The sequence below is a fragment of the Bacillus sp. JJ1532 genome (assembly GCF_036965085.1).
Lineage (GTDB): Bacteria > Bacillota > Bacilli > Bacillales > Cytobacillaceae > Cytobacillus.
This window is the reverse complement of sequence record NZ_JBALOW010000022.1, coordinates 1-45202: the sequence shown is the minus strand read 5'-3', so window position 1 is coordinate 45202 and position 45202 is coordinate 1. Positions and strand designations below refer to the sequence as shown.

The 45202-nt window shown below is 37.1% G+C and carries 46 protein-coding genes, 1 pseudogene and 2 riboswitches; of the genes and pseudogenes, 42 read left to right on the top strand and 5 right to left on the bottom strand.

Annotated elements, in window-relative coordinates; genetic code table 11:
* Nucleotides 1-164 precede the first annotated feature (164 nt).
* Nucleotides 165-299 (bottom strand): YuzL family protein, encoded by a 135-nt coding sequence (locus V7122_RS09780; protein WP_082677131.1) that lies wholly within the window; start codon nt 297-299, stop codon nt 165-167.
* A 257-nt stretch (nt 300-556) separates the two neighbouring features.
* Between V7122_RS09780 and V7122_RS09775 the strand changes: the two genes are divergently transcribed.
* The 27 genes from V7122_RS09775 to V7122_RS09645 all read left to right on the top strand — a co-directional run bounded on the left by V7122_RS09775 (nt 557) and on the right by V7122_RS09645 (nt 28760).
* Nucleotides 557-2941, top strand: a complete 2385-nt coding sequence (locus V7122_RS09775) for a 3-hydroxyacyl-CoA dehydrogenase/enoyl-CoA hydratase family protein (protein ID WP_335354164.1) — start codon at nt 557-559, stop codon at nt 2939-2941.
* Between the two features lie 57 nt (nt 2942-2998).
* Nucleotides 2999-4174, top strand: a complete 1176-nt coding sequence (locus V7122_RS09770; RefSeq protein WP_335354147.1) for an acetyl-CoA C-acetyltransferase — start codon at nt 2999-3001, stop codon at nt 4172-4174.
* A gap of 51 nt (nt 4175-4225) precedes the next feature.
* A complete protein-coding gene (locus V7122_RS09765) occupies nt 4226-6010 on the top strand; it encodes an acyl-CoA dehydrogenase family protein (RefSeq protein ID WP_335354148.1) in 1785 nt (594 codons plus the stop codon).
* A gap of 227 nt (nt 6011-6237) precedes the next feature.
* Complete coding sequence (locus V7122_RS09760; RefSeq protein ID WP_335354149.1) at nt 6238-6609, top strand: arsenate reductase family protein; 372 nt, start codon at nt 6238-6240, stop codon at nt 6607-6609.
* A 79-nt stretch (nt 6610-6688) separates the two neighbouring features.
* Nucleotides 6689-7069 (top strand): glycine cleavage system protein GcvH, encoded by a 381-nt coding sequence (gcvH, locus tag V7122_RS09755; RefSeq protein WP_335354150.1) that lies wholly within the window; start codon nt 6689-6691, stop codon nt 7067-7069.
* A gap of 274 nt (nt 7070-7343) precedes the next feature.
* On the top strand, nt 7344-7700 hold the full coding sequence (locus V7122_RS09750; protein WP_315666139.1) for a toprim domain-containing protein: 357 nt from the start codon (nt 7344-7346) through the stop codon (nt 7698-7700).
* Between the two features lie 6 nt (nt 7701-7706).
* Entirely contained in the window at nt 7707-8015 is a 309-nt protein-coding gene (locus V7122_RS09745; protein ID WP_335354151.1) for a thioredoxin family protein, read from the top strand.
* Between the two features lie 135 nt (nt 8016-8150).
* Entirely contained in the window at nt 8151-9419 is a 1269-nt protein-coding gene (locus V7122_RS09740) for an MFS transporter (protein ID WP_335354152.1), read from the top strand.
* Nucleotides 9420-9537: 118 nt separating this feature from the next.
* A complete protein-coding gene (locus V7122_RS09735) occupies nt 9538-9924 on the top strand; it encodes a hypothetical protein (protein ID WP_335526465.1) in 387 nt (128 codons plus the stop codon).
* A gap of 91 nt (nt 9925-10015) precedes the next feature.
* Nucleotides 10016-10115, top strand: a riboswitch (SAM riboswitch).
* 109 nt (nt 10116-10224) lie between these two features.
* Nucleotides 10225-11541 carry an O-acetylhomoserine aminocarboxypropyltransferase/cysteine synthase family protein gene (locus V7122_RS09730; RefSeq protein ID WP_335354154.1) on the top strand — a complete coding sequence of 439 codons (1317 nt, stop codon included), beginning with the start codon at nt 10225-10227 and terminating at the stop codon, nt 11539-11541.
* A 144-nt stretch (nt 11542-11685) separates the two neighbouring features.
* A riboswitch (SAM riboswitch) is annotated at nt 11686-11791 on the top strand.
* Between the two features lie 113 nt (nt 11792-11904).
* Nucleotides 11905-12930 (top strand): methionine ABC transporter ATP-binding protein, encoded by a 1026-nt coding sequence (locus tag V7122_RS09725; RefSeq protein ID WP_335354155.1) that lies wholly within the window; start codon nt 11905-11907, stop codon nt 12928-12930.
* Nucleotides 12923-13588 carry a methionine ABC transporter permease gene (locus V7122_RS09720; RefSeq protein ID WP_335354156.1) on the top strand — a complete coding sequence of 222 codons (666 nt, stop codon included), beginning with the start codon at nt 12923-12925 and terminating at the stop codon, nt 13586-13588. The genes V7122_RS09725 and V7122_RS09720 overlap by 8 nt, the downstream gene beginning before the upstream one ends.
* Nucleotides 13589-13604: 16 nt before the next feature.
* Complete coding sequence (locus V7122_RS09715; RefSeq protein WP_335348186.1) at nt 13605-14432, top strand: MetQ/NlpA family ABC transporter substrate-binding protein; 828 nt, start codon at nt 13605-13607, stop codon at nt 14430-14432.
* Nucleotides 14433-14629: 197 nt separating this feature from the next.
* Nucleotides 14630-14836 carry a hypothetical protein gene (locus V7122_RS09710; protein ID WP_335354157.1) on the top strand — a complete coding sequence of 69 codons (207 nt, stop codon included), beginning with the start codon at nt 14630-14632 and terminating at the stop codon, nt 14834-14836.
* 328 nt (nt 14837-15164) lie between these two features.
* On the top strand, nt 15165-15950 hold the full coding sequence (gene sufC / locus V7122_RS09705; RefSeq protein WP_335354158.1) for a Fe-S cluster assembly ATPase SufC: 786 nt from the start codon (nt 15165-15167) through the stop codon (nt 15948-15950).
* 18 nt (nt 15951-15968) lie between these two features.
* Nucleotides 15969-17276 (top strand): Fe-S cluster assembly protein SufD, encoded by a 1308-nt coding sequence (sufD, locus tag V7122_RS09700; RefSeq protein WP_335354159.1) that lies wholly within the window; start codon nt 15969-15971, stop codon nt 17274-17276.
* A complete protein-coding gene (locus tag V7122_RS09695) occupies nt 17276-18505 on the top strand; it encodes a cysteine desulfurase (RefSeq protein WP_335354160.1) in 1230 nt (409 codons plus the stop codon). The genes sufD and V7122_RS09695 overlap by 1 nt, the downstream gene beginning before the upstream one ends.
* Nucleotides 18495-18923, top strand: coding sequence for a Fe-S cluster assembly sulfur transfer protein SufU (gene sufU, locus V7122_RS09690; protein ID WP_335354161.1), 429 nt, complete (start codon nt 18495-18497; stop codon nt 18921-18923). Before V7122_RS09695 ends, sufU begins: the two co-directional genes overlap by 11 nt.
* Nucleotides 18924-19019: 96 nt before the next feature.
* On the top strand, nt 19020-20417 hold the full coding sequence (gene sufB / locus V7122_RS09685) for a Fe-S cluster assembly protein SufB (protein WP_066291271.1): 1398 nt from the start codon (nt 19020-19022) through the stop codon (nt 20415-20417).
* Nucleotides 20418-20811: 394 nt separating this feature from the next.
* Nucleotides 20812-21657, top strand: coding sequence for a DUF72 domain-containing protein (locus V7122_RS09680; RefSeq protein WP_335354162.1), 846 nt, complete (start codon nt 20812-20814; stop codon nt 21655-21657).
* Between the two features lie 106 nt (nt 21658-21763).
* Entirely contained in the window at nt 21764-22066 is a 303-nt protein-coding gene (locus V7122_RS09675; protein ID WP_335354165.1) for a YunC family protein, read from the top strand.
* Between the two features lie 203 nt (nt 22067-22269).
* Complete coding sequence (locus tag V7122_RS09670; protein ID WP_335345706.1) at nt 22270-23358, top strand: HD-GYP domain-containing protein; 1089 nt, start codon at nt 22270-22272, stop codon at nt 23356-23358.
* Between the two features lie 584 nt (nt 23359-23942).
* A complete protein-coding gene (locus V7122_RS09665; protein WP_335347109.1) occupies nt 23943-25142 on the top strand; it encodes an ABC transporter substrate-binding protein in 1200 nt (399 codons plus the stop codon).
* Between the two features lie 307 nt (nt 25143-25449).
* Nucleotides 25450-26325, top strand: coding sequence for a branched-chain amino acid ABC transporter permease (locus V7122_RS09660; protein WP_335353422.1), 876 nt, complete (start codon nt 25450-25452; stop codon nt 26323-26325).
* Between the two features lie 12 nt (nt 26326-26337).
* Nucleotides 26338-27273, top strand: a complete 936-nt coding sequence (locus V7122_RS09655) for a branched-chain amino acid ABC transporter permease (protein ID WP_335347111.1) — start codon at nt 26338-26340, stop codon at nt 27271-27273.
* A gap of 1 nt (nt 27274) precedes the next feature.
* The gene (locus V7122_RS09650) at nt 27275-28060 is read left to right on the top strand and encodes an ABC transporter ATP-binding protein (protein ID WP_335347112.1); all 786 of its coding nucleotides are present in this window, start codon (nt 27275-27277) and stop codon (nt 28058-28060) included.
* Nucleotides 28053-28760: an ABC transporter ATP-binding protein gene (locus V7122_RS09645; protein WP_335353421.1), complete on the top strand. Its 708-nt coding sequence runs from the start codon at nt 28053-28055 to the stop codon at nt 28758-28760. Before V7122_RS09650 ends, V7122_RS09645 begins: the two co-directional genes overlap by 8 nt.
* Before the next feature lie 43 nt (nt 28761-28803).
* On the opposite strand, the gene V7122_RS09640 is transcribed toward V7122_RS09645, so the two are convergent.
* Nucleotides 28804-29808, bottom strand: a complete 1005-nt coding sequence (locus V7122_RS09640; protein ID WP_438824777.1) for a M23 family metallopeptidase — start codon at nt 29806-29808, stop codon at nt 28804-28806.
* A gap of 146 nt (nt 29809-29954) precedes the next feature.
* Between V7122_RS09640 and lipA the strand changes: the two genes are divergently transcribed.
* Nucleotides 29955-30878, top strand: coding sequence for a lipoyl synthase (gene lipA / locus V7122_RS09635; protein WP_438824049.1), 924 nt, complete (start codon nt 29955-29957; stop codon nt 30876-30878).
* Nucleotides 30879-30918: 40 nt separating this feature from the next.
* On the opposite strand, the gene V7122_RS09630 is transcribed toward lipA, so the two are convergent.
* Nucleotides 30919-31590: a YhcN/YlaJ family sporulation lipoprotein gene (locus V7122_RS09630; protein WP_438824129.1), complete on the bottom strand. Its 672-nt coding sequence runs from the start codon at nt 31588-31590 to the stop codon at nt 30919-30921.
* Nucleotides 31591-31757: 167 nt separating this feature from the next.
* Between V7122_RS09630 and V7122_RS09625 the strand changes: the two genes are divergently transcribed.
* Entirely contained in the window at nt 31758-32033 is a 276-nt protein-coding gene (locus V7122_RS09625) for a YutD family protein (protein WP_335347116.1), read from the top strand.
* Between the two features lie 81 nt (nt 32034-32114).
* Here V7122_RS09625 and V7122_RS09620 read toward each other — a convergent pair whose 3' ends face one another.
* Nucleotides 32115-32408: a cytosolic protein gene (locus tag V7122_RS09620; RefSeq protein WP_335347117.1), complete on the bottom strand. Its 294-nt coding sequence runs from the start codon at nt 32406-32408 to the stop codon at nt 32115-32117.
* A gap of 108 nt (nt 32409-32516) precedes the next feature.
* A complete protein-coding gene (locus V7122_RS09615; protein WP_335347118.1) occupies nt 32517-32783 on the bottom strand; it encodes a DUF3055 domain-containing protein in 267 nt (88 codons plus the stop codon).
* Between the two features lie 140 nt (nt 32784-32923).
* Between V7122_RS09615 and V7122_RS09610 the strand changes: the two genes are divergently transcribed.
* From V7122_RS09610 to V7122_RS09550, 13 genes and pseudogenes are all read left to right on the top strand, one after another.
* Nucleotides 32924-34297, top strand: coding sequence for an EAL domain-containing protein (locus tag V7122_RS09610; protein WP_335526462.1), 1374 nt, complete (start codon nt 32924-32926; stop codon nt 34295-34297).
* A 19-nt stretch (nt 34298-34316) separates the two neighbouring features.
* Complete coding sequence (hepT, locus tag V7122_RS09605; RefSeq protein WP_335347120.1) at nt 34317-34754, top strand: type VII toxin-antitoxin system HepT family RNase toxin; 438 nt, start codon at nt 34317-34319, stop codon at nt 34752-34754.
* 35 nt (nt 34755-34789) lie between these two features.
* Nucleotides 34790-35557 (top strand): TIGR01457 family HAD-type hydrolase, encoded by a 768-nt coding sequence (locus tag V7122_RS09600; protein ID WP_335347121.1) that lies wholly within the window; start codon nt 34790-34792, stop codon nt 35555-35557.
* 211 nt (nt 35558-35768) lie between these two features.
* Nucleotides 35769-36080 (top strand): annotated as a pseudogene (locus V7122_RS09595) (Wzz/FepE/Etk N-terminal domain-containing protein); the annotation flags it as partial.
* 453 nt (nt 36081-36533) lie between these two features.
* Entirely contained in the window at nt 36534-37250 is a 717-nt protein-coding gene (locus V7122_RS09590; RefSeq protein ID WP_335347125.1) for a CpsD/CapB family tyrosine-protein kinase, read from the top strand.
* A gap of 56 nt (nt 37251-37306) precedes the next feature.
* Nucleotides 37307-38071 carry a tyrosine-protein phosphatase gene (locus V7122_RS09585; protein WP_335526459.1) on the top strand — a complete coding sequence of 255 codons (765 nt, stop codon included), beginning with the start codon at nt 37307-37309 and terminating at the stop codon, nt 38069-38071.
* 133 nt (nt 38072-38204) lie between these two features.
* On the top strand, nt 38205-39611 hold the full coding sequence (locus V7122_RS09580) for a GNAT family N-acetyltransferase (RefSeq protein ID WP_335526457.1): 1407 nt from the start codon (nt 38205-38207) through the stop codon (nt 39609-39611).
* Between the two features lie 110 nt (nt 39612-39721).
* Nucleotides 39722-40543, top strand: coding sequence for a glycosyltransferase family 2 protein (locus tag V7122_RS09575; RefSeq protein WP_335526456.1), 822 nt, complete (start codon nt 39722-39724; stop codon nt 40541-40543).
* Nucleotides 40544-40769: 226 nt separating this feature from the next.
* Complete coding sequence (locus V7122_RS09570) at nt 40770-40976, top strand: hypothetical protein (RefSeq protein WP_335526454.1); 207 nt, start codon at nt 40770-40772, stop codon at nt 40974-40976.
* Between the two features lie 54 nt (nt 40977-41030).
* Nucleotides 41031-42026, top strand: coding sequence for a UDP-glucose 4-epimerase GalE (galE, locus tag V7122_RS09565; protein ID WP_335526452.1), 996 nt, complete (start codon nt 41031-41033; stop codon nt 42024-42026).
* A 353-nt stretch (nt 42027-42379) separates the two neighbouring features.
* Nucleotides 42380-43510, top strand: coding sequence for a glycosyltransferase family 4 protein (locus V7122_RS09560; RefSeq protein WP_335526449.1), 1131 nt, complete (start codon nt 42380-42382; stop codon nt 43508-43510).
* 193 nt (nt 43511-43703) lie between these two features.
* Complete coding sequence (locus V7122_RS09555; RefSeq protein WP_335526447.1) at nt 43704-44876, top strand: glycosyltransferase; 1173 nt, start codon at nt 43704-43706, stop codon at nt 44874-44876.
* 5 nt (nt 44877-44881) lie between these two features.
* The coding region (locus tag V7122_RS09550; protein WP_335526445.1) for a hypothetical protein at nt 44882-45202 on the top strand (321 nt) is incomplete at its 3' end.

Here is a 45202-nt window from a genome sequence, read left to right as displayed (position 1 = left end):
ATTGCAAAAATCCGCTGAAGCGGGAACTACATGCACTGACTGGTGCCAAGTAAATGTAATTTCGGTTGATAACGGGCATCAGACCGTACAACAGATGCCCGTTATTGTAAAAATCCTCTAGAGCAGAAACCATAGGTAAACACTCTTCGAATGAATTGTTTAACTTAGCTCTTTTTAAACTGATTATTCTGGCTGTTCACTTTTCCGCCGCCATCTGCTTCAACAGTTGGTCCAGCATTCCCTTTTACACTTGCAGCACTGACCCCAGCCTTCGAAGGATTCTTTTTTCTTCTTGCCATTCACTAATCACCTCCATTAGTAGATTACCCAATATGGGCTTTTCCACTAGCAAAAATTAGCCGATAGTGGATTGTCTAATGTCAATTTATGACCGTTACCCGAAAAAAATATTTTTTCCAATATGTACAAAAAATATTGATTAAATATTTTAAATATTTTATAGTTATAAATAATAAGACTCATTCACGAGAAATTTTTTTGGTATAAAAATGAATGAGTGTTCATTCAAAATGTGTAAAAGGGGGAAATAAACTTGATCCAACAAATCAAAAAAGCAGCAGTTCTTGGTTCTGGAGTGATGGGCTCTGGTATTGCAGCTCACTTAGCGAATATTGGAATCCCAACACTATTGCTGGATATTGTACCTCGAGAATTAAATGAAACAGAGAAAGCAAAAGGGTTAACCCTTGATGATAAGGCAGTTAGAAATCGAATTAGTGAAGCAGGCCGCCAAAAGCTATTAAAGCAAAAACCCGCGCCGCTTACGTCTAAAGAGAATTTATCATTAATAGAAGCTGGTAACTTCGATGACGACATGGAGCGTTTAAAGGATGTTGATTGGGTCATTGAGGTTGTCGTTGAAAATCTCGATATTAAAAAGCAGGTTTTTGAAAAGGTAGATCGCTATAGAAAGCCTGGCAGTATCGTAAGTTCAAACACATCTGGAATTTCCGTTGAGGCGATGTCAGCAGGACGCTCTGAGGATTTTCAGAAGTATTTCCTCGGGACTCACTTTTTTAACCCGCCTCGCTATTTAAAGTTGTTAGAAGTTATTCCTACGAAAAACACTGATGCCAAAGTATTAAGCTTTATGAAGAAATTTGGCGAAGATAAGCTGGGCAAGGGCGTTGTTGAAGCGAAGGATACGCCAAACTTTATTGCTAACCGCATCGGGACGTACGGGCTGTTAGTCACTTTACAGGAAATGCTCAAAGGCGGCTATAGTGTTGGAGAAGTTGATTCCATTACAGGACCGTTAATCGGCCGGCCAAAAAGCGCAACCTTCAGAACACTTGATGTTGTCGGTTTAGATACATTTGTCCATGTAGCCAATAATGTCTATGAGCAAGTGGAAGACAAGGAAAAAGAAGTCTTCACAGTGCCAGACTTTATGAAAGAGATGCTTAATAAGGGCTGGCTAGGCAGCAAGACTGGCCAAGGGTTTTTCCTCAAGCAAGGGAAAGAGATTCTAGAGCTTGATCCAAACACTTTTGAATATGGGCCTCGGAAGAAACTGAAAACAGCGGCAACAGAATTAAGCAAGCAGGAAAAAGGCACAGCCAACAAAATGAAAGCGCTAATATATGCTGATGACCGTGCTGGCCAGCTACTATGGAATATATTAAGTCCGGCTCTACTTTATTCAGCTGAATTATTAGGAACCATTGCTGATGATGTTGTTGCAATTGATCAAGCAATGAAATGGGGCTTCGGCTGGGAGTTAGGACCATTTGAAATTTGGGATGCCATTGGTGTAGAAAAAGCCGTGAAGAAAATGGAAGAGGCTGGTTTAGAGGTTCCGGTTTGGGTAAAGGAAATGCTCGATAACGGTCATGCATCATTCTATAAAGAAGCCGAGGATGGAAATCTCTTTTTCTATGAAAATGGCGAATACAAGCCAGTAGTTGAAAATCCGAAGAAAATAAATTTAAAAAGATTGAAAAAACAAAAAGGCGTCATTAAAAAGAACAGCGGTGCAAGTCTTATTGATCTAGGCGATGGTGTTGCTTTGCTAGAGTTCCATTCTAAAAGCAATGCACTTGGTCTAGACAGTATCCAAATGATTAACTACTCCATTGATGAGGTAGAAAAGAATTTCAAGGGACTTGTAATCGGTAACCAAGGCAAGAACTTCAGCGTTGGTGCGAATCTTGCCATGATCCTGATGGAAGCACAGGATGATAATATTTATGAGCTTGACATGGTCGTCCGTCACTTCCAGCAGGCAATGATGAAAATTAAATACAGTTCTAAGCCAGTTGTTGCAGCTCCATTTGGCATGACGCTTGGAGGCGGATCAGAAGTTTGTCTCCCAACTGCGCATATTCAGGCTTCAAGCGAAACGTATATGGGGCTTGTGGAAGTTGGGGTAGGGCTGATTCCTGGCGGAGGCGGTAATAAAGAGCTTTATTTAAAGCATCTCAATAACCTGCCTAATGGGGTTGAATTTGATCTTCAAAAAGTTGCAAACAAAGTATTTGAATCGATTGCTATGGCAAAGGTTTCTACATCAGGGGATGAAGCACGCGAAAACAATTTTTTGAATGCTGCTGATGGTATTAGTGTGAATGGTGATCATTTACTTTATGATGCGAAGCAGGCAGTACTAGCTCTTTATGAAAGAGGCTATCAGCCGCCCATCCGCAAAAAGGTGCCAGTTGTTGGTGAAACGGGTTATGCAACTTTACTTTTAGGAGCACAGACAATGCTTTATTCTGGTTATATTTCAGAGCATGATCTAAAAATTGCGAAGAAGTTAGCTTATGTCATTGCAGGTGGAAAAGTACCTTTTGGAACTGAAGTGGATGAACAATATTTACTAGATTTAGAAAGAGAAGCCTTCCTAAGCCTGCTAGCTGAGCCAAAGACGCTGCAGCGCATGCAGCATATGCTCGTGAAAGGGAAGCCATTACGTAATTAATATAGTGGAAGAGTAATAGGGTTCATTTTTCAATAGATAAGAAAGAGAGGGAATAGAATGAAAGAAGCGGTTATCGTTGCAGGAGCCCGCACTCCGGTTGGCAAGGCAAAGAAAGGGACGCTCGCCAATGTAAGACCGGATGATTTAGGAGCCCTCGTTGTGCAGGAAACATTAAAGCGAGCAGGAAACTATGAGGGAAATATCGATGACTTAATTATTGGATGTGCCATGCCGGAAGCAGAGCAGGGCTTAAACATGGCTCGAAATATTGGGGCATTGGCTGGACTTCCATATAATGTTCCGGCGATCACTATTAATCGCTACTGCTCATCAGGATTACAATCCATTGCCTACGCAGCTGAGAAAATTATGATCGGACACGCAGACACAATCATTGCTGGCGGGGCTGAGTCAATGAGTCTTGTTCCGATGATGGGTCACGTGACTCGTCCCAATATTAAATTGGCGGAATCAGCTCCTGAGTATTATATGGGCATGGGTCACACAGCTGAAGAGGTTGCGAAAAAATACGGGATTTCCCGTGAAGATCAGGATGCCTTTGCCGTTCGAAGCCATCAAAAAGCAGCAAAAGCCATTCAAGAAGGAAAGTTTAAGGATGAAATCGTTCCCGTTGACGTAGCCTTACGATCAATTGGAAAAGACAATAAATTGATCGAAAAAAAGATTACATTTAGTCAAGATGAAGGTGTAAGAGCGGATTCTACGATTGAAACATTGGCTAAGCTTCGTCCAGCTTTTTCTGTTACTGGAACGGTAACAGCAGGGAATTCATCCCAGACAAGTGATGGAGCAGCAGCGGTCATGGTCATGGACCGTGAAAAAGCAGAATCAACTGGCTTGAAGCCAATGGCCAAATTCAGATCATTCGCTGTCGGCGGAGTGCCGCCAGAAATTATGGGAATTGGCCCAATTGTCGCTATCCCTAAAGCATTAAAGCTAGCAGGCCTTGAATTATCAGATATCGGACTATTTGAACTAAATGAAGCATTCGCTTCCCAATCGATCCAAATCATTCGAGAGTTAGGCTTAGACGAAGAAAAGATAAACGTGAACGGCGGCGCCATTGCACTAGGCCATCCGCTAGGGTGCACAGGGGCGAAACTTACACTATCGCTCATTCATGAAATGAAACGCCGCAATCAGCAATTCGGCATCGTCACCATGTGCATAGGCGGAGGAATGGGCGCAGCCGGAGTGTTCGAACTGCTATAGGGCATAGTCATAGAACATAACAGTCCAAAAAATTGAATGGAGGAAATAAAGATGTCTAATCAAACAGATAACCTAATTAAAGGTGGAAGTTTTTTAATCGAGGATCTTTCCTCTGATCGTGTGTTTACTCCAGAGGATTATACAGATGAGCATAAAATGATTGCGAAAACGACTGAGGAATTCGTCATAAATGAAGTTCTTCCAGAAGTAGAGTATTTAGAGAATCACGAATTTGATCGTACAGTCAAATTATTAAAGCAAGCGGGAGAGCTTGGACTTCTAGGTGCTGATGTTCCTGAAGAATACGGCGGTTTGGCATTAGATAAAGTAAGCTCGGCGCTCATCGCTGAAAAAATGGCGCGTGCAGGCGGTTTCTCTATCTCCCACGGGGCACATGTAGGAATTGGATCCCTTCCTATCGTTCTTTTCGGAACGGAGGAGCAGAAGAAGCAATACTTGCCAGATTTAGCTACTGGTGATAAGTTGGCAGCTTATGCTTTAACTGAGCCAGGCTCAGGTTCAGATGCACTAGGTGCAAGAACAACGGCTAAGCTTAATGCGGAAGGCACTCATTATGTTCTAAATGGTGAAAAGCAATGGATTACGAATTCTGCATTTGCAGACGTATTTGTTGTTTACGCAAAAGTGGACGGAGAGCATTTCTCAGCTTTTATCGTAGAAAGAGAGTTCCCAGGGGTATCTGTTGGTCCGGAAGAAAAGAAAATGGGAATTAAGAGCTCATCGACTCGTACATTAATTCTAGAAGATGCACTTGTGCCGAAGGAAAACCTGCTAGGAGAGCTAGGCAGAGGCCATATTATCGCATTTAACATCTTAAACATCGGCCGTTATAAATTAGGGGTTGGGGCTGTAGGAGGTTCAAAACGGGCATTTGAAATTACTGTACAGTATGCAAATCAGCGCCAGCAGTTCAAAACGCCAATCTCTCAATTTAATTTGACAAAGGAAAAGTTCGGAACAATGGCTTCAAAGATTTATGCTGCAGAAAGCTCTGTTTATCGTACAGTTGGGTTGTTTGAGGATCGCATGAGCAAGCTATCAGAAGAAGAGGTTAAGGATGGCAAGGAAGTAGCGAAATCCATTGCCGAATATGCCATTGAATGCTCACTAAATAAATTCTTCTCTACAGAGGTCCTTGATTACGTTGTGGATGAAGGTGTTCAAATTCATGGCGGCTATGGATTCATGGCTGAATACGAAATTGAAAGAGCGTATCGCGATTCCCGAATTAATCGAATTTTTGAAGGAACAAATGAAATTAACCGTCTATTAGTTCCAGGTACCTATATCCGTAAAGCGTTCAAGGGTGAGCTGCCATTATTCGAAAAAGCGATGGCTTTACAAGAGGAACTTATGATGATGATGCCTGAAGATCCTGGTGAAGAGCCTTTAGCTCAGGAGAAATATTTAGTGAAAAATGCAAAGAAAATTGGCTTGCTTGCTGCAGGATTAGCAGCCCAAAAATACGGCAAGGCTTTAGAAAAAGAGCAAGAGGTATTAGTGAATATTGCAGACATAATTTCAAATGCATATGCGATGGAATCAGCTGTTCTTCGTACCGAGAAAGCCATTGAAAAAGCAGGTTTAGAGAAGAGTAAGCAAAAGCTTCTTTATACACAAATCTTCTGTCAGGAAGCTTTTAATAAAATTGAACAGGATGCAAAAGAAACCCTTGTGGCTGTGGAAACTGGTGATGCTTTAAGAATGATGATTTCAGCTCTGCGTAAATTCACCCGTCACACACCAATTAATGTAATCGCGAAGAAACGTGAAGCAGCTGAAAAAATAATTGAAGCAGAGCGTTTTGTTTTATAGAAAAATAAAATAATAAGGGTCTGGCACTGTTGCTTCTGGCAATTGTGTCAGACCCTATTGTTGTTGGAAACAATCATCCAAAAAAATAATTTTCTAATAAAGAAGGATTATAGGGAATATTGTCGAATTATCCATTTGGTAGCCAAAGTTATGATTACATAAAAAATTATGGTACTATTTGATTTAATATGTGAAAATATTGGAATGATAATTTTGGTGGTGAAAAAATGGCTATGACATTTTATTGGTACCCGAAATGCGGTACTTGCCGAAAAGCTAAAAAGTGGTTAGATGATCACCAATTGGCCTATGAAGCTGTACATATTGCTGATAATCCGCCTTCCCGCAGCGAGTTAGAGGACCTTTATAAAAAAAGCGGGTTGGACTTAAAGAAATTCTTTAACACGAGCGGCATGAAATACCGTGAACTCGGTTTAAAGGATAAGGTCAAATCTTCGTCTGATGACGAATTGCTTGATTTGCTGGCTACTGATGGAATGCTGATTAAGCGTCCAATCCTTACAGATGGCCAGAAGGTAACTGTAGGCTTTAAGGAAGAGGATTACGAAAAATCTTGGCTTGTATTAAAAAAGGATTGAAAAACATCGTTCTTTTTGACATGATGAAGGAAGAGATCGATTACACGATCAATTATGAAAGAATAATGGAGGGTTTAGAATGAACACACCAAATGAATTACGTTATTCAGAAGAGCATGAGTGGGTAAAAACAGAAGGCGAGCAAGTACGTATTGGAATCACTGACTTTGCTCAATCTGAGCTAGGAGACATTGTATTCGTTGAGCTTCCAGAAGTGGGAGACGAAGTAACTGCGGACGAGCCTTTCGGAAGCGTTGAGTCTGTAAAAACAGTATCTGAGCTTTATTCACCAGTAAGCGGAAAGGTTGTCGCAGTTAATGAAGATTTAAGCGATAATCCTGAGTTCGTTAATGAATCTCCATACGAAAAAGCATGGATGATCGTTGTTGAGTTATCAGATACAAATCTTGATAAATTAATGACAGCTGAACAATATGAAGCAATGGTAAAAGAAGATTAATGAATAATTAGATCTTGCATTTGGACATTTTACATAGGTCTGTTTGCAGAGAGATGAAAGGGGTTTCCGTAATGGAAGCCTCTTTTTTCTGCTTAATAAATAATAGTCCCTTTAAGTATAAAAAGCATAAAGACATGTGCCAAACTAATAATAAATATAATAAGCAGGAGTCCAACACCATAGTCAAGAATATTGAATATGGTATGGTATATATATAACTTCCTTTCAAGGAGATTTTTTAGGGGAAAACTACAACTCAGTTCAGGTGATTATAATGGATGAGGCGGTTACAGAAAAAGTAATTATTGTAGAGGGTACAACGGATAAAAGAAAGGTACAGGCGATCGTAAGTGAGCCAGTTGAGATTATTTGCACGAACGGAACGATAGGTGTCACAAAACTGGATGAATTGATTGATATGCTATATGATAAAGATGTTTTTATATTGGTTGATGCAGATGCAGCTGGGGAAAAGCTTCGGAAACAATTTAAAAGAGAATTTCCAGAGGCTGAGCACCTTTATATCGATCGTATGTATCGCGAGGTTGCTACGGCTCCGGAACATCATCTTGCTACCGTGTTATTATCGGCTAATATAGATGTATACACAGAGTTTTTGGATAAAGGATGAGAATCATTGCAGGAATGGTCACGGGAGGAATTTGAAAAGCTTATCAAGAATCACAAATCAGGTTTGGTATATCTGTATACTCCTTTATGCGGTACGTGTCAGCTAGCCAGTAAAATGTTAACAGTTATAGAACAACTGCTGCCTGATCAGCTAATTGGGAAAGCCGATTTAAACTATATGTCTGAATTCGCTGAGCAGTTAGAGGTAGAAAGTGTGCCTTGCCTCATCATGATTAAAGATGGACATATTCAGGATAAACTGTACGCTTTTCATTCCGTTCCCTATTTATTAGATAGAATAAAGAGTGTTCTTTAAAATGCCAGGTCATTTTGCCTGGTATTTTTATTTTGGTTTTATTTTCTAAACATTCACTGATTATATATTTACAAGTGCTTCCATATTTATGTATTATATTTAGGGATACGAAATATTTTTTCAAGGAGAAACTACATGACATTTTATAGAGAATGGGCAAGCCAGATTAAAGGATATAATCATAATATTAGGCAGGCCATCTGGGCAAATGTCTATACGCAGATTGGTTTTGGAATATTTATGGTTATTTACAATTTTTACATTCGGGAGTTAGGCTTTACTGAAAGATTGAATGGTCAGATTATCTCCATGACTGCATTGGCCACGGCTCTAATTCTTGTTCCTGCGGGCATTATGAGTGACCGGATGGGGAGAAAAAAAGCTATACTCTTTGGAGCAACTGGGACTGGCATTGTGCTGTTATTTCGAGGTGTCATTGAAATCCAATCACTTCTGCTTTTGTTTGCCTTTTTAACGGGAATAACGTCTGCATTTCTTCAAGTTTCGCTTATCCCTTGGCTTGCTGAGAACTCTAAGCCTGAACAGCGGGTCCATTTATTTAGTATGCATTTCGCGGTTATGACAGGAGCTAATGTTATCGGAAATTTAAGCGGCGGAATCTTAACAGATTTATTTTCATTTTTTACAACATCATTGATTAGTATTCGAATTACACTAATAATTGGGGGTATTTTCTTTCTTATAGGTGTACTTCCAGTTACACGATTTAAGGAAACTAGTTCTTCAAATGCAAAATTTCAAGAGAAGCAAACAATATATAAGAAGAAATTTTATAAAAGTGATGGCTTTAAAATGATAGGGCTTTTTGCAATTGCCCAGCTTCTCATCGGAATTGGTGCTGGATTAGTGATTCCCTATCTCAATCTATATTTTGCAGATCGTTTTTCTGCTTCCAACACAGCAATCGGTTTCATTATTTCAATGGGTCAGGCTGCAACAGCGGTTGCTATGATCATTGGACCAATTGTTGTTCGAAAGGTAGGGGAGGTGAAGGCTGTAGTCATTCTTCAACTCATGTCACTGCCATTTCTCCTTCTCACAGCTTACACGGAAAATTTATTACTAGCCGCACTCGGATTTTTATTTAGACAGGCGCTGATGAATGCGGGAAACCCCATTCAAATGTCGCTCATGATGTCTAAAGTAGGTGACTCTTATAAAGGTTTAGCGAATTCTGTAAACCAAATGGTATTTAATTTAGGGTGGGCAACAATGGGCCCTGTATCTACAGGGATTGTGATAAAGTATGGGTCCTATTGGGGATATGCGCTTGTTTTTTCTATTACTGCTTCGTTATATCTAGTAGGATCGATTTATTTTTATCTAGTATTTAAGAACCATAATAAGACAAAAAAAGCGATATCCACCGTCAATGCAGTTTAATACATGCAAATAAAAGATATATTTCTCGGGAAATGAAAGACAATGCTGAAAGTAGTCGAGGCATTGTCTTTTTTTGCTTTTATTCTGTCGAACAGAAATAAGAGGGATGTCGTTGCTTTTGTTGAATGTAGATACAGAAGAAAAAATAATATGTTCGTTTTTAGAGGTGATGGAAATGGAAAAGATGGCTGCTTCATTTATTGAAGAGGTTAAGAGTAAATCGCATTTACAGAAATTATTAGCCGATTCCTCCTTATTAATTTGTATCAAAGCCGGGGATATAGAGGTTCCGTTAAAATTTTTGGATGGCCATATTTCCATTTATCCAGATATTCAGAAACAACAATTTGATGCCATCATATCAGGATCTAAAGAAAGCATTCATGCCATTTTAACAGGAAGTGAAAAATTAAGAGAGGCAATAAGGTGGAAGAAGGTATCAGTCGACTCAACCTTCCGTAAAATATTGCTGTTAGAATCTCTTTTCTTTTTATCTAAAAAATAATTATTAAATCAGAAATTTCTAAAATATACCTTGACTGCCTAAAATCAATATGATAGTATCGCTATAATAACTTAGGTATAACAATTAAATATTCTTATCAAGAGAGGTGGAGGGACTGGCCCTACGAAGCCCGGCAACCGGTATTTACGCGGTGCCAATTCCAGCAGAGCAATTGCTCTGATAGATAAGAAGAGATGATATCAACCCTCTTCTTATGAAGAGGGTTTTTTCGACTCTTCTTTTATAAGTAAAAGAATTAGTAAATCAAACATTTGCACATGAAAAAGGGAGAGATGAAAAATGTCAGAAAAACAAAAGAACTATCGATTTGAGACATTAGGTGTACATGGGGGCCTTCAGCCGGATCCTGTAACAGGGGCAAGAGCTGTGCCAATTTACCAAAACAATGCTTATCAATTTAAAAACACAGAACATGCAGCTAATTTATTTGGCTTGAAGGAAACTGGGTATATTTATACTCGTATTCACAACCCAACTACTACAGTTTTTGAAGAAAGGGTTGCCTTGTTAGAAGGGGGAGTTGGTGCCCTAGCGGTGGCTAGCGGAATGGCCGCCATTACACTAGCCATTTTGAATATTGCTGAAGCTGGGGATGAGATTGTTTCAGCCTCGAACCTTTATGGGGGAACTTATAATCTGTTTGCTGTGACACTGCCTAAATACGGCATTAAAGTAAAATTTGTCGACCCTGAGGATCCTGAAAACTTCCGAAAAGCTATTACTGAAAAAACAAAGGCTGTCTTTGCTGAAACGATTGGAAATCCAAGCTTAAAGGTGTTAGATATTGAAAAGGTAGCGGAAATCGCACACGAGAATGGGGTTCCACTTATTATTGACAATACATTCGCGACTCCATATTTATGCAGGCCGATAGAATTTGGAGCGGATATTGTCGTCCACTCCGCTACAAAATGGCTGCTGGGAAATGGAACAACAACTGGAGGAATCATTGTAGACGGTGGAAAGTTCGATTGGAATTCTCCTAAATTCCCTGGATTCACTCAGCCAGACCCAAGCTATAATAACCTTGTGTATAGTGAGGCATTAGGTGCCGTTGCCTATATTATTAAAGCTAGAGTTCAACTTCTTAGAGACCTTGGTCCTGCATTAAGCCCGCAAAATGCCTTCCAATTTACACTTGGACTTGAAACACTTCATGTGCGGATGAAGGAGCATATTGCTAATACGAAGAAAGTGGTAGAATATTTAGAAGCTCATCCAGCAATTAATTGGGTCCTGTATCCTGGAAGTGACAATCATCCGGATAAAGCATTAGTGGATAAGTATTTGCCAAAGGGTGCAGGTTCTGTAGTCGTATTTGGTATCGAAGGCGGAAGAGAAGCTGGAGCGGCTTTCATTAATACTCTTGAGCTATGGGCACATGTTGCAAACGTTGGCGATGCGAAAAGCTTAGTTATTCACCCGGCAAGTACAACGCATCAGCAGCTTGACACAGAAGGGCTGAAGGCTGCAGGTGTTCCTGAGGATCTAGTCCGCCTATCTATCGGAATTGAAAATGTTGAGGACCTTATTGAAGATTTAGAGCAAGCAATTGAGGCAGCAACAGGCATTGCCTCGCTAACTGCAAAAGCATAATTATTTAAGGCACTAAACATAAGTAAAAAGATATATAATTCCAATATTTTACCGTTGACTCCCTCTTTATACCATGATACGATATCAATCATAATTATTGATTAGCTAAATTAGATTAAAATTTAATTGAATATAGATGTAATGCTCTTATCAAGAGAGGTGGAGGGATGTGCCCGATGAAACCCGGCAACCGTCATTTTATGAAATGGTGCCAATTCACACAAAGCAAACTTGCTTTGGAAGATGAGGGGAAGGATAAAGTCGTAATGCCTTTCTGCTCATAACAGAAAGGCATTTTCTTGTTATTTCTCTATATTCATCTATTATGATATTGTAAATGGGATTTAGAGAGGGTGAGCAGTTATGATCTCAATCAAAAATGTCCAAAAGATATTTCCTTCTAAACAAGGCCAAGTCACTGCAGTAGACAACGTGAATTTAGAAGTCAACGAAGGAGAAATCTTTGGTGTCATTGGCTATAGCGGGGCTGGAAAAAGTACATTAATTCGAATGCTAAATGGACTTGAAATTCCATCAAGCGGGAACGTTGTCGTAGCTAATAATGAAGTTTCACATATAAAAGGCAAGAGTTTAAGAAAAGCAAGACAGGATATCAGCATGATTTTCCAACATTTCAACCTGCTTTGGTCTAGAACAGTTAGACAAAATATTGCATTTCCACTTGAAATTGCTGGTGTAGCAAAAGAGGAAAGATTAAAACGAGTGGATGAACTCATTAAGCTTGTTGGGCTGGAAGGAAGAGAGAATGCCTATCCCTCTCAACTGAGCGGAGGGCAAAAACAGCGTGTCGGTATTGCTAGAGCACTGGCAAACAATCCGAAAGTGTTGTTATGTGATGAAGCCACATCTGCACTTGATCCAGAAACGACAGATTCGATTCTTGAATTATTAGTAGATATTAATGAGCGATTGGGATTAACGATTGTCCTGATTACACATGAAATGCATGTTATTCGCAAGATTTGCCATCGAGTTGCAGTGATGGAAAGCGGAAAAATAGTCGAAATTGGTCCAGTTTTAGAAGTATTTAAAAATCCGCAGGAGCCAATTACAAAGCGTTTTCTCCAGCAAGTAACGGAACCGGAGGAAACACAAGAGACGATTGAACATCTTCTTGAGAAATATCCTGAAGGTCAAGTAGTTCAGTTAACCTTTGTAGGAGATTCTACAGGACAGCCTTTAATCACTGAATTAATTCGAAAATACGATATAACTGTGAATATTTTGCAAGGGAAAATTTCACATACACAAAATGGCTCATATGGTACCCTTTTTATTCATTTGGAAGGTACTGAGTCAGAGGTTGCAAGTGCAATTGAGTTTATTGGCTTGCAGCAAGTGGGTGTGGAGGTGATTGCAAATGGCTGATTTCATTGAGATGATTAAATGGGAAAAATTAATAATTGCAACCCAAGAAACCATTTATATGACAACTATTTCAGTACTTGCAACATTTATAATAGGATTGTCACTTGGATTGCTCTTATTTTTGACAGATAAAGGTAATATGTGGGAAAATAAATTTTTCAACACGATCATTGCTGCTATAGTGAATATTTTTAGATCTATTCCCTTTATTATCTTAATTGTCTTACTTATCCCTTTTACAAAATTATTACTTGGAACTATACTTGGCGCAAACGCAGCATTGCCTGCACTAATAATAGGAGCTGCTCCTTTTTACGCAAGGATGGTTGAAATTGCATTAAGAGAAATCGATAAAGGTGTCATTGAAGCATCGCAATCGATGGGGGCTAGCCACAGCCAAATTATTTTCAAAATACTAATCCCTGAATCTTTACCGGCATTAATATCAGGTATCACAGTTACTGCTATTTCATTAGTAGGTTTTACTGCAATGGCAGGGGTCATTGGTGCAGGTGGTTTAGGACATTTCGCTTATCTTGAAGGTTTTCAGCGCAATAATTCAGTTGTTACATTAGTTGCAACCATAGCCATTCTAATAGTAGTATTTATCATCCAATTCGTTGGTGATTATTTTACAAAGAAAACAGACAAACGATAATTAAGGAGAGAAAAAAATGAAAAAAGTATTAAGTTTTTTAGTAATTGCATTACTTTCTGTCGCTTTAGCTGCTTGCGGCGGTAAAAAAGAAGAGCCTACTAGTGAAGGTGGGAATAAAAAATTAGTGGTTGGTGCTTCAGCGGTTCCACATGCAGAAATTCTTGAAGAAGCAAAACCTTTATTAGCTGAAAAGGGCATTGATTTAGAAATTAAAGTTTTTACTGATTATATTTTGCCGAATGTAACATTAAGAGATAAAGAACTTGATGCGAATTACTTCCAAACTCCTGGGTATCTTGAACTTGAAATGGAACAAAATAAAGATTATGACTTTGTAAGCGTTGGGGAAATTCATAAAGAACCAATTGGTGTTTATTCGAAGAAATATAAAAGTTTGAAAGATCTTCCAGACGGTGCCAAAATTATTATGAGTGATTCATTTAGTGACCACGGACGTATTTTACCAATTTTTGAAAGAGAAGGCGTTATTAAACTGAAAGAAGGAGTCGGAGCTTCAGCAAGAGTTGAAGACATTGTTGAAAATCCAAAGAACCTAGATTTCTCTACATTAATTGAAGCGAAATTATTAGCTACTTCGTTTGAAAGCGGAGAAGGGGATGCGGTCGTAATCAATACGAACTATGCACTAGAAGGCGATGTAAATATTAAAGAAGATGGAATAGCATTTGAGGGCAGTGATGTTGTTCCTGCAAACTTAGTTGTTGTTCGTTCTGAGGACAAAGACCGTGAAGAAATTAAGGCATTAGTGGAAGTTCTTAAGTCAAAAGAAATCCAAGACTTTATTCAAGAGAAATACCAAGGTGCCGTAACTTCAGTTCAATAATAAACATCAAAAAGCAGACACAAAGTTGTCTGCTTTTTTGGCGCTTATGATCATAAAAAAAATTGATATTTTGAGCATGATATGAATGTAAGCGTTTTAATGGCGAATTTTAAGTTCTCCGCAAAAAAAATCGTTTTATTTCGACATTGTCAATGAAAAGTCGTGGATGTAAAATCTCTATATGAATTTAAATCGCTATGTTGAAAGGATTGGTTTTTATTAACCAGCTACACTTAAATTATACGAGCGGTATGGAGAGAGCAATGCGTGGAGCCCATGGTGTCGGATATGCATTGTATAGCCAAAAACACGATGTAAGACTGAAGGTTGAAAAAAAGCGTCAAGAAGAATATGTAAAGAGCCAGCGCATGCTCGCAGGTTTTGAAAGAAAGATTCATTCTTAAAATCAAACATATATTAATGAAGAAAAGGGGATTCAGTATTTTATACTAATCCTCTTTTTTTTTTGCAAAAGTGAAAAAAAGCATGGCAATTTCATTTATACATGAACATAATGGATAAGGGTAACATTAAAAAATGGTATCTAAAAAAGTAATTCTTTCACCATGAAAAATGGTAATAGGTTTACAACACGTACGAAGTGTTAACTTATTGAAAGAGTTGCTAATACTTTTCATTTGTTATAAGATTGTAATGAGAATAAAATGAGAATAGAGGGTTGCGGCGCTTTGCCGTAAGATAAAATCTTCTTTTATTGATGGAGGTATCGTAATGGCGGGTTCTAAATTAACAATTAATGATCTTCATGTTGAAATTGAAGGCAAAGAAATATTAAAAGGTGTAAATCTTGAAATTAAGGGTGGAGAAATCCATGCCATCATGGGACCTAACGGAACAGGAAAATCTACACTTTCCTCTGCAATTATGGGTCATCCAAAATATGAAGTAACAAAAGGAAGCGTTACTTTAGATGACGAAGATGTTCTTGAGATGGAAGTGGATGAGCGTGCGCGTGCAGGCCTATTCTTAGCTATGCAATACCCTAGTGAAATTAGTGGTGTTACTAATGCAGACTTTTTACGTTCAGCTATTAATAGCCGTCAAGAGGAAGGAAATGAAATTTCTTTAATGAAGTTCATCCGCAAAATGGACAGCCAAATGGAATTCCTTGAAATGGATCCGGATATGGCACAGCGTTATTTAAATGAAGGATTCTCTGGCGGAGAGAAGAAGCGTAATGAAATTCTACAACTTATGATGCTTGAGCCAAAATTCGCTATTCTGGATGAAATCGATTCAGGTCTTGATATTGACGCCTTAAAAGTTGTTTCTAATGGTATCAATCAAATGCGTGGAGAAAGTTTCGGTTGCTTAATTATTACACACTACCAACGTCTTCTAAACTACATCACTCCTGACCATGTACATGTTATGATGCAAGGACGCATTGTAAAATCAGGCGGTCCTGAGCTAGCACAGCGTCTTGAGGCAGAAGGATATGACTGGATTAAGAAAGAGCTAGGTATTGAAGATGAAACGGTTGGCCAAGAAGCGTAATTGTTAGGAGGATCCATTATGTCGACAGAAACAAAATTATTTGATAAGGAATACGTAAGTTCCTTTTCAAAAGATATGGGTGAACCAGCATGGCTAACAGAGTTTCGCTTGAAAGCCCTTGAAAACTCTGAAAATCTGCCAATGCCAAAACCTGATAAAACGAGTATAAAAAACTGGAACTTAACACAGTTCGAGCAGCATATTGTAGGCAGTGAAGACTATACTTCTTTAAATGAGCTTCCAGAAGATGTGAAAACATTAATAAAGCTCGAGGCTGCAGAACAAAATTTATATATTCAGCGTAACAATAGACCAACATATATTTCTGTTTCAAAAGACCTGCAGGATAAGGGTGTTATCTTTACTGACATTTTTACAGCAGCGAGAGAACATAGTGATTTACTCCAAAAGTATTTTATGACTGAGGGCGTAAAAGCAGATGAGCATAAATTAACTGCCTTGCATGCAGCCTTAGTAAATGGCGGAGTCTTCCTATACGTGCCAAAAAATGTCGAGGTTGCTGAACCAATTCAGGCAGTCTTTGTTCACGATAATGATAAGGCAACTCTTTTCAATCACGTGATTGTTGTTGCTGAGGATAATAGTTCTGTTACTTATGTTGAAAACTATGTATCCACTATGGAAGCTGCTAGCGGGGTATTTAATATAGTAACGGAGGTTCTAGCTAAGGCTGGTGCCAAAGTTCAATATGGTGCGGTTGATACACTTGCTAAAGGACTAACTGGATATGTAAACCGCCGTGGTGTTGCAGGCAGAGATGCTCGTATTGAGTGGGCTCTTGGATTAATGAATGACAGCAACACGATCTATGAAAATGTAACAAACTTAATGGGCGATGGCTCATTCGGTGATACGAAAACAGTTGTAGTTGGACGTGGAGATCAAACTCAAAACTTTACAACAAGTATTGTTCATTTTGGTAAAAATACAGAAGGCTTTATCTTGAAGCACGGTGTGATGAAGGATTCTGCTACATCTATCTTTAACGGTATTGGAAAAATCGAGCACGGCGCATCTAAATCTAATGCGGTACAAGAATCTCGCGTTTTAATGCTAAATGAAAAGGCACGTGGAGATGCGAACCCAATTCTATTAATTGATGAAGATGATGTAACAGCAGGGCACGCAGCATCTGTTGGACGTGTAGATCCGCTTCAACTCTATTATTTAATGAGCCGCGGAATTCCAAAGACTGAAGCAGAGCGACTTGTTATTCATGGATTCCTTGCACCGGTCGTAAATGCACTTCCGATTGAAGGAGTTAGCAAGCAGCTTGTGGAAGTTATTGAAAGGAAAGTAAGATAATGAATATCCAGGATATTCGCAAACAATTTCCAATTTTACATCAGGAAGTCAATGGGAACCCGCTTGTTTATCTGGACAGTGCCGCAACATCACAAAAGCCTGTTCAAGTCATTGAAGCGGTAGATAAATATTATCGTGAATATAACTCAAATGTGCACAGAGGCGTTCATACGCTTGGAACGAGAGCGACTGACGGCTATGAAGGTGCTAGAGAAAAGGTACGAAAATTTATCAATGCGAAATCAACGGAAGAAATTATTTTTACTAGAGGAACAACAACAGCCCTTAACTTAGTTGCTTCAAGTTACGCGAGAGCAAACCTTAAAGAGGGCGATGAAATTGTTATCTCATATATGGAGCATCATAGTAATATCATTCCTTGGCAGCAAGTTGCGAAACATACGGGTGCCGTTCTGAAGTATATACCTCTTCAGGAGGATGAAACGATTTCTCTCGATGATGTGAGAGAACTTGTTACTAGCAATACTAAGATCGTATCGATTATGCATGTTTCCAATGTACTAGGTGTTGTGAACCCAGTTAAAGAAATTGCGAAAATTGCTCATGAAAATGGAGCAGTCATGGTTGTGGATGGCGCTCAAAGTGCACCCCATTTAAAAGTGGATGTCCAAGATTTAGACTGTGATTTCTTTGCTTTATCAGGTCATAAAATGTGCGGCCCGACAGGCATTGGCGTTCTTTATGGCAAAAAGCAGTTTCTTGAGAGTATGGAACCGATTGAATTCGGCGGGGAAATGATTGATTTTGTCGGATTATACGAATCTTCTTGGAAAGAGCTCCCTTGGAAGTTTGAAGGTGGCACGCCAATTATTGCTGGAGCAATTGGACTAGGGGCAGCTATTGATTTCCTACAAGAGATTGGTTTAGAACATATTGAGGCTCATGAGCATAAGCTTGCTGCTTATGCACTGGAAAAAATGTCACAGGTTGAAGGCATCACGATTTACGGACCGAAAGATGCATCAAAACGTACGGGTGTAGTTACTTTTAACCTTGATGATGTTCACCCTCATGACGTTGCAACTGTATTGGATGCTGAAGGAATTGCTGTCCGTGCTGGCCATCATTGTGCACAGCCGCTAATGAAATGGCTGAAAGCTTCGGCGACAGCGCGAGCAAGCTTCTATCTGTACAATACAGAAGAAGAGATTGATAAGCTTGTTAAAGGGCTTGTCAAAACAAAGGAGTATTTCAGCGATGTCTTCTAATAATTTAGATACTCTATACAGACAAGTAATCATGGACCATTACAAAAATCCCCGTAATAGAGGGGTCCTAGAAGATGATAGCTTAACGATTAATATGAATAACCCGACATGCGGGGACCGTATTCAATTGACGTTAAAGCTTGATGAGGGAAAAGTAGTGGATGCGAAATTTGAAGGGGAAGGCTGCTCGATTTCCATGTCTTCTGCTTCCATGATGACTCAAGCAATAAAAGGCCTTAACATTGATGATGCATTGAAGCTTTCAGAGGTTTTCTCACATATTATGCAGGGAAAAGAGTATGATGTTGATTTAGACCTCGGAGATATCGAAGCTTTGCAGGGTGTTGCCAAATTCCCAGCGCGAATTAAGTGTGCAACACTAGCATGGAAGGCAATGGAAAAAGGCCTGAAAGAATAATTGAAATAACCGTTAATCTAATGCTGTCTTGGGCTTAAAATATATTTGCGATAGGGGACCGATCTCTCCTTTTGCAACGAATGGAGGAATACGACGATGGCAAAAAAGATGCCTGAAATCGGCGATTATAAATATGGTTTTGCCGACAAAGACGTTTCCATTTTCCGATCAAAACGCGGACTGACTAAAGAAATTGTTGAAGAAATCTCTAAGATGAAGGAAGAGCCACAATGGATGCTTGACTTCCGTTTGAAATCTTTAGAGCATTTCTACAGCATGCCAATGCCGCAGTGGGGCGGAGATTTAGCGTCATTAAACTTTGATGAAATTACGTACTATGTAAAACCATCTGAGAAAACAGAGCGTTCTTGGGATGAAGTTCCTGAAGAAATCAAGCAAACGTTTGATAAGCTTGGTATTCCAGAAGCAGAACAAAAGTATTTAGCAGGGGTTTCTGCTCAATACGAATCAGAGGTTGTTTACCATAACATGCAGGAAGATCTTGTAGCACAAGGAATCGTATTTAAAGATACAGATTCTGCTCTTCGTGAAAATGAAGATATTTTCCGTGAGCACTGGGCGAAGGTTATTCCTCCAACAGACAATAAGTTTGCTGCACTAAACTCTGCTGTTTGGTCTGGCGGTTCCTTCATCTACGTTCCAAAAGGAATTAAGGTTGAAACGCCATTACAGGCTTATTTCCGCATCAACTCTGAAAACATGGGGCAATTTGAGCGTACATTAATTATTGTTGATGAAGGCGCACATGTTCACTATGTAGAAGGCTGTACAGCTCCGGTTTATACAACTAACTCTCTTCACAGTGCAGTTGTAGAAATCATCATTAAGAAGGATGCATATTGCCGCTATACAACGATCCAAAACTGGGCTAACAACGTATATAACCTTGTTACTAAGCGGGCTGTTTGTGAAGCGAACGCAACAATGGAATGGATCGACGGCAATATCGGTTCTAAATTAACAATGAAATACCCAGCTGTTATTTTAAAAGGAGAAGGCGCTCGCGGTATGACTCTTTCCATCGCATTAGCAGGTAAAGGTCAGCACCAGGACGCAGGGGCAAAAATGATTCACCTTGCACCTAACACTTCTTCTACGATCGTATCGAAATCGATCTCTAAGCAAGGCGGTAAAGTAACATACCGCGGAATCGTCCAATTCGGTCGTAAAGCGGATGGAGCGCGTGCCAATATCGAGTGTGATACGTTAATCATGGATAATCAATCAACTTCTGATACAATTCCATATAATGAAATCATGAATGATAACATCTCTTTAGAGCACGAAGCGAAGGTTTCCAAAGTTTCTGAAGAGCAATTATTCTACCTTATGAGCCGCGGCATTTCCGAGGAAGAAGCAACAGAAATGATCGTAATGGGCTTCATCGAGCCATTTACGAAAGAGCTTCCAATGGAATACGCTGTTGAAATGAACCGCTTGATTAAGTTCGAGATGGAAGGTTCTATCGGTTAATATAATACGAAAATCCGCTTGTCTTCATTGGCAGGCGGATTTTTTTAACTCCTAGTAAAGAATGCTTATACATTTACCGAAAGGGTCAAAAGTGAGCCCAAATGGTAAAAGGGAAGCTTGTTCATTTACCGCAAAGGAAAAAAAGGGAACCCAAATGGTAAAAGCAAAGCTTGTTCATTTACCAAAAAGGAAAAAAGGGAGTCCAAACGGTAATAGTAAAGCTTGTTCATTAACCGAAAAGGAAAAAAGGAAGCCCAAACGGTAAAAGCAAAGCCTGTTCATTTACCGAAAAAGATAAAAGGAAGCCTTAACGGTAAAAACAAAGCTTGTTCATTTACTAAAATAGGAAAGAAACAGTTCAAGTATGCTAATATGTTCACAAGGAGGTGCCCCTATGATTCTAATCGGTTTAACAGGATGGGGAGATCATGATAGCTTATATACTCAAAATATTTCTCCACGGGATAAATTAAAGGAATATAGCGGTTATTTTCCTACAGTGGAAGTGGATGCATCATTCTATGCCATACAGCCAAAAAGAAATTCAGAGAGATGGGTGAAAAATACTCCTGATACTTTTCAGTTTATTGTTAAAGCTTACCAGGGAATGACTGGTCATGAAAGAGGGGAAATTCCTTTTCAAGATAAGGATGAAATGTTTGCCGCTTTTAAAGACTCTTTACAGCCATATATAGAAGGAAATAAATTAGCGATGATCCTTTTTCAATTTCCTCCTTGGTTCGACTGTAGGAAGCAGAATGTAGACTATTTGCGCTGGTGTAAAGAAAAGATGGGGGATCTCCCATGTGCACTAGAATTCAGGCACCAGTCATGGTTTAAACCCGAGTACAAGGAAAAAACGATTCAATTTATCAAGGAAGAAAATTGGATCCATTCTATTTGTGATGAACCTCAGGCTGGAGAGGGCTCTGTACCAACTGTGTTAGAAACGGCTAATAATGAGAAAGTGCTCATTCGCTTTCATGGCAGGAATGTTCACGGCTGGCTTAAGAAAAATGCTGATAACTGGCGGGAAGTCAGATATTTATATCGCTATAGCCATCAAGAGCTTTCTGAATGGGTTAAGCACCTCAAGAATTTGGAAGAAGCCTGCAAAAAGGTATATGTCGTTTTTAATAATAATTCTGGCGGAGACGCAGCGGACAATGCCTTGCAGCTAATTGATTTATTGAATATAGAATATAAGGACTTAGCCCCACGTCAATTAAACCTTTTTTAGCTGACCGCCAAGTAAATTTTTTCCACAAACTAGTCTAGCAATTAATACACGCTTTCCCTTAGCCGTGCATACTTTGTTATGGGAAGGGAAAGGAGTGTTTATTTCATTGATTGATTTAAAGCCGATAGACATTCAGGGACACTCATTTCTAGGTGTCTCGGTGCAGTTGCCAAAAACAAATTTACTTGTTGTGACAAACGAAAAAGGATATATTATGTGCGGTGCTCTTGATGTCGCATTATTAAATGAGAAGCTTAAAGACCGGAAAGTCATTGCAGGAAGAGCAGTAGGTGTGAAAACAATCGATCAGCTTCTTAATGCCCCACTTGAATCAGTCACATATGAAGCCGAAGCTTTAGGCATCCATAAAGGGATGGTTGGAAGAGAAGCACTATTGAAGATGATTTAGGCATCCTGTTGAGGGTGCCTCTTTTTTGACTAATTTATGAACTAGCTCCCGTTTTTTTATAAAAAAAAGGGACCTTTGTAGGTTGAAATATCTGTACTTGAAAGGTTAATGTAGAAATAATAGGAAAAATGTCGCAAAAAGTAGAAAAATATTCTAATAATACATGCAAGATAATGGAACTTCACAATGAAAAGGTGTATTTCATGAGACTAGTCACAACAACTTCAGTCGAGGCCGGTACAGTCCTTGCAAAAGCTATTTACAATGAAAAGGGTCAAGTATTATTAAATGAAGGAATAACATTAAAAGAATCATTGATTCAGCGCCTTCAGGATTTAGGCATTAGTTATATTTTTATTAAAGAAAACGGAACAGAGGATATAGAGTATAACGGAAGCATATCAGATACTATACGTCTGGAAGCTATTCAAACGATCAGCAGCACGTTTGAGGAAATTCAAAGAGACCCGAGCCTTACAGGTTCATATGTTGTTGACAAGGCATCAAAGCGATTATCTGGCATCATCCGTAGTCTTTTAACAGAAATAAAGGAGAAAAAGGAATTACTTAATCTTCTTTCAGATGCATTTACACATGATAATTATATATTTATCCATTCATTAAATGTCACTCTTTATTCCTTAGCGATTGGAATGGAATTAAAGCTAACGACTAAGGAGCTTGAAACTTTAGGTCTTGGGGCGATTTTCCATGATATTGGAAAGCTCAAAGTCCCGTTAGAAATCCTCTTGAAACCTGAAAAGCTCTCGGATCATGAGTATGAGACTATTAAAAAGCACGCAGAGGAAGGATTTGAAATTTTAAGAAAGGTACATACCATCCCGCTATTAGTAGCGCATTGTGCCTATCAGCATCATGAACGAATGAATGGGACAGGTTATCCAAGAGGTTTGCTAGGACCGGACATTCATTATTTTGGAAAAATAATTGCTGTAGCAGATGTGTTTGATGCAGTCACCTCTAATCGAGTTTATAGAAAAGCGATGCTCCCAAGTGAAGCGCTCGAAATCCTTTATGCTGGTTCGGGGGCATTATTTGATCAAAAGGTGATTGAAGCCTTTCGACTAGCGGTTGCTATTTATCCAGTTGGTTTATCGGTCGTTCTAAATGATGGACGAAAAGGAATTGTTTCCAGCCAAAATACTGGATTAGGCGACCGCCCTCATATTAGAATCATGGAGCATCATGGTGAAAAAGTAATTCCTTATGAGATTGATTTAAAGCAGGAGTTGAACGTAATTATTATTAGCTGTGATACTGCTTTTAATTAATCAACTCGAAACAGAGATGCTATTTTGATATATTTGTAGAGACAATCTACTAAACCATCTCAAGTCCGGGTGAGGTAGAGATGCCAAATTTAAGAGTTCCTGTAGGTTGAATCAGCAATTTTTTTAATAGCTGATTCACATACAAAAATTTATCATTCTGTTAAGGAGATTTTAGTTGCCGAAAAAACAGAAAAACCTTGCGTTGTAAATTGAATAATATTTATAAAGACCTTACCGGATATGGAAAGGTCTTTTTTGGCTATAAAAATTTAGCGCTTCAGCACCTTATTTATAGTAAAAAATACTATAAAATCAACAAATCAACAAAACTATTTTTAAAAAATGATATTATTAAGAAAATATTGTTTTGACAGACTAATTGAAAAATAATATACTATCAATATATTAAACAAATAGTCAGAAATATTTTAATTCCTAATCTATTTGTTTAAATTGGGAAAATAGTCTGACTCGTAATAGGAGGTTGTAGATAGATTATTTTAAACTAATTAATCTAGCTCAAAAGACCTTTCTATGTTTCAAATTGATTGAACAATCAGAATAGAAAAAAGGGGGAAAACTAAATGGTTTTCAAGAAAAAAATCACATCAGTCTTAATGGCTACAACATTAATGGCTGGTATTCTTGCTGGCTGTAGCGGCAGCAAAGAAGCAGGTTCAGGCGGTTCAAGTTCTAAAGACGGAGATACAATAAAAATTGGAGCTAACTTAGAACTTTCAGGTGGTGTTGCATCTTATGGCTCAGGAATTGCTTCTGGGGTGGAGCTTGCGGTTGAAGAAATCAACGCGGCTGGCGGTGTAGATGGCAAGAAAATTGAACTTGTAAAAGTTGATAATAAATCAGATGCAGCTGAAGCAACAAACGCTGCTATTAAATTAACGAGCCAAGATAAAGTTACCGCAATCATCGGTGCTGCTACAAGTGGTAATACAGTAGCTCAAGCCCAAATTGCTAACGATAATAAGACTGTTCTTATCTCACCATCTGGTACAAGCCCAACTGTAACAGTACGTGAAGATGGATCTGTAAATGAGTTCGTATTCCGTACTGCTTTTATCGACCCATTCCAAGGAACAGTTGCAGCGAACTTTGCTCTAAACGATGCTAAGGTAAAAAATGCAGCAATCTTTGCTGACAATGCAAGTGATTATGCAAAAGGACTTGCCGCTTCATTTAAAGAAACTTTTGAAGCAGCTGGCGGTACAATTGTTTCAGAAGAATCATATGTTGCTAAGGATACAGACTTCCGTTCTACATTAACTCGTATTAAGGCTTCTAATCCAGAATTTATTTTCATTCCTGGATACTATGAAGAAGTAGGTCTAATTGTTAAGCAAGCTAGAGAAATGGGCATTACAGTTCCATTAATGGGAGCAGACGGCTGGGATTCTCCTAAGCTAGTGGAATTAGCTGGTGCAGATGCATTAAATAATACTTTTATTATTAACCACTACTCTGCTGAAGACCCAGACGCAACGATTCAAAAGTTTGTTAAAGCTTACGGAGACAAAAATAGCGGCAAATCACCAGATGCTTTTAACGCACTTGGTTATGACACTGTATACCTTCTTGTAGATGCAATGAAACGTGCTGGCACTACATCTGATTCAGAGAAAATTAAAGATGCTCTTGCTGCTACAAAAGATTTAGCATTAATTACTGGTACTATTACAGTTGACGAAAATCACCACTTAATTAAATCAGCATCCGTTCTAGAATATGTAGATGGTAAGCAAAAATTCAAAACAAAAGTTAATCCTTAAGATTAACCACAGGAAATGGGGGGATTATCCTATCCTCCCATTTTCCATTCCTAATGATGAAAATTTTGTCGAAAAGCTGTCAAGGCGCCTGCGCTTTGCTAAATTGTCTAGCTCAGCGCTTAGGGGCTCTTGGGCCTAAGCCAATCCGCCAAGAAGGTTAAACTACAACCTTCCCGTCGGCTTGTCTTATGCTTGAGACCCGCGGGATGCGGGTCATGCAGACGTTGCCACAGGACGTGGCGCTTTTAGTCTGCGTTCCTTCAAGGGACAAGGCGCTGACGCTTTTCTAATAAAGGAGTGAGAGTTCATGGAATGGTTACAGCAATTAATTAACGGTATTTCACTCGGCAGTATTTATGCATTAATTGCATTAGGTTATACGATGGTTTATGGAATTATTAAATTAATTAACTTTGCGCATGGCGATGTTTTTATGATCGGTGCGTTTATTGGATTCTATGCCATCGCTGGCTGGGGATTAGGATTTTTCCCAGCATTATTACTCGCTATGACGGTTTGTGCGATTTTTGGGGTTCTCATTGAGAGAATTGCCTATAAGCGCCTCCGCAATGCAACTCGAATAGCCGCTTTAATTACGGCAATCGGGGTTTCCCTTCTCATCGAATATGGAGTTATCTACATTCGAGGTGCGCAGCCAGAAGCTTATCCAAATGTTTTCGCTAACAAATCCTTTAATGTATTTGGTGCTCAAATCAGCAGCCAATCTCTATTAATTCTCTCCGTTTCTATTATTCTAATGCTAATTTTGCAATTCATTGTTCATAAAACAAAAATTGGTAAGGCGATGCGTGCAGTATCACACGATATGGACGCAGCCCGTTTGATGGGGATTAATGTAAACAATACGATTTCTGCAACATTTGCTATTGGTTCAGCGATGGCAGGAGCAGCAGGTGTTATTTTTGGTGTGTATTACACAAAAATTGAACCGCTAATGGGAATTATTCCTGGATTAAAAGCATTCGTTGCCGCCGTTCTAGGGGGAATCGGGATTATACCGGGGGCGATGGTAGGCGGACTTGTGCTTGGAGTCGTTGAAACAGTTGTTAGCGCTTTTGGTTTCTCTTTATGGAGAGATGCAGCAGCATTTATTATTCTCATTTTAATCCTATTATTTAGACCATCGGGCATCTTCGGTAAGAATGCTAGAGAGAAAGTGTAGGTGAAAGAATCTATGAAAAAGGCAAAAGGATTTTGGCTATTTTTAATTTTATCGGTCATCGTCTACGGAGTTGCGCAATTTCTAATTAGTGCTGGAATCTTAAACCCGTTTTATTCAAATACACTCATCTTTATAGGCATTAACATCATCTTGGCAGTCAGCCTGCACTTAGTTATTGGAATTACAGGGCAATTTTCGATTGGACATGCTGGGTTTTTGGCAGTTGGTGCTTATATTTCAGCGATATTTACGATGAAGCTTCATCTTCCACTCCCAATTGCTTTAATAGCCGGCGGACTTATGGCAGCATTAGCAGGACTTATCGTTGGGATTCCGAGCCTTCGTTTAAAAGGTGACTATTTGGCGATAGCTACTTTAGGTTTTGCGGAAATAATCAGGATTGTATTCCTGAATATTGATTATGTTGGTGGAGCTGCCGGTATGCAGGTTTCCCATTTAACGACTTGGACGTATACGTTCATCTGTCTGTTTGTAACGATTTTAGTCATCATGAACTTTACAAATTCAAGACATGGACGTGCGTGTATTTCTGTTCGTGAGAATGAAATTGCTGCGGATGCAATGGGGATCAACACGACCTATTATAAGGTTATCGCGTTTGCCCTAGGCTCTTTCTTTGCCGGAATTGCGGGCGGTTTGTATTCGCATAACTTCTATATTATTCAGCCAACAAACTTCGGATTCTTAAAATCCTTTGATATTTTAATATTTGTTGTACTTGGCGGGCTTGGAAGCTTATCAGGAGCGGTTATTTCAGCGATATTATTAACATTAGTGTCCACCTTCTTGCAGGATTACCCGGAAACTCGGATGATTATGTACAGTCTTGTCTTAGTTATCGTGATGTTATATCGTCCTCAAGGCTTAATGGGAACACGTGAAATCACTGATTTATTTAAGTGGAAAAGTGCGAAAGGAGGTAACTAGCATGGGCAATACACCATTACTTCAGGTTAAAGAAGCAGGCATTCAATTTGGCGGATTAAAAGCTGTTCAAGGTTTTAGCATGGAAATTAACCAAGGTGAGCTAGTTGGGTTAATTGGACCGAATGGTGCGGGAAAAACAACAAGCTTTAACTTACTGACTGGTGTTTATGTGCCAACAGAAGGAGACATTCTGTTTGAAGGAAAACGTCTAAATGGGTTGCCTCCATATAAGGTAACACGTCTAGGAATTAGCCGTACCTTCCAAAATATTCGTCTTTTCAATGAGCTTTCTGTTCTAGATAATGTGAAGGTAGCCTACCACTCATTAGCAAAGCACTCAATCGTAAGCTCCATTTTCCGTCTTCCTTCTCACTTTTCAGGGGAAAAAGAAATGGAGGAAAAGTCAATTGAGTTCCTTAAAATTTTTCAATTAGAAAATTTTAAGGATGAAAAGGCAAAAAATCTTCCTTATGGCCAGCAAAGGAGATTGGAAATTGCGAGAGCTTTAGCAGCGGGTCCAAAGCTATTATTGCTTGACGAGCCTGCCGCCGGGATGAACCCGCAAGAAACGCATGAACTCATGGAGTTAATTGCTTTTATCCGTAATGAATTTGATTTGACCATTTTATTGATTGAACATGATATGAATTTAGTTATGGGTATTTGTGAAAGAATTTATGTTCTAGACCATGGGCAGCTTATTGCTGCAGGAACACCTGAAGAAATTCGTAATCATCCTAAAGTCATCGAGGCTTACTTAGGTGAGGAGGTTACAAAAGATGCTTAAAGTAGATCAAATTGACGTGTTTTATGGGAATATACAAGCGCTTAAAGGTGTTTCTTTAGAAGTAAATAAGGGGGAAATTGTTACCCTTATTGGTGCGAACGGAGCTGGAAAAAGTACTCTGCTGAAAACTTTATCCGGACTTCTAAAGCCGAAAAATGGAACAATCCAATATTTAGGTGACTCTATTGGCGGCAAGGCTGCTCAGGGTATTGTTAAGGCGGGAATCTCACATGTGCCAGAGGGGCGCCGTGTATTTGCAAACATGACCGTTGAGGAGAACCTAGAATTAGGAGCTTTTTTAAGAAAAGATTCCAAAGAAATTCATAAGGATATCGAAAAGGTTTATGAAACTTTCCCACGGTTGCGAGAGCGTCGAAAACAGTTGTCAGGGACACTTTCAGGCGGTGAGCAGCAAATGCTAGCTATGGGAAGAGCGATAATGGCAAGACCAAAGCTTCTTTTACTTGATGAGCCTTCTATGGGACTTGCTCCTTTAATGGTTAAAACGATCTTCCAAATTATTGAAGAAATTAACCGTGAAGGAACAACTGTTTTGCTAGTAGAACAAAACGCACATATGGCATTATCAATTGCTAACCGGGCGTACGTAATTGAAACAGGACGTGTAACAGTTTCAGGTACAGCCGCCGAGCTGCAGGCCAGCGAAGAAATCAAGAAAGCCTACTTAGGTGGACATTAATAGTGGGAAGGGACCGGCTCATATGAGAGCCAGTCCCCTCTTTTTATTTTTTCCTGTTTCGTTCTTGTCTTTCCCATAATCGTAAGTGCGGATACGGATCAAATGACCATTCTGTAAAGCCATTGTCTTTGTAAATTCCGTAATGCAAATGTGGCGGGAATTTTCCTGAAGTTCCAGGCGGTCCATAACCAGAACTTCCAACCCCGCCGATTAACATCCCTGGCTCGACAATTTGTCCAAGCTTCAAGTCCTTCGCAAAACCACTTAAATGGGCAAAATAATGATAATTATTGTTAATATCCCGAATGCCGATTCGCCAGCCGCCGAATCGATTCCAGCCCTTCATTTCAACAATTCCATATGCTGTTGCCCTAACAGGAACCCCGTACCCGGCAAATATATCTGTACCTTCATGAATTCTTCTTCCACCCCAGCCGCGAGCCGCTCCCCATGTGTTTTTATAAGTATATTGGCTTCTTAATGGGAGTGGAAATACACGATCATCTAGATTCAATCTTCCAAAATGCTTGTAAAGCTTTGCTTTTCCAATAATGATGCTAACCGTTTTATCACGCTTATAATAATCCCATAAGCCAATTTTGATATTATCATGATCCCTTCCATACGATAGAAGATGTTGAGCAAACATATAGAGAACATCATCATCATTCGTCAAGCTCGCTTTCCCATCCCCATCGCCATCCACCCCCTTTCCATTAAAAAACTGAATGGAAAATGGGTCAGATGTATTAGGATTTAACGGTCCCGCCCATTCTTCAGGCTTGATATAGATCCCTGTTAGTCCTTCTGCTTTTGGAATGTCTCTTCTAGCCTGCCTTACATTTCGTTCATATTGGTCAATTCCGGCAAGATAATACCAGGGAATGTGTGTGACAGCTTCAATCCTTTTATATAATTCCATCCGGCTTTTATATACTTCATTTCCAACTGTCTGAGCCTTACCGTTCCAAGGAGAAAATAAAGAAAAAAGCAATGTTAGAATAACAGCTAATTTAATCCTCAAAGTAATCCTCCCTTCCTCACACATATGCTTATTTAGTTTGTGATTTTTGGAGAAATAAATATATATCAATTAATGGTAATCAAAACATTCCAACTTGTCCTAGACTTTTTCATGTGTTACAGTTGCATCATATACAGGAATTCAGGCACCATGCCACAAAAGGGAGTGGAATGAGAGTGAGTACGAAAGAGGAATACATACGTAAGCCGGAGTGGCTGAAAATAAAGCTTAACACGAATGAAAACTATACCGGTTTAAAGAAAATGATGAGGGAAAATAGCTTACATACAGTATGCGAAGAAGCAAAATGTCCGAATATCCATGAATGCTGGGCGGTCAGAAGAACGGCTACCTTCATGATTCTAGGGGATACTTGTACACGTGCTTGCCGTTTCTGTGCGGTCAAAACGGGATTGCCAACTGAATTGGATTGGCAAGAGCCGGAAAGAGTCGCAGATTCCGTAGTGCTGATGAACTTAAAGCATGTTGTTGTGACAGCAGTGGCAAGGGATGATCTTAAAGACGGTGGAGCAGCTGTTTTTGCTGAAACAGTCAGAGCCATTAGAAGAAAGAACCCATTCACTACTATTGAAGTATTGCCGTCTGATATGGGTGGCGTATATGAAAATTTAAAGACATTGATGGATGCACGTCCAGATATATTAAATCATAATATCGAGACGGTTGAACGTCTTACTCCGAGAGTGAGAGCACGAGCTCAATATAACCGCTCATTAGAATTCTTGAAAAGGGCAAAAGAAATGCAGCCAGATATTCCGACAAAATCCAGCTTAATGATCGGTCTTGGAGAAACGAAAGAGGAAATAATTGAAACGATGGATGCTTTAAGAGCGCATAATGTTGATATTATGACGATTGGCCAATATTTACAGCCATCGAAAAAGCATCTGAAAGTAGTAAAATATTACCACCCAGATGAGTTCCAAGAGTTTAAGGAAATTGCTTTAAGCAAGGGCTTTAGTCATTGTGAGTCTGGTCCTCTTGTACGATCTTCTTACCATGCTGATGAGCAAGTAAATGCTGCTGCTAAGCGTCAGCAGGAGTTGGGAGAAATCGAGCTTAAAGAAGCATAAAAGATAAAAGGGTTCAGCAGCCAATACTGAACCCTTTTTTTTAACGGTTATTCTCTTCACCCTTTAATTCTCCATTTTCGTTTTCACCATTACCCATTTTTTTCCCTTGTGGGGATTTTAGCATTTCTTTAATTACTTTATTTAGGCCGGTATTCACATTTTTTGTGTTCGGGCTGTTCGTTGCAAAGTTTTCAACATAAGGGCGCAGAGTCGTATTATCACTTACATATACATGGTACGACCTAGGGACGACAGACATAGCTGTTTTCTTCACTTGGTCTGCAATCATGTTACGGTTATTTGAGTCCGTATGATAAATGACCAGCACTTCTTCATCTGTCACAAGTGTAGATATATCGTCAACATTTGGAATATCCGTACAGTAGCCAGAAATGATATCAGCTAATTGCTCCTTATTGATGGTTCCATAATTAACATTGGAAACCCTTTCGCCTGCAACGGGGCTTTTCTGGTGACGGACATAACCAAAATTATTTTTTGTACCATTATTATTCGTATTCCTAAAATCCCTGCCGTTGACGTTGTTTCCATTATTATTTTGATTATATAACTCAGGGCGCTGAGTATTTACATTCAGCGTGTTGCCGCTTCTTTCGTAAATTCCATCGCTTTCATTTGCCATATTGTTGTTTTGACAAGCAGTTAGTGCTGTAAGGCCGCATATCCCTAAGATGATCAATGATTTTCTAATGTGAAACACCTCCTTGCTTATAGAATAACCAGCCGATTATTTTTTTCTCTTAGAAATTGATGGGCTATCAGTTATAATTTAAATAAAGTAAGAAATACCTTTCGGAATACAAACATTTCCAATATAATGGGGATGATAGACGCTGTTTTTAAACTGAGGTGATTGATGTGATTTGTGTTAATAACGTTTGCTATGAGGTTATTGAAGATATACGAAATGGTTTTAATGAAGAAGCATTTCGAGGCAGATATAGCGATATTTTAACCCGGTATGATTATATTGTTGGGGATTGGGGCTATGGCCAGCTAAGGCTGCGGGGTTTCTTTGACGATCAAAATCAGAAAGCCACCTTTGATACGAAAATTAGTACATTATCGGAATACTTGTATGAATTTTGCAATTTTGGCTGTGCATATTTTGTGGCGAAAAAAGTAAATAAGTAAATAAGTAAAAAAGAAAAGGCAATCAGGCATCATCTGATCGCCTTTTTATACAATTAAGCCAAGTTTTGCTTAACTACTGCTTTATTTTTGATAATCATCATACGGCGGTTCCGTGCTTCTTTCGGGGTCATCGTGGGTAGGATGAGCTCCTTCCATTTGCCGAGGCATGTCTTCATGTAAGGTTTTATTTTCGTAATTAAAGGCACTATACCTTCGCTGTTCTTCGCGAAAGGGAGTACTTTTATTTTCTACGGGATCATGTCTTTTTAATGGGGATCCGTATGGTCCATCAGGGAAGTCCTCTGCCGTCACATAGTTCCTTCGCTTTTCAACATTTGTAAAATCCGTATACTCACGCTCTTCCTTATTATCCAACAATTACCACCCCTTAAAAAATAGAAAAATTAAAAAGAGAACCTTACATCTAAGGTTCTCCTTTATTATTTGTGAATCTGGTGATAATAAACCGGAGAATACATATTACTAAATTAATTCATATAGAAAGGAGCGCAATTCCTCAGCGTCTTCTTCAGAAAGATTAAAGGCATACTCTAAATAGCCTTCTTCTTTTAAATCATCAGGTCCAATGATTGCAAAACGGCTTCCTTGAATATCAAGAACTATATGCTTTCCATAATAGCGATCGGATTGAACAATAGCCAAATCAAAACGTTGATTATCACCCATAAAGCTAACGAAGCGTGTTTTTGTATCTACCAAATCATCATATAAAAAAAAACGTTCTGCCATATTATTTAATACTCCTTTATTCACATAAATTTCAGTTAACCGTATTGATTCTATCATAACAGAAATAATCATAATTCTCACCGCTTCTCTAACGGTTTATCAGGCAATTTGTCCGATTAATCTTTCAAATATTGGAGGAAATGGTCGGATTTTGTGATAAAATGGTGGCATATGTAATTTTGGACGCTGCATCTGAGAGGAATGAGACCATGCCCCGGCAAAACAAAATAAGGTTCAATCAGTTGAACAAATGGATAAAAATCTTACTGCCAGAAGATAAGCTTAAGTTTTATCCGCCGCAATTTATTATTCGTGACCCAATTAGGAAAGCAGTAAGTAAAGCTTTTGATGGTGGCTATGAAGTGGCAGTGATTGTGTTTAACATTAAAAATTTGCGAGAATTGCCGGAACAGCTTGGAGAACAGGGGTATACAGGTTTTATTCAATTATTAAAGCTGACTTTTCAAGATGTGATCAAAGACGAAGTAAAGTCAGAAGAAATTATGGCTCTTCATGATTATTCAAGTGATGGTCTGACACTGTTTATGAAGGTTAACCATGATAGTCATTCTGTTACAGATATTGATAAAAAAATGAAAAAAATTCTAAGACTTTCTGAAAAAAAACTAGCTGAACTAGTTCCTCTTGCGAAACCAGTGTTTGAAACAGGCTATATGTTTATTGAGAAAAGACATTATTCGATCCAAGAGGCCATTTTAAAAGCAAATCAGCATGCACTTTCCATGGCAGAGAAGCGAGTTCAATCTGAATATAATGAAATGCTGTATATGGTTAATCGAATAGTGGCACAAAAAGATATATACCTTCTGGCTCAGCCGATTATAGATATTGCCACAGGTGAGGTGAGGGCATGGGAAATGCTGACCCGCGGTCCGAAGGGCTCTGTATTGGAAAGTCCGCTCCAGCTTTTCTCTATAGCTCGGCAGACAGGGATGCTATATGACCTTGAGATGATTGTTTTCGAAAAAACCCTTCAACAGATTTATAAAACGGGATGCACACAGGATATCTTTATTAACTTTACACCTATAACATTAGGGCATGAACGATTTATTCGTGATATTAAGAATATGCTTGCAAAGTATAAGAATATCTCCCCAAGGCAAATAACTCTTGAAATCACAGAGCGTGATGCCATTGAAGGGATGGAGAACTTTTTATACAATATAAAGGTGTTGAGAATGCTTGGTTTCCGTGTGGCCATTGATGATACAGGTGCCGGATACGCAAGCTTGCACTCTATAAGTGAAATCATGCCAGATATTATTAAGATTGATCGTTCTGTCATTCAGGATATAGATAAAAATTCGGTAAAAGAGTCAATGTTAAAAGGATTACTAATTATTGCGAAGGAGGCCGGTTCTTTAGTAGTAGCAGAAGGAATCGAAAATAAAGAAGAAGCCTCAGTCCTTTCAAGAAATAAAGTTGATTTAGCACAAGGCTATTATTATGCTCGTCCAGATTTTCTAGAAAAGGGATTAAAGCTATCGTAATGGAAGAAGGGTGAGAAATTTGTACTTTGTTGATCGGGAAAAAATTGAAACAACTCTTGTGTTTTTAGAACAGCAATTTGCATTCTTAGAAGAAATAAAAGATCTTAATTCACAGTTTGAAAAAGCTGCACTGGAACGGACAAGCCAGCTAATTATTGAAGCGATTCTCGATGTTGGGAATGCCATGATTGATGGATTCATTATGCGTGATCCTGGGAGCTATGATGATATTGTGGACATTCTGGATGATGAAAAGGTCATTCATAATGAATTAACCAAAAGCTGTAAACATATTATTAAATACCGCAAAATGCTTGTTCAAAACTATACTGAGGTAAATCACGATGAAGTCAAGGCGGAATTTAGCAAGCATTTATCCGTTTTAAAGCAATTTCCCGAGAAAGTCAGAGCATACTTACTTCATGAGCTTGGTCCAGTTTCCGCGTTTAGGAATTAATGATGCTGAATCACTGTAGTAGGGAGTGATGAAATATGGGTAAATATAAAGGCTATTTAATTGATCTGGATGGGACAATGTATAGAGGAACGGAATTGATTAAAGAAGCAGCAGATTTTGTTCAGCAGCTTCGTGAGCGTGGGCTTCCTTATCTTTTTGTTACGAACAATTCCTCGAGAACGCCTGCCCAGGTGGCAGAAAAGCTCCGCCAATTTACGATACCCGCTACGGAAGCTCAGGTTTTTACAACCAGTATGGCAACGGCTAATTACATATATGAACAGAAGCAGGATGCCTCGGTCTATTGTGTAGGAGAAGAAGGCATAAGGAATGCCCTGCAAGACAAGGGATTTGCAATTGTTGAAGAGAATGCAGATTATGTTGTCGTTGGGATTGACCGCTCCATTACTTATGAAAAGCTGGCTACTGCTTGTTTGGCAGTCAGAAATGGCGCTACCTTTATTTCGACAAATGGAGATATAGCAATCCCGACAGAGAGAGGGCTTCTGCCAGGCAATGGTTCGTTAACATCAGTTATTACTGTTTCTACGCAAACTAAGCCAATTTTTATCGGAAAGCCAGAATCCATAATTATGGAACAAGCTCTTCAAGTACTTGGGACGAAAAAAGAAGATACCCTTATGGTCGGGGATAATTATGATACCGACATATTAGCGGGGATGAATGCAGGTCTTGATACTTTGCTCGTTCATACTGGAGTAACGACGAAGGAATTGCTGGGCAGGTATGAAAAGAGGCCTAGTTATGTAGTGGATTCGCTGAATGAGTGGGAGTTTTTGTAGGAGCGATTTTTTATATATTTATAATAGTTTAAGTTTAAGCCCTTAGTAAAAAGGATGGAGACATTTTCTCCATCCTTTTTATTAAGGGCTTCAGTGTTTATAAATTGGTCAAGTAATCTGAACTAAATTTTCCTTTCCTTCTTCGAATAATTAACTATGATGAACAGTATTTTTATTGCATATATATAAATTAATATGAAATAGATTGTTCATGATATTTAAGGGCTTATTAATAAATTTGTGGAGGTTCATTTCGATGGGAGAGAGTATAAGGATTCAGGATATTTTTAAAATTGTACTAAAACGTATAATACTAATCGTATTAATAACGTCACTTTCAGTTCTTGTTACTGGAATTGTAAGCTATAAATACTTAACGCCTATTTATGAAACTTCCACTCAGTTGCTAATCAATCAAACGAATTCCGATCAACAGTCAGGGGGAGCTATCAATATACAAGGTAATCTAGAGTTAATAAATACTTATCGAGTTATTATTAAAAGTCCTGCAATTTTAGATTTAGTAAAGAACGAAATGAATTTAAATGCATCTTTAAAAGAACTAAGTAATCAAATTAGTGTTTCAAGTGAACATAACTCACAAGTAGTGACCATTACGACCCAAGACAAGGATCTAAAAAAAGCTGTAAAGATGGCGAACACAATAGCAAATGTGTTTCAAAATAAAGTTAAAGTGATTATGAATATAGACAATGTATCCATTTTATCAATGGCAGATGAAGATACTAGCAGCGTACCAATCAAACCAAGTCCGATTATAAACATGTTCATTGCTTTTACGGTTAGTCTCTTAGCTATGATTGGTCTAGTGCTGCTATTAGAATATTTGGATAACACAATAAAGGCAGAGAATGATATTAAGCATTTTTTGGATATTCCAATACTAGGTTCGATACCAGTGCAAGCTGGCAGCTATTTTCAGAAGGATGAAGGAAAAAAATCATTTAAGATGGGGATGAAGAACCTATGGAATTTTCGGGGACTTTTTAAAAAGAAAGAAAAAGTAAACAAAAGGAAAATAATCACAATCTCTAAACCAAAGTCACCAATTTCTGAGCAATATCGAACCATTCGGACAAACATTGAATATTCTAATATTGATCGTGAGAACCGTATTATCATGGTCACTTCATCAAACCCTGGTGAAGGTAAGACTATTACATCCTCAAACTTAGCTGTTGTGTTTTCGCAACAAGGGAAAAAAGTACTGTTAATTGACGCCGACTTTCGGAAACCAATGGTTCATGATGTATTTAAGAAACAGAATATGTTTGGCTTAACATCTGTAATTATTAAACATATACCATTAAATGAAGCTATACAAGAAACAAGAATTAAAAACCTGTATGTATTGACTAGCGGACCAATCACACCTAGCCCATCTGAATTACTCAGTTCACAAGCAATGAGCGAATTATTAAAGACGATTAGTGAGCAGTTTGATTTGGTTATTATTGATACACCGCCAATTCTTCCGGTAACTGATGCTCAAATACTCGCTAATCAATGTGATGGAGCGATATTGGTTATTAATTGTGGGAAAACAAAATATGAACATGCAGAAAAGGCCAAAACTTTATTACTGAACGTAAATGCGAGATTATTAGGAGCAGTTCTCAATAATATTAAGTTGAATTATACAGATTATTATTACTATGATGATCATAGCTAATCAATTCGATCTTAAACACTTTAAAAAATGTGATAAAAAGCGGAGGAGTGGGGAAGGTGATTGATATTCATTGTCATATTCTCCCTGGTATTGATGATGGAGCAAAAGACCTTATTGAAAGTATAGGAATGGCTAAACATGCAGCTAGTAAAGGAATAACAACTATTTTTGCAACACCACATCACAAAAATGGACGGTATTATAATAAGGGAAACAAAATACTTGCAAAGGTTAATAAGTTAAATTCGAAGTTAAGGAAAGAAAAAATCCCAGTAAAAATTTTACCTGGTCAAGAGCCCCGAATTTATGGGGAGCTTCTTGAAGATTATAAAGCTGGGAAAATATTGACTTTAAATAATCAACATAAATATTTATTAGTTGAATTACCAGATACTCATGTACCTGCTTATGCTGTGAAGCTTTTATTCAATATACAATTAGAAGGAATCACTCCTATCATCGTTCACCCCGAAAGAAATGTTCAGATTAGGGAGAATCCTGATATTTTACATCAATTAGTAATGAACGGAGCAGCTACTCAAATTACAGCCTCGAGTTTAATAGGTTATAAAGGAAAGAAGCTACGGAAGTTTTCTCTTCAATTAATTAAACATCATTTAACTCATTTTATTGCATCCGATTCACATCGTTTATCAAGGAGTTCATTTAAATTGAATGAAGCTTATGAGGTAATAAATGAAGAGTTTGGAACAGACTATTCCAATTTACTCCAAGAAAACACTAGAAAACTTCTTAATGGAAATGGAATAAATAGACAAGAACCAAACAAAATTAAAATGAATAGATGGTTTCATTTTTAACAAATTTGTTTATTTTTCCTTCATATAGAGAAGGAGTATCGGCAGCATTAATGCAGGTAATGTTTGAATTGTCAAAAATTACAATGAATTTATCAAATATTTTCGATGCACTTAAAAATTAGGAGTGTTTTAGATGAACATAGTTGAGTATGATTCATTAATACAATGTAAAAATGAAATCGTAAAATTTCAATTTCAAAATAATACTACTGTTTTTTTTGATTACGATTGGATGCTATTGTGGAAAAAATATTTTGGGGAAAAATATAAAGAGAAAATAATTCTTTTTTATGAGAATGAGGAGCTAAAAGGTTTTGCTCCATTGGTATATTTTGAATCTAAAGGATTTTCAAAACGGATATTTAGGTTTTACGGTGGTAATATGAATGGTTATATTAATATACCTGCCAAAAAAGGATATGAACAGGTAGTTTATAGATATTTGCTTGCCCATTTAAGAAAAGATAAAAAAGCAATTAGTATTCAACTTGAAGATATTAATGATCAAACTATAGATTATGAAATACTACATAATTTAGCAAGAATGGAAAAGGGAATTGAAAGATATCAATATTCCTGTCCTTACAATTATCTAGATGGTAATTGGGATGAGTTTTTGAAACGTCAAATACCAAAAAAAAAGAAAAGAAACGAATTAAAAGCTTTTAGTAAAAAATTATACAATTTAGGTGAAGTTAGCTTAATACGGATAAATGATAGTGAATCTTGGGGAAATTATAAATATTTGATTGATCAAACATTTTATATCCATAAGATAAGATTTCAAGAAGTATTAAATACTAGCAGATATAGTGAACCTGATTATAAAGAATTTTATAATAATTTAATTGAAAGGTTAGCCAAAAAAAGTAAAATTGATCTATCTATTCTTTGTTTAGATAATAAGGTAATCTCTTTTCTATTTGCATTTAAAGATGATAATAGACTAATTGATTATATTCCTGGTTTTCATCCATCTTTTTCAAAAATTTCACTTGGACACGTTCATTTAATGGAATTATTCCAAAACTTAATAGAAGAACAAGAAATTAAAATCTTTGACTTTTCAAAAGGAATGGGAATATATAAACAAAAATGGACAGTTTCTACTTACAATAACTTTCTCTTTAATTTTAAACTTAATAATAACTTACCATCTAACATAAATTGGTTTGTTAATAACCAAATAATAAATTTAAAACTTTTAGGTAGAAAAAAAGGTTGGAATAACCGTATCAAACACATTCTTGGTAGTATAAAAAATATGATAGACAATGAAAGCAATATTGAAGAAATTCAAATAGTTGAGGTTGTAGAGGATTTAAAGTTAGATAAAAATAGTTTTATTATTTCAAAATTTCGATATGAAGATATTGCAAACTTAAACATGTATACTCAAAAATTTATAATTGACGAAGTATTAATGAAAAAAGAAATTTTAATTTGGAAAAAGAAAAATAATTTAGAGTTTATTGAAATTGTAGATGATATTAGTAGAAAACTTTATCAATGTAAGGACGGAAATTTATTAAATGAGTAAAGAAATAATATATGAAAACAAAGGATTATTTATATTAAGCTTCGATACTGATGAAGCTTGGGCGGATTTGGTTTAGGTTTAACAAAAAATCCCAGAAAGAGAGGGTGGAAATGATGCCAAAAGTATCAGTAATAATGGGAGTACTTAATAGTCAAGAAACTATTTCAAAAGCAATTGAGTCAATAGTAAGTCAAACTTTTAAAGATTGGGAATTCATTATTTGTGATGATGGTTCTACTGACGAAACATATAATATAGTTTATCAATATTCTTTAAAAGATAGAAGAATAAAGTTAATTAAAAATGAAAAAAATATGGGATTAGCATACTCATTAAACAATTGTATAGAGCATTCTATGGGTGATTATATAGCAAGAATGGATGCAGATGATGTATCTCATTCAGATAGATTTGAAAAACAATTAAAATTTCTTGAACTGAACCCTCAATATGATTTTGTAAGTTGTAGTACATTAATGTTTGATGAAGACGGGGTATGGGGAGTATTAGAGGGAAAACCTGAACCTGTAAAGAAAGATTTTCTTTATGGAGCATGTTTTAACCATCCTACAATTATCTTTAGAAAAGAATCGTTAATCAAAGCATCTTGTTATAATGTGGCAAAGGAAACTAGAAGATGCGAAGACTACGATTTATTTATGAGAATGTACTTATTAAATATGACAGGGTTCAATATGAGAGAACCATTATTTTCATATTATGAGAGTAGAAGGGCTTATAGTAAGAGAACCTATAAATATAGAATTGATGAGGCAGTTGTTAGATTTAAGGGGTATCGTTCACTTAAGATTCTTTTCCCATTAGGAATAATATTTGTGTTTAAACCTTTGGTTGTTGGTCTTATTCCTGCAAGGATATTACATGCGATTAAACAAAGATTGTATAAAAAAAAAGATTCTATTCAAACATAATTTATGCATAACTAGAATTACTGGGGTGGAATTCAAAATGAATAAAATAATGTTAATAATTGTTGTTTTAAGCAATGGTGGAGCTCTGAAGGGAAAATGCTAATGATTTAAAATGTATTATTCAGTTGTTTTTTTTTAGTATTTTTGTTCTTTATTAAGGTTAAAAACGTTTTTTTTAATGTACGATCTATTTCACTTTAAAACAAAGCACTTTTGGGGTAAGCCATTGTACGTATTTGGAACATTCGAAAAGCGTGGTAACTATATTTTTAGGAAACAAGCATATCTTCAATGGGGGGATAGTACAAATATTATAGGAAGTATCATTTTGCTTAATCCTGGTGGGGAAAAATTTGAAAAAGAACAATGGAATGATTTAAATAGTGCAAAAATAGCACGTGCCGAAGGTCAAATTATGTATAAGTTTTTATGAATTCTAGATGTTCACAGTCTCCAATAAGATTAATTCAAAGTGGGTGTTTAAACTATGAATATACTAGTTACAGGCGGTGCCGGCTATATAGGATCACATACCAGTGTTGCTTTGATTGATGCAGGACATTCAGTCATTGTTGCTGATAATCTTTCTAACAGTAAAGCTGAAGCGGCAGAAAGGATAGAACAAATAACGAAAAAAGAAATAACTTTTTATCCGATTGATGTAACTGATGAATCAGCAGTCAACACCATCTTTTCTAATCATGAAATAGATGGTGTTATTCATTTTGCTGGACTTAAAGCGGTGGGAGAGTCAGTCGAAAAGCCACTAGCTTATTATCATAATAATATCGTCAGCACGATGATTCTCGCTAAAGCATGTCAGAAATATAACGTTAAGCGGTTTGTCTTTAGCTCATCGGCTACTGTTTATGGAGACAATAAAGTACCATTTGAGGAGAGTATGGATCTCCTTTCAACGACAAACCCATATGGTGAAACTAAAGCAATGAGTGAGCGTATTCTTACTGATATAGCAAAAGCTAATCCTAGCTTCTCAGTATCGCTGCTTAGATACTTCAATCCAGTAGGAGCTCATGAAAGCGGATTAATTGGAGAATCACCAAATGGAATCCCAAATAACCTTATGCCGTATGTCTCTCAAGTTGCTAAGGGTAAGCTCCAGAGATTGAGAGTCTTTGGAAATGACTATCCAACCGTGGATGGTACAGGGGTTAGAGACTATATTCATGTCATGGATCTAGCAGAGGGGCATGTTGCTGCATTAAACAATCTTTTCGAGGGAGTTCATACCTATAACTTAGGGACAGGAAAAGGTACTAGTGTCCTAGAGCTTGTGCAAGCTTTTGAAGAAGCAAATGGTATTAAAATACCTTATGAAATTGTTGATCGGAGACCTGGGGATATTGCTTCATGCTATGCTGATGTTTCGAAAGCAAAAAGGAAACTGGGCTGGGAGGCTAAACGAGATATTGTTGACATGTGTCGGGATGCTTGGCGGTTTGAGAGGGATTATAGGGAGTGAAAGGAACTTAGTTCTCGTGCCAGATTATAGGAAGTATTATTTTACTTAATCCTGTTGGGGCAAAATTATAAACAAACAATGGAATGATTTAAAAAGTGCAAAAATAGCATGTTCCGAAGGTCAAATTACGTGTAATCTAGGAAAAATCTATCTGATTGAAAAAGTAATGAAAAAAGTGTTCTTCCCACTTGAAGTCATCTTCTGCTTTTTAATCATTTTTTAATTGTATAAAATTTATTGTCTAAGTGAATTGGCTTTATTTGTTGAAAATAATGCTATAAACAGTTGTGTTTATTATCTATTTAGATGATAAATCAATTTAAAGATGAATTTTGGGAAGTAGGGAATTTGGAATGAAAATATTATATGTTACGACAATTTCAAATACAGTTAATGCTTTTTTAATTCCCCATATAAGGATGTTAATAGCCCAAGGCCATCAAGTTGATGTTGCTTTTAATATAGTTCAAGAAGTAAGTCACGAATTAATTAATATGGGTTGCAAAATACATCAAATAGAGTTTCAAAGATCTCCTTTAAAAAGGGAAAACTTATTAGCATATAAAAAAGTAAAAAATTTAGTAATAAGAGAGGGATATGATTTAGTTCATACACATACTCCAGTAGCCTCATTTTTAATAAGGATGGCATGTCGAAATATTCCAAACCTAAAAATGATCTATACTGCCCATGGATTTCATTTTTTTAAAGGAGCTCCCCTTCAAAACTGGCTACTCTATTATCCGATTGAGTGGATATCAGCAAAATGGACAGATGTTTTAATTACAATAAATCAGGAAGATTATTTATCTGCAAAAAAATTCATGAATGGTGTTATTTATAATGTACATGGAGTTGGAGTAGATTTAAATAAGTTTCAACCACAAAGTCAAGAATTAAAACAGCAATTAAGGAAGGAATATGGATATAAAAGTGATGACTTTATTATAATTTTTGCTGGTGATTTAAGATATGAGAAACATCAGGATTTATTAATAGATACTATAAGTCTATTAAGACATAAAATCCCTAATATAAAACTTTTATTAGCAGGATCTGGACAGCTATTGGAACAATATAGGAAGCAAGTCATTAAATTAGAGATTGAAGAGAATGTTGAGTTTTTAGGATATCGTACAGATATAAACAAATTATTGTTGTTATCAGATATTGCTGTTTCATCTTCTAAACGGGAAGGATTACCTGTTAATGTTATGGAAGCAATGGCTACTGGTTTACCACTGATTGTTACTAATTGTAGAGGCAATCGTGATTTAGTGGAGAATGGTGTAAATGGTTTTATTAGGGAAATTAATGATGTAAGTGGTTTTGCTGAATCTATAGATATTTTGTATCATTCAGAGTTATTAAGAAACAGCTTTGCATTGGAAAGCTTAGAACGCATAAGACAATATTCATTAAAGAATGTTTTGAAGGAAATGGAATATTGCTATGTCTGCCATAATAAAATTAATATTGAATAAACTCAACTTTCGCAGAATGAAATCGAATAGAGCTGCTTTAAAGAAACCACTTCCCGTTATTGTTAGGGCTTTTACCATTGGAGATAATTTTTATTTTAAAACCTTTAATTGTTGGACTTATACCACAAAAAGCACTAGCAATTTTAAGGAATGAAAATAATAGTAAATAATTTTACGTACTAAAGAGGGTAGAATGAAAATGAGAATTTTGTTTATAACAGGTATTAATATCACAAACCCTACTTTAATTGGGGTAATTAAGAAAATAAATGGTCAAGTAAATGCAATGAGGTCATTGGGTCATGAAGTAGTATTCTCATATATTATTAATAATGAGTTGATTTTTGAATATCCCGATTTGTCTAAAGAAAAAATTGCAATCAGCAATAATAGTATAGTTTCAAGGATTAAAAGTTATAAAGAATTTATTAAAAATACAAAAACTAACAAATACGACATAATCTTTATTCGAATTAATGATTTGAACCCTTTCCTTCTATTAGCCTTAAAGAAAATAAAAAACAATAACATAAAAATAATATTTGAGTTACCAACTTACCCAGTCAAAGAGGAAGCAAAATTACTTGAAAAAAAGTATGTACAGGAAAAGCAATTTGGAAAGCTACTTTTTTATAAAATCAATAGGTTGATGGAAGGTGCTACCATTCCGTTTGTGAAATTTGTAGTTGATTGGATAGTAACTTACTCATTAGACAAAAGAATTTATGGGGTTAATACTATTGCAATTGGAAATGGAATAAATTTAAAGGAAATAAAGAAAAAAACATATTTATCTACAAAGGAAAATGTAATTAATGTTATTGGAGTAGCCAATCTTAGTATATGGCACGGATTTGATAGAGTAATACATGGATTAGAAAAAGATAGTAATATAATTAAAAGCAATAATGTTATTTTTAACATTGTTGGTACAGGATCAGAAGAAAATACTTTAAAAAGTCTTACAATGAAATTAGGAGTATCTAAAAATGTTATTTTTCATGGTGTTAAGAGAGGTAATGAACTTGATGAATTATTTGATAAATGTGATCTCGCCGTCTCTTCGTTAGGAATGCATAGGATTGGATTGACTGAAGGAGCGGTTCTAAAAACAAGGGAATACTGTGCTAGAGGAATTCCATTTATTTACGGGTATAATGATGTAGATATTAAAAATAATTATCCATTTGCCTTAAAAGTTCCAGCAGATGAAAGTTATATAAATATAAATGATTTAATTGACTTTTATAATTTAAATAAACAAAATGAATTAACTAATGAGATAATGAGAGACTGTGCAAAGAAAAACTTTACTTGGGAACTCCAAATGAAAAAAGTATTTAAAGAGGTTTGGAAGGAGAGTTAGGATATTTGATAGATCTTGAGTTAAATTATTGGTTACTTACACCGATTGTTTTATTAACTTTTTTTATATTGATTCTTGCCTTTGTAAGTCGTAAATTTATTCAAGATAGAATAATTATAACAGTGTTTAGCGTAGGATTTTTATTATATTCAGGAATTGGAATAGCATATAATCAAGCTGACTATATATTTGTTATACCCTATATTATGTTTTATTTGCTATTTATTACTTTTTTTTGTGTGTTCTCTGGTAACTCCTCTGTAAATTCTTCTAATATCATATTAAAAGATAATTATATGAAACTGGGAATTATAGATAGAATTTTT

What these genes read in the sequence shown, in the direction of transcription:
- V7122_RS09780 (WP_082677131.1), bottom strand. Translation starts at nt 299, where the DNA reads ATGGCAAGAAGAAAAAAGAATCCTTCGAAGGCTGGGGTCAGTGCTGCA.
- V7122_RS09770 (WP_335354147.1), top strand. Translation starts at nt 2,999, where the DNA reads ATGAAAGAAGCGGTTATCGTTGCAGGAGCCCGCACTCCGGTTGGCAAG.
- V7122_RS09765 (WP_335354148.1), top strand. Translation starts at nt 4,226, where the DNA reads ATGTCTAATCAAACAGATAACCTAATTAAAGGTGGAAGTTTTTTAATC.
- V7122_RS09760 (WP_335354149.1), top strand. Translation starts at nt 6,238, where the DNA reads ATGGCTATGACATTTTATTGGTACCCGAAATGCGGTACTTGCCGAAAA.
- gcvH (WP_335354150.1), top strand. Translation starts at nt 6,689, where the DNA reads ATGAACACACCAAATGAATTACGTTATTCAGAAGAGCATGAGTGGGTA.
- V7122_RS09750 (WP_315666139.1), top strand. Translation starts at nt 7,344, where the DNA reads ATGGATGAGGCGGTTACAGAAAAAGTAATTATTGTAGAGGGTACAACG.
- V7122_RS09740 (WP_335354152.1), top strand. Translation starts at nt 8,151, where the DNA reads ATGACATTTTATAGAGAATGGGCAAGCCAGATTAAAGGATATAATCAT.
- V7122_RS09730 (WP_335354154.1), top strand. Translation starts at nt 10,225, where the DNA reads ATGTCAGAAAAACAAAAGAACTATCGATTTGAGACATTAGGTGTACAT.
- V7122_RS09725 (WP_335354155.1), top strand. Translation starts at nt 11,905, where the DNA reads ATGATCTCAATCAAAAATGTCCAAAAGATATTTCCTTCTAAACAAGGC.
- V7122_RS09720 (WP_335354156.1), top strand. Translation starts at nt 12,923, where the DNA reads ATGGCTGATTTCATTGAGATGATTAAATGGGAAAAATTAATAATTGCA.
- V7122_RS09715 (WP_335348186.1), top strand. Translation starts at nt 13,605, where the DNA reads ATGAAAAAAGTATTAAGTTTTTTAGTAATTGCATTACTTTCTGTCGCT.
- V7122_RS09710 (WP_335354157.1), top strand. Translation starts at nt 14,630, where the DNA reads ATGTTGAAAGGATTGGTTTTTATTAACCAGCTACACTTAAATTATACG.
- sufC (WP_335354158.1), top strand. Translation starts at nt 15,165, where the DNA reads ATGGCGGGTTCTAAATTAACAATTAATGATCTTCATGTTGAAATTGAA.
- sufD (WP_335354159.1), top strand. Translation starts at nt 15,969, where the DNA reads ATGTCGACAGAAACAAAATTATTTGATAAGGAATACGTAAGTTCCTTT.
- V7122_RS09695 (WP_335354160.1), top strand. Translation starts at nt 17,276, where the DNA reads ATGAATATCCAGGATATTCGCAAACAATTTCCAATTTTACATCAGGAA.
- sufU (WP_335354161.1), top strand. Translation starts at nt 18,495, where the DNA reads ATGTCTTCTAATAATTTAGATACTCTATACAGACAAGTAATCATGGAC.
- sufB (WP_066291271.1), top strand. Translation starts at nt 19,020, where the DNA reads ATGGCAAAAAAGATGCCTGAAATCGGCGATTATAAATATGGTTTTGCC.
- V7122_RS09680 (WP_335354162.1), top strand. Translation starts at nt 20,812, where the DNA reads ATGATTCTAATCGGTTTAACAGGATGGGGAGATCATGATAGCTTATAT.
- V7122_RS09670 (WP_335345706.1), top strand. Translation starts at nt 22,270, where the DNA reads ATGAGACTAGTCACAACAACTTCAGTCGAGGCCGGTACAGTCCTTGCA.
- V7122_RS09665 (WP_335347109.1), top strand. Translation starts at nt 23,943, where the DNA reads ATGGTTTTCAAGAAAAAAATCACATCAGTCTTAATGGCTACAACATTA.
- V7122_RS09660 (WP_335353422.1), top strand. Translation starts at nt 25,450, where the DNA reads ATGGAATGGTTACAGCAATTAATTAACGGTATTTCACTCGGCAGTATT.
- V7122_RS09655 (WP_335347111.1), top strand. Translation starts at nt 26,338, where the DNA reads ATGAAAAAGGCAAAAGGATTTTGGCTATTTTTAATTTTATCGGTCATC.
- V7122_RS09650 (WP_335347112.1), top strand. Translation starts at nt 27,275, where the DNA reads ATGGGCAATACACCATTACTTCAGGTTAAAGAAGCAGGCATTCAATTT.
- V7122_RS09645 (WP_335353421.1), top strand. Translation starts at nt 28,053, where the DNA reads ATGCTTAAAGTAGATCAAATTGACGTGTTTTATGGGAATATACAAGCG.
- V7122_RS09640 (WP_438824777.1), bottom strand. Translation starts at nt 29,808, where the DNA reads ATGTGTGAGGAAGGGAGGATTACTTTGAGGATTAAATTAGCTGTTATT.
- lipA (WP_438824049.1), top strand. Translation starts at nt 29,955, where the DNA reads ATGAGAGTGAGTACGAAAGAGGAATACATACGTAAGCCGGAGTGGCTG.
- V7122_RS09615 (WP_335347118.1), bottom strand. Translation starts at nt 32,783, where the DNA reads ATGGCAGAACGTTTTTTTTTATATGATGATTTGGTAGATACAAAAACA.
- V7122_RS09610 (WP_335526462.1), top strand. Translation starts at nt 32,924, where the DNA reads ATGGTCGGATTTTGTGATAAAATGGTGGCATATGTAATTTTGGACGCT.
- V7122_RS09600 (WP_335347121.1), top strand. Translation starts at nt 34,790, where the DNA reads ATGGGTAAATATAAAGGCTATTTAATTGATCTGGATGGGACAATGTAT.
- V7122_RS09590 (WP_335347125.1), top strand. Translation starts at nt 36,534, where the DNA reads ATGAAGAACCTATGGAATTTTCGGGGACTTTTTAAAAAGAAAGAAAAA.
- V7122_RS09580 (WP_335526457.1), top strand. Translation starts at nt 38,205, where the DNA reads ATGAACATAGTTGAGTATGATTCATTAATACAATGTAAAAATGAAATC.
- V7122_RS09575 (WP_335526456.1), top strand. Translation starts at nt 39,722, where the DNA reads ATGATGCCAAAAGTATCAGTAATAATGGGAGTACTTAATAGTCAAGAA.
- galE (WP_335526452.1), top strand. Translation starts at nt 41,031, where the DNA reads ATGAATATACTAGTTACAGGCGGTGCCGGCTATATAGGATCACATACC.
- V7122_RS09560 (WP_335526449.1), top strand. Translation starts at nt 42,380, where the DNA reads ATGAAAATATTATATGTTACGACAATTTCAAATACAGTTAATGCTTTT.
- V7122_RS09555 (WP_335526447.1), top strand. Translation starts at nt 43,704, where the DNA reads ATGAAAATGAGAATTTTGTTTATAACAGGTATTAATATCACAAACCCT.